The sequence below is a fragment of the Mesorhizobium sp. M0663 genome, assembly GCF_040320585.1.
Taxonomy (GTDB): Bacteria; Pseudomonadota; Alphaproteobacteria; order Rhizobiales; family Rhizobiaceae; genus Mesorhizobium.
The window spans coordinates 1-57,340 of sequence record NZ_JAMYPX010000021.1 but is presented as its reverse complement, the minus strand read 5'-3'; the positions used below and the strand labels follow the sequence as shown (position 1 = coordinate 57,340).

Genomic DNA, 57,340 nt, shown 5'->3' with positions numbered 1-57,340 from the left:
AGTTCCGAAAGGATGATCTCGTCGTCGGCCATTTTTTCTCAGGCTCCTTGCCGGCTACAACTGTTGCGGCAGCTTAAAAATATCGCGTCAATACCTAACCCGCACGGGCCGGTTGTCCATAGCTGATTTGCGACTTCCCGCAAAACGAAAGCGACCGTAAATCTCTTGGAATTCTTGTCGATTTTGCGACAGGCGTTGGCGCTGGCGGGCCGTTTCGAATAGGGTGCATGGCTACGATCCGGCCAGAGACCGCAATATGCGGCCGCAAACGGATTTCAGGCCGGTGCAAGAGCCCGGCCGGAGTAAATCAGGCCAGAACGAAAGCCAGGGAAGAACGATTATGAGTGAGAACGCGCCGGTCGATCAGGAAGCGTCAAACGCACGGCGCGGGCGCGCTGCCAGCGGTGGCGCCGCAGCCCGACGGGCTGCACGTTCGGGCGGCGGCCCCGGCACACAGCTCACCTATATCAAGCGCAAGATCAACGTCTATGAAGTGCTGGACGAGGAAGGGCTGGCGCTGATCGAAAAGAACACCGACACGGTGCTGGAGGAGATCGGCATCATCTTCCGCGACGACGCCGAGGCGCTGCAGCTTTGGAAAGAGGCGGGCGCCGACGTCAAGGGCGAGCGGGTGCATTTCCCCAAGGGCCTCTGCCGCTCGCTGTTGAAGACCGCTCCGTCCGTCTATACCCAGCACGCCCGCAACGGCGAGCGCTCGGTGCAGATCGGCGGCAACGCGACAGTGTTCGCGCCGGTCTATGGACCGCCCTTCGTGCGCGATCTCGACGGCGTCAGGCGCTATGCGACGATCGAGGATTTCCGGAATTTCGTGAAACTCGCCTATATGGCGCCGTCGATCCATCATTCGGGCGGCACGGTTTGCGAGCCGGTCGACGTGCCGGTCAACAAACGGCATCTCGACATGGTCTACAGCCATATCAAATATTCGGACAAGCCGTTCATGGGCTCGGTGACCGCGCCCGAGCGCGCTGAAGATACGGTGGCGATGGCCAAGATCGTGTTTGGTGACGATTTCGTCGAGAACAACACGGTGCTGACCAGCCTGATCAATGCCAACTCGCCGATGGTCTTCGACGAGACCATGCTGGGAGCGCTGAAGGTCTATTCGCGCCACAATCAGGCCTGCATCGTCACGCCGTTCATCCTTGCCGGTGCGATGAGCCCGGTGACGGTCGCCGGCACGCTGACCCAGGTTTTGGCCGAGGTTCTGGCCGGGGCGTCGTTCACACAGCTGATCCGGCCGGGTGCGCCGGTGCTGTTCGGCACCTTCGCCTCGTCGATCTCAATGCAGTCTGGCGCGCCGACCTTCGGCACGCCGGAGCCGTCGCTTGTCTCGTATGGCGCCGCACAGCTTGCCCGTCGGCTCGGCCTGCCGTTTCGCACCGGCGGTTCGCTCTGTGCTTCAAAAATCCCCGATGCGCAGGCCGCCTACGAGAGCGCCAACACGCTCAACTCGACGATCCTCGCCGGCACCAACTTCGTGCTGCATTCGGCCGGCTGGCTCGAGGGCGGTCTCGCCTCCTGCTACGAAAAATTCATGATGGACATCGACCAGCTCGGCATGACGCAGAAGTTCTCCGAGGGTGTCGACCTGTCGGAAAACGGCCAGGCGATGGATGCCATCCGCCAGGTCGGCCCAGGCAGCCACTATCTCGGCTGCGATCACACCCAGGCCAATTTCCAGACCGCGTTCTACCGCTCCAACATCGCCGATAACAATTCCTACGAGCAGTGGCTGGCCGAAGGCGAAAAAACCGCGCCGCAGCGCGCCAACGAGCTCGCGCGCCGCTGGCTCGAAAGCTACGAGGCGCCGTATCTCGATCCGGGCATCGACGATGGGCTGAAGGACTTCATCGCCAGGAAGAAGTCGTCGATGGCCGACGCCTTCACCTGAAAGGAGCCCGAATCAGGCGGGGCTAAAGTCGCCAACATCATCCACAAGGAAGTCTGGCGGAGTGCCTTCTCCGACCCGGACAAGAAGGGGTGATCCCGAGCGCGGCATGACTGAAACCATCGCGGCAGCGCTTTCCGCCTCCGGCCTCATGCTTCGCGGCGGCTTCAATTTTGCAGGTGGTGAAGAAACACCCTCCGGTCTCTCCGGCGTCGCCGCCAAATCCGTGCTGCTGGTGGGGCAGGCGGGTGCCGCACCTTGGCCGCACTTCCTGCGCTGGTTGGAGAAACAGTCACAGCCGATCGACGATCCGCTCGACAGATGGTCGCGCGAAGTGATCGGCGCGGTGGCCGGAAAATTCGGGGCGCGCGCCGTGTCACCGTCCGACAGGCCTTATCTGCCGTTCCAGCAATGGGCGATGCGTGCGGAGGGGCTGAAGCCGTCGCCGCTCGGCATTCTCATGCATCCGAAATACGGGCTCTGGCATGCCTATCGCGGCGCGCTGCTGTTCGAAAATGAGATTGCGCTCCAAGAACCCCACGACGTGATTCACCTTTGCGATACATGTTTGGAAAAACCTTGCCTGAAATCCTGTCCGGTCGAGGCTTATTCTGCGAATGGTTTTGCACATGAAACCTGTCTGGCCCATGTGCGCGGGCAAAACGGCGCGCCCTGCCGGACCGGCGGCTGCCTCGAACGCAACGCCTGTCCTTACGCTACCGATTATCGCTATCCGGCCGAGGTTCAGGCCTTTCACATGGCAGCATTCGCGCGTCTGTAGCGTCGCCGAATGCCGCACGAAATCTTGAAGCAGATCGCCTCATTACAGCTTGCCGCGACGGTCACCGCGGGTATCTATCGCACGTCAGATCAACGGAGCGGATGATGGCCACGCAAGCGATGCAGATCAAGACAAGCGACGGCATTGCCAAGGCCCGGCTGTACCGTTCGGCGGCCCCAGCCAAGGCAGCGATCATCCTCTACATGGACGTTTTCGGTCCGCGACCGGCGCTTGATCAGATGGCGGAGCGGCTTACGGGCGAGGGCTATGCGGTGCTTGTGCCGGACCTTTTTTACCGCAATGCGCCCTACGGTCCGTTCGATCCCAAGACTGCGTTCGGCGACGAGAGGAGCAAGGCCGCCATCACAGGTCTCCTGGGCGGCACGACCCAGGAGATGACGATCCGCGACAGCGGCGCTTCCTCGATGTGCTCGCTGCCCAGGGCCTAACCGGGCCGGTCGGCATTGTCGGCTATTGCATGGGCGGAGCGCGGGCGCTGAACGCGGCGGCCAGCTATCCCGATCGCATCGCCGCCGCGGCCACTTTTCACGGCGGCAATCTGGCTGGTGACGCAGCCGACAGTCCGCATCGGAAGGCCGCCTCGGTCAAGGCAAGGGTCTATATCGGCACTGCCGGTGTGGACCGCAGCTTTCCGCCGGAGCAATCGGCGCGGCTGGCCGAAACACTGCGCGCCGCCGAGGTCGATCATGTCATAGAGAACTATGCCGGCATGGCGCATGGCTGGTGCATGCCGGACCATAGTGCCTTCGATGCAGCCGGCGCCGAACGCCACTGGAAGCGGCTGACGACGCTGTTTGCGGAGACGCTCGGCCAAGGCACGCCAACCATTACGACGTGACCGCCCGCCAAAAAATTCTTTCCATCGCCCCAAGGAACCGCCATTAGCCTTCGTCCAACAGGCAAATGATGGCGATGATGCTGGACGAAAGCGAAGCCTCCGACGCCGAACTGATCGAACGGGCGAAGGGCGGAGACCGGGGTGCTTTCGGCAAGTTGCTCGAAAGGCACTATGGTTTCGTCTATCGCGCCGCCTATCGTTGGTGCGGGAAAAAGGCCGACGCCGAGGACATCGCCCAGGAAGTCTGCGTCCGGCTCGGGCGGGCGATCCGCGACTATCACGGCAGCGGTGCCTTCACGACGTGGCTCTACACCATGACGCTGAATGCGGCGCGCGACATGATGCGCAAGACCGCCCGCGAGACGGTCAAGACCGAGGCTTATGGCGCCTATGCGCTAATTTCGGGGGAAATCTCGGCTGAGCCGGAAGACCCGGCCGAGGCGCTCTGGGCAGCGGTGCGCAAGCTGCCGGACAAGCAGCGCGATGCGGTGCTGCTGGTTTATGGCGAAGGGCTGAGCCACGCCGCCGCCGCCGAGGCGATGGCAATCTCGGAGACGACGGTTTCCTGGCACATCCATGAAGCGAAGAAACGGTTGAAGACGCTAATGCGTTCAGCCGGGGAAGTGTGACCATGGTCGACGACAACGAACTCAACAGACTGCGCGACATCGCGGCACCGGCGCCGGACGCGGACGCAAAGGCGCGTGCCCTCCAGGCCGCGCTGCGCGCCTATGACATGGACGAAAAAACTTTGCCGGCCGCCCAAGGATCGGTGAGCGGGCTTCGTCTCACAGAGCGAGCACAAAAGCTCTGGAGCGAAATCATGCAAAAGAAACTCTTCGCCACGCCGGCCATTGCCGGGCTCGTTGCCCTGCCGATCGCCGGATACGCTACCATGTACATGCTTGGGGAATCCAAATTCAGCGGGCCCGAATTCGGCGGGGATAAGATCACCGAAACGCTGGCCGACAAGCCGGCGACCGTCAAACCGCCGGTCGTGGCCGAAGCAGACAAGCAGAAGAAGGCGGACGCCGACAGCGAAAGCCGTAACGCCGGCGAGGCGCTTGTGGCGCCGACATCGCCGCCGAAAGCGGAATCGACCGCAGTCGGCGGGTTGACGCAGCAGGATGTGCTCAGCCGCAATGCACCTGAACCGGCGCAGAGCGGCGAGTTCGCGTTGGATGGGGGTGCAAGCTCCGCGGCTCCGGCAGTCGATGGCGGCGCGCGGGTCGGACGCGTGCCTGGCACGGTTGCCGAGCCCAAGCTGATGGCACAGCAGCCCGCCGCTGCGCCGGCCGACCAGATGCTGCCGCAAGAGGAAAACCGCGACCGCGTCGAGAATTTCAAGACCAATCCGGTGCACACCGCACTCGAAGATCCGGTCTCGACCTTCTCTATCGATGTCGACACCGCTTCCTATTCCTTCGTCCGGCGCTCGCTGAAGGAAGGTTTTATCCCGCAGGCCGATACGGTGCGCGTCGAGGAGATGATCAACTACTTCCCTTATGCCTGGAAGGGACCGGACTCCGCCTCGACGCCGTTCAACTCGACCGTCAGCGTCATGCCGACGCCGTGGAACGAGCACACCAGGCTGATGCATGTCGCCATCAAGGGTTTCGACGTGAAGCCGGCCGAGCAGCCCAGGGCCAATCTGGTCTTCCTGATCGATGTGTCGGGCTCGATGAACGAGCAGGACAAGCTGCCGCTCCTGCAGTCGGCCTTCCGGCTGCTGGTCAACAAGCTGAGACCTGACGACACCGTCTCGATCGTCACCTATGCGGGCGATGCCGGTACCGTGCTGGAGCCCACCAAGGCTTCGGAAAAGGACAAGATCCTCGCTGCCATCGACAATCTGACATCCGGCGGCTCGACGGCAGGCGAGGCCGGCATCAAGGAAGCCTACAGGCTGGCGCAGAAATCCTTCGTCAAGGACGGCATCAATCGGGTGATGCTCGCCACCGATGGCGACTTCAATGTCGGCCAGACCGACGACGACGACCTGAAGCGGCTGATCGAAAAGGAGCGCAAGACCGGCGTATTCCTGTCGGTGTTCGGCTTCGGCCGCGACAATCTGAACGACCAGATGATGCAGACCATCGCCCAGAACGGCAATGGTACTGCTGCCTACATCGATACGTTGGCGGAGGCCGAGAAGGTGCTGGTCGAGGATGCCTCCTCGACACTGTTCACCATCGCCAAGGACGTGAAGATCCAGGTCGAGTTCAACCCGAACAAGGTCTCGGAGTACCGACTGATTGGCTACGAAACCCGCGCCTTGAACCGAGAGGATTTCAACAATGACCGGGTCGATGCCGGCGAGATCGGCTCAGGTCATTCAGTCACCGCGATCTACGAGATCACGCCTAAGGGCAGCGGCGGCGAACAGATCGACCAGCTGCGCTACGGCCAGGCCTCGGTGAACAATGGCGGTGTCAACAATGCCGACGAATATGCTTTCGTCAAGATCCGCTACAAGCTGCCGAACGAGGACACCTCGAAGCTGATCACCACGCCGGTAACGTCAGCCAACGAGGTGGCGTCGTTCGACCAGGCCAGCACCGACCAGCGTTTCTCCGTTGCCGTTGCTGCCTTCGGCCAGAAGCTGCGCGACGAGGATGCGACCGCGAAGTTCGGCTACGACAAGATCATGGAGATTGCCACCGCCGCCAGAGGAGCCGACCCGTTTGGATACCGGTCCGAGTTCCTCTCGCTTGTGCGCCTTGCCTCGGCGCTCGGCGGTAACCGGTAGTGGCAATGACGGCCGGTTTCTTTCAGATGGGATCGTTCTGATAGGGGGAGCCGGCCTACGGGCGGGTGAGGCAGGCCGGCGAGGGAAACCTTGCCGGCCTTTTTTCGCGGCCGCACTGCTTCGCGCGGACCATGTCGCAGACGAAAGCGTCAGGCGCGTCCGCGGCGCCGCTCGCGGCGGGCTTCGCTGGTCTCGGCGACGTTGACCGTAGCCTGCTTGTTGCGCATCGGGCCGATGCGTTCGACGATCTGCTCGACGGTCGGGCGATCCGACTTGGTGTGCGCATCGAGCGCCTTGCGCATGGCGGCGAGGTGCTGGAACGAGGTGCCGCAGCAGCCGCCGACGATTTTGGCGCCGGCATCGACGGCGAGGCGCACATAGTCGGCCATCAGCTCGGGTGTGCCGGAATAGTAGATCTCGGCACCGCGAAATTCGGGAATGCCGCAATTGCCCTTGACGATCACCGTTGCTTCCGGCTTCGCCTCGGTCATGTCGAGCAGCGAAGCGAGAATGTCGGAGGCGCCGACACCGCAATTGGCGCCGACACCGAGCGGTGTCTGCGACAGGCCATCGACGACGCCGTGGATGTCCTTCGGCAGCAGTCCCATCATGGTGCGGCCGGCGGTGTCGAAGGAGCCGGTATAGGTATAGGGCAAGCCGACGCGGATGGCGGCTTCGGCGGCGGCGCGGATTTCGTCAGGCGCCGACATGGTTTCGATCCAGGCGACTTCGGCGCCGCCGGCCTTCAGCCCCTCAATCTGCTCGGCAAAGGCTTCGACCGCCTCGTCATAGGTCATGGCGCCGAGCGGCACCAGCAGCTCGCCGGTCGGGCCAACGGAGCCGGCCACGATCACCTTGCGGCCAGCGTTGCCGGCGACGGCGCTTGCGATCTCGGCCGCGCGCTTGTTCAGCGCATAGACGCGGTCCTGCGCGTGGTGCAGCTTGAGCCGATGGCGGGTGCCGCCAAAAGAGTTGGTCAGGATGATGTCGGCGCCGGCATCGACAAAGTTCTGGTGCAGGCTGGTGATGGTGTCGGGCGCGGTCTCGTTCAAGATCTCGGGAGCCTCTCCGGCCTCAAGGCCCATGGCGAACAGATTGGTGCCGGTGGCGCCATCGGCGAGCAGGACGCCCTTTTCGGCAAGCAGAGCGTCGATCGGATTGGTCATGTGAAAATACGCCTTCCCGGAAGAATAACTGAGATAAGGATATAAAGAATTCTTTATGTGCCGTCAATGTCGGCACGTAGAGCAACCGGTCAAAATTGCATCTCCGCCAGCTTTCGTGTGAAGCTGGCCGCTTCATGCGCGTTGACGTCCGCGGCACGGATCAGATTGTCGAAATGGCTGGTCAGGGTGCGGATCGGCTGCGTGGCGTTCAGCACCAGATACATGTCGCCGACGTAAATGGCGGCGCGATAGGGCCCGAAGATGGTGTAGGGGATCGAATAGCGCATCCGCCCGTCATAGAGAAACAGGCGGAAGGTGGGATAGAGGTCGTCGAGCAGCGTCGCCATATGGAGGAGCTGCTGGTGGCGGTCGGCCTCCGGAAAGCGGTCCCACACGCCCAGCCCACGCGCGAAGATCTCCAGCGTGTGGCGCGGCATACAGACTTCCATGTCGGTTTCGGGCCGTCGGTTGTAGTCGATGCGGTACTGCGTTTCGCCGGCCTGTGCCTCGCGGCTCTTGTTGGCGATGACGGCTTCGTAGTCGACAAGCGCCTCGGTGCGCAGAAGATCGGGAATGCCGGCCGGCACGTAGCGGATTTTCGTTCCCGCCGCCTCGGCATGCCAGCGAGCCAGCAGCGTGCGGTCGAAGCCGTCCGGCGCCTCCTCGATCTCAAGGCTCTCGCGGATTTCGCCGGTAACACCCTCGTCGTGGCTGAGGCCGAGCAGCCAGTCGAGCGAGACTTTGAATTCGGCGGCGATGTTGAGCAGCGTTTCGGCGCGGGGAAGGCGGGTCGAGGCGCCGGAGAGCAGCTGCGACAGTGCCGAACGGTCGATGCCAACCGCGGCGGCGAAGGCTGATTGGTTCAAATCGGACCTTGTCAAGAGCATTTTCAGGCGCTCGCGAAAGATCGTCGACAGGTTGCGCTTGTCCAAATCGCCACCCCATTCAATAGGAGGAAAAAGTTGCGCTGAAAGCCGCGAACGCGGGCTTCAGGCGTAAATGAATCCTGTTGGTTGTTTACAATACATAACATATGCAGCTGAAAATGCGCAATCGCAACAGGTTGTGCGCTTTATCGCGTTGCGCCGACGCAACGCTCCTGACACAATGTTGTCAGGAATCAAACGGGTTCCGGCGACTGGAAGGCAGTGGTCGATAGCATGACGAGCATGGGCAACAGGCGACACGGCGCAGCGACCATCGAATGGCCGACCGTATTTCTCGCACTTCTCTGCTACGGCGGCTGGCTCGCTACCGGCTTCCTGCTCTGGCCCTCTTACCCGCTGCTGGCACTCGTCTTTCTGACCCTGATTGCGGCGCTGCAATCCTCGCTGATGCACGAGGTCCTGCACGGCCACCCAACCCGGAATGCGCGGCTCAATGAAGCCCTTGTTTTCCTGCCGATTGGCCTTGTCTGGCCGTTTCGCCGATTCAAGACCATTCATCTGCGCCACCATGCAGACGAGCGCCTGACCGATCCGCTCGATGATCCCGAAAGCTATTACAAGGCTCTCTGGCAGCACGAGGAGCTGCCGTCGGCGATGAAATTCCTGCTGAAGGTCAACAACACGATGATCGGGCGTTTGGTGCTAGGCCCGTGGCTTTCCTGCATCGGCTTTTTCATCGACGACGCCAGGCAGGTTGCCGCGGGCGACAATTCCATCCGCAAGGCATGGCTGCTGCATGCGATCGGCCTCGTCGTGGTGCTGCCTGTCGTGCAGTTCGGCTTCGGCATGCCGTTATGGCTCTACATACTGGTGCCGGTGTGGCTTGGGCAGTCGCTGATTTCGATCCGCACCTACGCCGAGCACCAATGGTCTGAACATCCGGAAGGCCGCACGATCATCGTCGAGCGCTCGCAGCTGTCCTTCCTGTTCCTCAACAACAATCTGCATTTCGTCCATCACAAGAGCCCGACGGTGGCCTGGTACAGGCTGCCGAAGGTGTTTCGCGACCGCCGTGACGAATGGCTGCGGATGAACAATGGCTACGCCTATCCGAACTATTTCGCGCTGCTCAAGGCCTATGCCTTCAAGGCGAAGGAGCCGGTCGTCCATCCCGTGCTGCGGCGCATGCCGGAACCAGGACGCGCATTCAAGCCGCGCGTCAGGGCACGCAGCCTCAATGGGCTTGGCAGCGCACCGGTACCCGCCGAGCCGCCGAAAGAATGATTCTTGCGTTGTTGCAGGCGGTGCCGCGCGGACGACGCTTTCCTGACCTTGTCAATTTCCCCGCATAACGGTCAAATCCCGGCATGAGCGAATTCATTGCGGCTTTGCCGATGTACGACTGGCCGGAAGCGCGGGACGATGTCGACGCGCAATGGGCGCGGCTGCGCGATGCTTTCAGACAAAAAGGCATCGATGCGCCGGAGACGATCATCCGCCGCACCGGCGATTTGCCCCCCGTGCCTGGCGGTATTCGCGATGATCAGGGAAAACCCATCGCGCCCGATCCGGCGACATTGCCGCCGGACGAACTGGATTTTCACCAGCTCTGGCTGCATCCGGCGCTGCTCTTTGCGCAAACCTGCTGGGGACCGATGGAACTCGGCCTGTCGCAGCGTGTCCAGCTCGTCGGCCAGCCGCGTTACGACGCCTTCGAGGGTGGACAGGGCGAACTCTATTCGAGCGCCATCGTCATGAGGGCGGGCGAGGCACCGCCGGCAAGGGCGCCGGCCGACGGCGGTGCCGTCATTCCGCTCGATCAGCTTCGCAGCAAGCGCTTCACCTTCAACAGCCTCGATTCCATGTCGGGCATCATCGCGCCAGCCCGCGACTTGCAAGCATTGGGCGAGAGTTTGGATATCTTTTCCGCGCTGAGCGAAAGCTGTGGGCACCGTGCTTCGATCGTTGCCGTTGCCGAGGGCAGGGCGGACGTCGCGGCGATCGATTGCGAGAGCTGGGCGCTGGCGCAGCGTTTCGAGCCGGCGGCGCAGAAGGTGACGGTCGTCGGCTGGACAAGGCGGCGCAAAGGCTTGCCGTTCATCACCGCCAGGACGACGCCGGAAACGATCGTCGCCGCGATGCGCGAGGCGATCGCAGCGCTCACGTAAAGCGCGTCGCGTTCGGTCGGCCTCATGCGACGCGCTTTAGATTCTTGTTTTATGCATGTCGTTATCGCAAAGCCGCTGCACACTTTGCGCGACATGCATTAGCGTCGCTCAGCCGCCAAGTAGCCGATTGTCGAGCGGGTAGGTCGAAAGCTTCTCGTTGCCGGTTTCAGTGATCAGGATCTGTTCTTCGATCTTGACGCCTTCGTAGCCGCCAAGCCGACCGATATAGCTCTCGACGCACAGCACCATGCCAGGTTCGAGCACTCCGTCCGGTGTGTCGTCGGTCCAGTCGCTAGCATGCGGCAAAGTCGGGTATTCGTCGGCAAGGCCGACGCCGTGATAGAGCACCCCGTAACGGGCCGGGAAGCAGTCTCCCGGTGGCACTGACGAGCCCTCGACGAGGTCGCGGAACGATATGCCCGGCCGCATCAGCTCCGTGTTGTGGGCGATCTGGTCGGCGGCGATGCGGAACAGGTCGCGCTGCTCCTGCGACGGCGGCGCGTCACCGCAAAGCCAGGTGCGCGAAAGGTCGGCGCAGAAGCCGTAAGGACCGATCAGGTCGGTGTCGAAAGCGACGAGCTCGCCGGCCTCGATCGCCCGCGACGAACACTCCTGGAACCATGGATTGGTGCGCGGACCCGACGACAGGAGCCGGGTTTCGATCCATTCGCCGCCGCGCGCGATGTTGCCGCGATGGAGTTCGGCCCACAATTCGTTCTCGGAGATGCCAGGCCTCAGCGCCTTCTCCATCTCGCCCATTGCCGCCTCGCAAGCGGCGATCGCCCGGCGCATGGCAAGGATCTCGTCGGGTGATTTTATCAGCCGCGCATTTTCCATCACCGCCTCGCCATTGCCGGTCGAGATGCCGAGGCGGGCGAGCTCTTCGATGCCCTCGGGATTGATATGGTCGACGGCGATACGGCGATTGTCGCCACCATGTTCCAATACCAGCTCGGCGATGCCGGCTGCCCAGCGGCGGACTTTTTGACCGGTCAGCTCGCCGCTGTACAGATAAGCCCACGACACCGCCGGCCGCACCTCGTCGACGACGCCGGAATGATCGGAAAGGTGCTCGCAGGAGAAATAGTCGAACAGCACCACCGGGCCATCGGTGGCAACGAAACAATGCCTGGTCCGATTGTGTGAGACCCAGAGCTGCATGTTGGTCGCATCCGTTGCGTAGCGGATGTTGACCGGATCGTAGAGCAGGGCTCCCGCATAGTCGCGGCGCTTCAGCTCGGCGCGGATGCGCTCGAGCCGGTATCGGCGCATGGCGGGCAGGTCAGGAGCAGCAATGCCCGCCGCCTGCCATTCGGCTTCCGCCAGCGCTCCATAGCCCAGCGCATGCTGGTTGAGTTCAGCGGCCTTCAGCCGCGATTTTTTGTGCAGCACATCATTCGAGCCGTCGGGCTCGAACGGCATGATCTTGCGGTGATGACGGGGCCGGTCAGTCGGGTTCCTGTCCACCCTCGGCTCCTCCGCTAACGCCTTCCTTGGGCGCCGTGGCTTCTCCCACCGCCATTCTCTTCAATCTTACATAGGCGCCGGCCCGGGCGGACTTGCCGGTGCCGCGCAACAGCGGAACCATCATTTGCCGTGGTTGGCCGTCCGGCTCATAGCCGGCCGCTTTGAGCTGCTCCAAAATGACCGGACGCGGATCGTCTCGGTCAAGCCAGACGAGTACGGCTGGCTCCTGCATCAGCGTTTCGAAATTAGGCACTTCCTGGTCAAGTGCGACCAGTTTTTCGTCGACCAACCGCAGGTTTCCGACCCATGCACCATCAGATATTGCGGTTTTGACCGGTCCGTCCGCAGTCAGCTGGCGATAGAGGGCGGGGTAATCCACGCGGATCATCCGCGAGAGGCCACTGGTCCCGTTTATCTGGACGTACCAGGTGGCGGGCGCGAGCAGCACGGCGATGATCGCTCCAGCCGCGATCACCAGAAGCTGCGCATTCCTGCCCCGCGGCGCCAGCCGTTCCATTGTAGCGACGATGGCCAGCGGCAAGATGAACAGGACGGGCAGCAGCCAGCGGTCCTTGACCACCGTCACGCCGGTGGCAAGTACAAGTATTGCCAGCATGGCCAAGCCGAGCGCCAAAGTACGCCACAACAGAATTTCCCTTGCCGGACCTTTCGGGTGCCGCTCGGAGAAACGGAACTTCGCCAGCCAGAAAGTGAGGGCGGAAACGAGAACGGGCAAGAGCGCGAAATTGAAGGTGCCCATGATAAACTTGCCGGCGCCGACAAAGGCCGCCGCCACGCGCCCTTGTTGCGCGTCTATTCCGAACTTCTCGCCTCTCGACAATAAATCGGCGGGATGCATGAGGCTCCAATAGGTGGTTGGCGCCAGCACCAATATCGCGACTGCTATGCTGATGGCGAACTTCGGATCGAGGATCGCGCCGCGCCATTCGCGCAGCGACAGCACGGCCGCAACAAGGGCCACCACGAGGAAGACATCATTATATTTGGCAAGAATTGCCGCCGCCGTGGCCAGGCCAAACGCCGCATAGGCGATCATGCTTCGCCGCTCGAGAAGATAGGCCATGGCCAGCAGGAGCAGCGAGCAGAAGCCGACGACGGCGACGGAATGCGACAAGGCGCGCTGCGATTCCCAGACGATCTGCGGGATCGTAAACAGGCCGAACATGGCCGCCGCCGCTGTCGCTTTGGTGTAGCCGAACCGCCGCATGGCGGCGAACACGCTGCAGGCGGCAAGGAACAGCACGGAGTATTTGACGAGCTTCAGCGTGAAGATACTGGTGCCGAAAACATGCGCGGCCAGCCAGTTGATCCAGGTGTACAGGGGTGGTTGCGAGCCGCCATATCCAGCCCAGAGATACGGAACATAGATCAGCTGCTCCGCATCATCGATGCCGACGCCGGTTCCCGCCCAAGAGCTCAACAGGGACAGTATGATGGTCTGCAAGGCAAAGTAAGCCGCGACCATGATGATCGCCGCCGGGAAGGGGCCGATCCGTCCCTCGGCCAGCCACTCGGCCCATCTCAGATTGTACTTCAATGAAATCTCATCGCACTTGCCAGCAGAGTGTTGCCGGCTGCGCTAGCATGAAGAGTATGCTCCGCACAATGCGACCGGCTGGCTGCGCCTACGTCCTCATCTTTTCGCCGCTCGGGTCGAAGGGCGGCTCGACATTGATGCGTGCCGGCCGCCGTTGCCCGAGGATTTCGATCTCGAACAGCCCGGCGCTCTCGTTCTCGGCAAGCGCTGCCGGTACATAGCCTTGCGCCATCGACTTCTCGACATAATGCGCATAGCCGCCGGAGGTGACCCAGCCGACCACGCGCCAGTCGCCGTCGACAATGCCGCGCACGGCAGACGCGCCTTCGGCGGCGTTCGAGCCGCGCACTTCCTTGCCGCCCGCGTCGAAGCGCGGCGCGCCATAGCCATGCGGCTTTTCCACGGTGCCGTAATCCTTGCCGCCGACCTTGGCCCAGATCGGCTCGTCGCCCATGACGTCTGCATCCGCGGCATCGACGATGAAGGAGACACGGCGCAGTTTCGGCCCTTCTGCCTGTTCCTTGGCCGCTGCTTCCCGGCCGATGAAGTCGTTCTTCTCTAGCTTGATGAAGCGGTCCATCGAGCCTTCGAACGGTCCGTAGATCGGACGTAACTCGCGGAACCAGGTCGGGAAGTTCTTCTCAAGGCGCATCGAGAGCAAAGCCCGCATGCCGAAATCGACAAGGCCAAACTCTTCGCCAGCCTCCTTGATCGCCTTGTAGACCAGGCGCTGGTAGGCAGGCGCCATCCAGATCTCATAGCCGAGGTCGCCGGTGTAGGTGATCCGGTTGACCATGCAGGGCGCTCCGCCGACCGCCATCTCGCGGAAATCCATGAAGCGGAAGGCCTTGGTCGAGATGTCGACATCGACCAGTTTCTGCAGCAGGTCGCGGGATTTCGGCCCGGCGATCGACAACCCGACCAGCGTCTGGTCGAAGCGGTGGATGCGCACCTCTGACGCCCTTGGACCGTCCTTCGGCAGATGCTTCTCGAACCAGCGCATGTGGTATTTTTGCGCTGCCGAAGAACCCCATATCATGAAGCGGTCTTCCCCACCCCTTGGGCCCGCCTTGGCAATGGTGAAGTCCCCGATCAGCCGGCCGAACTCGTTCAGCATGGGCGTCAGCACGATGCGGCCGGTCTTCGGCATGCGATTGGTCATCAGGCGGTTGAGGAAGTCCTCGGCCCCTGGCCCGGAGACTTCGTATTTGGCGAAGTTGGCGATCTCGGTGACGCCGACCCTCTCGCGAGTGGCGCGCACTTCCTCGCCGATCGGGCGGAAATCATTGGAGCGGTGGAAGGACACGACGTCCTTCGGCTCCGAGCCTTTCGGCGCGAACCAGAGTGGGGTTTCGAGACCCCAGCTGTCGCCCATGACGGCGTTGTTGGCGAGCATGGTGTCGTAAAGCGGGGTCGTCTGCGCTGGTCTTGCCGCCGGTAATTCCTCGTTGGGAAAGCGGATGGAGAAGCGGCGCGAATAATTTTCGCGGACCTTTGCGTTGGTATACCGCAGCGTTGCCCATTCGCCGAAGCGTGCAACGTCCATGCCCCAGACGTCGAAGCCGGGGTCGCCATGGACCATCCAGTTCGACAGCGCCAGGCCGACGCCGCCGCCCTGGCTGAAGCCGGCCATGACGGCGCAGGCGCACCAGAAATTGGTCAGGCCCTGCACCGGGCCGACCAGCGGGTTGCCGTCCAGCGCGAAGGTGAAGGGGCCGTTGATGATCTGCTTGATGCCGGCCTTTTCGATGCCGGGGAAATGCTTGAAGCCGATCTCGAGCGACGGCGCGATGCGGTCGATGTCGGGCTGCAGCAGCTCGTGGCCGAAATCCCACGGCGTGTTGACCGGCGACCACGGCTTGCAGGCCTTTTCATAGGTGCCGAGCAGGATGCCGTTGCGTTCCTGGCGGGTATAGATCTCGCCCTTGAAATCGAGCACGCCAATCATCTCGCGGCCGGTCGACTTGTTGAATTCCTCGACCTCCGGCATCGGCTCGGTTAGCAGATACATGTGCTCCATGGCCAGCACCGGCAGTTCGACGCCGACCATGCGACCGATCTCGCGCGCCCACAGGCCGCCGCAGTTGACCACATGCTCGGCTTTGACTGTGCCTTGCTCAGTGACGACGTTCCAGGTGCCGTCGACCTCCTGCGTCAGTTCCACGACGCGGTTGCGCAGTACGATCTCGGCGCCTAGCTTCCTGGCGGCCTTGGCATACGCATGGGTGGTGCCGGAAGGGTCGAGATGGCCCTCGACTGGATCCCACATGGCGCCGACGAAATTCGTCTCGTCCATCAGCGGGAACATCGCCTTGGCTTCGGACGGCGTGATCAGTTCGGTGTCCATGCCGAGATAGCGGCCCTTGGCGTGGGCGAGCCGCAAGAAGTCCATGCGCTCGGGCGTGTCGGCCATCATCACGCCGCCGGTCAGGTGCAGCGAGCAGGATTGGCCGGAAATCTCCTCGATCTCTTTGTAAAGCTGCACCGTATAGGCCTGCAGCTTGGCGACGTTGGGATCGCCGTTCAGCGTATGGAAGCCGCCCGCCGCATGCCAGGACGAGCCGGAAGTGAGCTCCGAACGCTCGATCAGCATGATGTCGGTCCAGCCGGCCTTGGCCAGATGATAGAGCACCGAGCAGCCAACGACCCCGCCGCCGATGACAACCGCTTTTGCATGAGATTTCATGAAGATAGATCCGTTTTTGAAGAGATTGAATCGAGTGAGCGGGGCGCGAAAACAAAGCGGAGATCGGATACAGCGATGTTTCCGGCCAGCCTGCCATCAAGACGGAGTGGGGGTCGACTACTCATCAGATGATCAGAAATCGGTCGGCGCGCCGCCTTCGGCCCGGCGCTTGTCGACGAAAGCGTTGAGCTCCTCCCGGATTGCCGGATCCATGTAAGGCTCTTCATAGGACGCCAGCCGTTCCTTCCAGACGCGATTGGCCTTTTCGAGTGCCGTCGGCGACCCGGCCTCCGCCCAAGTCTCGAAATTGCGCCAGTCCGAGATAATAGGCGCATAGAACGCGGTCTTGTAGCGGTCCTGCGTGTGCTGGGTGCCGAAGAAATGGCCGCCGGGGCCGACGGACTGTATGGCGTCGAAACCGAGTGCTTCCTCGGAAAGATCGAGCGGCGTCAGGAACTCGGCGACCATCTGCAACAGGTCTATATCGAGGATGGTCTTCTCGTAGGAGCAGCGCAGGCCGCCTTCGAGCCAGCCGGCGGCATGCATCATCAGATTGCCGCCGCCCTGGATGGCGCCCCAAAGCGAGAACACGCTTTCATAGGCGGCTTGCGCGTCGACCGTGTTGGCGGCGCAGGTGTTGGAGGTGCGGTAGGGGATGTTGTAGCGGCGGGCGAGTTGGCCGCCGACCAGCTGGGCCTTCATGTATTCCGGCGTGCCGAAGGCCGGCGCGCCGGACTTCATGTCGACATTCGAGGTGAAGCCGCCATAGCCGACAGGCGCGCCCTTGCGCACCATCTGCGCGAAGGCGATGCCGGACAGCGCCTCGGCATTCTGCTGCACCAGCGCGCCGGCAATCGTCACCGGCGCCATGGCGCCGGACAGGGTGAACGGCGTCACGATGACCACCTGGCCCTTGCTCGACATCTGGATGATGCCTTCCATCATCGGCACGTCGAGCTTGAGCGGCGAATTGGTGTTGATGATGGTGAATACCGACGGCTCTGAAAGCAACTGCTCATGGCTGATGCCACGTGCGATCCTGGTGATCTCGATGCCGTCGACGTTGCGCTCCTTGCCGAGCGAATAGATGTGGAACATCTTGTCGGTCAGCGTGGCGAGGTCACGGATGCATTCGAGGTGGCGGACGGACGGATGGATGTCGATCGGCTCGACCGGATAACCGCCCGTGCAGTTCAATATGTTGTGCATCTGCGCAAGCTTGAGGAAGTTGCGGTAGTCCTGCTGGTTGCCCGGCCGGCGGCCGCGGTCGACGTCGGAGCAATTGGGCGCCGACGCCATCATCGAGATGATCAGATTATCGCCGCCGAAGCGCACGTTGTGCGCCGGGTTGCGGGCGTGGATGGTGAATTCCGGCGGGCAGTGCGCAACCAGTTCCAGGATCATGTCACTGTCGAAGCGCACCCGCTCGCTGCCTTCGCGGACATCGGCGCCATGCGCCTTCATAATGCGCCGGGCTTCGTCATGCAGCACGTCGACGCCGATTTCCCGCAGCACGCGCAGAGAGGCGAGGTGGATAGATTCCAGCTCGTCGTCGGAAACCAGCCGGGTCGGCGCCAGCGGGTTCTTCAACTGCCGAAACGGCGGCTGCTCGAACGCCGCCGATCCGCCGGCACGCTTTCCCGCGCGGCCGCCGCGACGGGCGCGGTCGTTTGCCAATGCGGGTTCGGCGGGCTGAAGGGCGGCGGTCATGATAGTCCTCGTACGCTGCGGCAATGCGGCGGCATAATGGACTGCCGGCCGACCAGCCATTGCGGAGGCGGCGACCACTAGGACGAGGGAAGCGACATGCCTGAAGGGCAGCCGGAGGGATCGTCAGGCTCTTATCTCTTCCGGCTGGCGCAAGCGGTTTTCGTTGCCGGTGCTTACCGCGATGAAAGCGAAACGCTAGTCCTGCATCATGGACCGGGCGGAACAGGACAGCGGCGAGACAGTGCAATGGGCGGCGATCACCGGCGTGATCGCCACCGTCTCGGTGTTCGCCATCGCGCAAGGGCTGAGCTATCCGCTGTTGAGCTTCATCCTGCAGCGCCAAGGCGTCTCGCCGGCCATGATCGGCCTGTCGGCGGCAATGACGCCGATCGGCTTCATCGTCTCGTCGCCGCTGGTTCCGGCGCTGGCGCGGCGTTTCGGGGCAGGGCGCACCGCGCTTACTTGCGCGGCACTTTCCGCGCTGGTGCTGGCGCTGATCGGCTGGACGCAAAGTGTCTATCTGTGGTTTCCGCTGCGCTTTTTGATCGGCGCCGTCACCAACCCGCTCTACGTGCTGAGCGAAGTCTGGGTGATCGCACTGGCGCCGCCGGCACGCCGCGGCCGCGTCATGGGCATCTATTCGACGATCATTTCGGCGGGCTTTGCGGCGGGGCCGCTGTGCCTGCTTGCGGTCGGCACCGAGGGATGGCCGCCGTTTCTGGTCGGCATCGCCGCATTCCTGTTTTGCGGCGCCTGCCTCGCCTCGGTGCTGGCACGGCTGCCCAAGGTCGACGAGAGCGGGCACCGCGTTTCGGTGCTGGGGTTCGTGCCGCAGGCGTGGCTGCTGTTATCGGCGGTGATCGTGGCCGCCGGTTTCGAACAGGCGGTGCTCGCCTTGCTGCCGGTCTATGGAGCGCATTACGGCATCGCCGAAGCGCGCATGTCGGCGCTGCTGTCGGTGATGATCGCCGGCAACATCGCTATGCAGGTGCCGCTCGGCCTGCTGGCGGAACGACTGACGGCGCGGCTGGTGCGGTTCATCTGTGTTTCGATGACGGTGCTGGGATGCGTTCTGTTGCCGGTTCTCATCGAGACGCCGCTGATCTGGCCGTGCGTCTTCATCTGGGGCGCGGTTTCCTACGGCATTTACACGATGTCGATCATTGAACTCGGCGAGCGGTTCACCGGCTCGGCACTGGTCGCCGGCAACGCCGCCTTCTCGCTGATGTGGGGCGTCGGCGGCATCGCCGTGCCGCCGCTGGCGGGCAGCGCCATGGATGTTGTTGGCGCCAGCGGCCTGCCAATGACGCTCGGTGCCATTTGCCTGGCGCTGGCAGTTGTAACGGTCATTCGAAGACGGATGGTGTGAATGCCAGAAAGCCGCCGTTTCTGACGAATGACTTGAATGTAAGCGGCCCATGTCGATCTTGGCTATGTCGCCACCCGACTCAACCGGAGACCTCATGACCAAATCGAATACCAAGGGCCAGCCGGGTTCGGCGGCCGAAGACCCGTTTCTCTGGCTTGAGGACAGGAGGGGCAAGCAGGCGCTCGACTGGGTGCATCACCAAAATGCAGTTACGGTCGGGGAGCTGCAGGGTGATCCGTCCTATCAGATGTCGTTCGAGACGGCGCTCGACCTGATGACAGCCGAGGATAACATCGCCGTCGGGGCCGCTATCAACGGCTATGTCTATAATTTCTGGCAGGACCGGACGAACGTACTCGGCCTCTGGCGGCGCACCACCGTCGCCTCCTACAAGACCGACAAGCCGGAATGGCAGACGATCATCGACTTCGACAGTCTGGCGGCGAAAGAGGGGGTGAAATGGGTGTTCAGCGGCGCCAGCCGGCTCTACCCCGACTTCAGCCGCTGCCTGCTCAACCTGTCGCCGGATGGCGGCGATGCCAGCGAGATGCGCGAATTCGATATCGAAAGCAGATCGTTCGTCGATGGCGGCTTTCGCGCTCCTGCCTCGAAATCGAGCTTTAGCTGGCTGGACGAGGACACGGTTATCGTTTCCGCCGCCTTCGAGGAGGACGACAAGACCCAGTCCGGTTATCCGCGCGTGGTCAAGCTTTGGCGGCGCGGCACGACACTGGAAGCGGCGATGCCGATCTTCGAGGCGCTGAAGCAGGATCTTGCCGCCGGCGGGTCCGTCGAATTCGACGGCGACAAGCGTCATGTCTTCCTCGCCCGAACCATCGACTTCTTCGCCTCGCACAGTTTCCTGCGGCTGCCTTCCGGCGAGAACAGGCGCATCCCGTTGCCGGACGACGTCACCGATACAGCGCTGTTCAAGGGCCAGCTCGTCTTCGGCGTGCGTACCCCGTGGACTGCGCCGGACGGCACGCTGTGTAAGCCCGACGGGCTCTATTCACTCGATTTCGAGCGCTGGATCGAAACCGGGCTATTCGGATCCCTCGGCACCGTGCTCGAGCCGGCGCACCGTGTCTCGATCGCCGGTATTGCCCGCACGCAGGACCGGCTGTTCATCAATTTGATGGACAATGTGCGCGGCAAGGTCGTCGCCGGCAAGCGCAGCGACAGCGGCTGGGAGTTCAAGCCCGTGGCGTTGCCCGAAAACGGCAATGTCGGCATCAGCCATGCCGAGCATTTCGGTTCCAGCGTCTCCTTCTCCTTCACCGATTTCCTGACGCCGAGCTCGATCATCTGGTCGGACGACAACGCCGCGGGGCTGGCAACGGTGAAGTCGCAGCCGGCGCGTTTCGATGCGTCGTCCCTGGTCTCCGAACAGTTCGAGGCGCGCTCGAAGGATGGCACGATGATCCCGTACTTCGTCGTCAGGAGGCGCGACTTGCATGGACCCGTGCCGACATTGCTTTACGGCTATGGCGGCTTCGAAGTGCCGCTGCTGCCCGGCTATGCCGGCGTACGCGGCAGGCTGTGGCTGGAGAAGGGCAATGCCTATGTGCAGGCCAACATCCGCGGCGGCGGCGAGTTCGGCCCGAACTGGCACCAGGCGGCGCTCAAGGCCAATCGCCAGAATGCCTTCGACGATTTCGCTGCCGTCGCGCAAGATCTGGTCAAACGCGGCATCGCTACGCCCGCCACACTGGGCATCCAGGGCGGATCGAATGGTGGCTTGCTGACCGGCGTCTCGCTGACCCAGCACCCGGAATTGTTCGGTGCAGTGATCATCGACGTGCCGCTGCTCGATATGCTGCGCTACACCGAGCTGCCGCCCGGCGCGTCATGGATGGCCGAGTATGGCGATCCGGCGAAGCCGGAAGAGGCAGCCTGGCTCGCCGCCTATTCGCCCTATCAGCATGTAGACACGGATGCAGCCTATCCGCCGGTGTTGCTGACGACCTCGACCGCCGACGATCGCGTCCATCCCGGGCATGCCCGCAAGATGGCGGCACGGCTGCAGGCGGCCGGCCACGGCAAGACGCTGTTCTTCGAGGAGACCGAGGGCGGCCATGGCGGACGCGGCGACCGGCGGCCGCAGGCCGCACAGGCGGCGATGAAGTACGTCTTCCTGCAGCGGGCCCTGACTGGCACCAATTGACCGGCGTCGCTTGACCGGCACGGCTTGAACTGAGGGCTCGAGGCAGCCTAAGGTGCATGCATGGCTCGGCTGGCGAAATCGGGTTGCGCATTTGGGGTGGCGGTGACGCCGTCGTCGCGCACGCTACGCGCCGAGCTGTTGCGGCTCTGCGCTCGCATCGGCTATTCGCCGCCCGCTGTCCTCTGACGAATCCGCCCCGGCGCGAAAGCTGCCGGATTGGTTCAAGAGGAAAGACCAGACATGACCTACCAGAATTATTCGCTGAAGCAGCTTCAGCAGATCGATGCCGCGCATCACCTTCATCCGTTCACCGACCACAAAGAGATGCGCGAGACCGGCTCGCGCATCATCACCCACGCCAACGGGCCGTTCATCTATGATGCCGAAGGGACGGAAATCCTCGACGGCATGGCTGGGCTGTGGTGCGTCAATGTCGGCTATGGCCGCGACGAGCTGGCCGACGCCGCCTACGCCCAGATGAAGGAATTGCCCTACTACAACTCTTTCTTCAAATGCTCGACGCCGACGCCGGTTCTGCTGTCGAAAAAGCTGGCGGAGATCGCGCCAAGGCACATCAACCAGGTGTTCTACGGCTCGTCCGGTTCGGAGGCCAACGACACGGCGCTGCGCCTGGTCCGTCACTATTGGGTGCTGGAAGGCAGGCCCGAGAAGAACCGCATCATCTCACGCAAGATGGGCTACCACGGCTCGACCATCGCCGGCGCCTCGCTCGGCGGCATGGATTTGATGCACAAGCAGCTCGGCGGCGCCGTGCCCAACATCGTCCATGTGATGATGCCCTATGCCTATGAGCTCGCACTGCCCGGCGAAAGCGACCATGATTTCGGCCTGCGCGCGGCAAAAGCGGTCGAGGACGCGATCCTCGAAGCCGGCGCCGACAAGGTGGCCGCCTTCATCGGCGAGCCGGTGATGGGGGCAGGCGGGGTGAAGATCCCGCCGATGAGCTATTGGCCGGAGGTGCAGCGCATCTGCCGCAAATACGATGTCCTGCTGATGCTGGACGAGGTCATCACCGGATATGGCCGCACAGGCGAGTGGTTCGCCGCACAAGCCTTCGATGTCGAGCCCGACACCATCACCACGGCCAAGGCGCTGACCTCTGGCTATCAGCCGCTGTCGGCGCTGCTGGTCGGCGACCGCATCGCGGCGACGCTGGTCGAAAAGGGCGGCGAATTCTATCACGGCTACACCTATGCCGGGCATCCGGTGGCCTGCGCGGTGGCGCTGAAGAACCTCGAGATCATCGAGCGCGAAGGCCTGGTCGAGCGCGTGAGGAACGACACCGGGCCTTACTTCGCCAGGGCCCTGCAGGAACGTCTCGGTGGGCACGATCTGGTCGGCGAGGTGCGCTCGTTCGGGCTGATGGGGGCGATCGAGATCGTCAAGGACAAGGTGACCAAGGAGCGCTTCCTGCCGGCCGGCAGCGCGGCGGTGATGGTTCGCGACCACGCGATTGTCCAGGGCATGATGCTGCGCGCTACCGGCGACACGATGATCCTGTCGCCGCCGCTGATCTGGACGCGCGAGACGATCGACATGGCCTGCGACCGCATCGCCACGGCGCTCGACCTGGCGCAAGCAGATTTGCGCAAGCGGTAAGATGGAACGTTTGCCGGGCGCCCGGTAATCGGGCGCCCGGAGATTGAATGCCGCTTCATGCGAAGAGCTCGCCAGACGAGGATCTTTAAATATCTGTCTCGGGAAGGTCTCACGCGCGAACAATCGGAAGCCCTGGAAAAGGCCGCGTTCTTGATCATTAGCGCGCGGAAAGAAGCCGCGGCGCTACTGGCGCGGGCGGGAGTAACTTTACCTGATGATGGGTTTGGGTTCGGGAACCCTTGCAACGCGCACATAGAGGCGCACGGCAACTGCCCGTGCAACGATTACACGGGCGATGGTGGGCCATGTTTGACGCAGACTACCCTCGATACGGCCTTCCCCCCGTCCCGGAGTTGCGGCCATCCACCATCAAAACATCTCTCCACGTAAGGCGTATTGGAGACAGTTGATGCGCACCATTTCTTTGATCCTAGCCTTGGTTATGCAATCGGTCATCACTGTATGTCTTGCGCAGGACGCCAAAACACCTTTCAAAAGGCCGGTTCCAGAAGAGCACAAGGGCTTCGTGTCAGAAATTGAGAGTGTTTTCAGGAAATATCCAAAGGCGATCGCTCGCTACAAACTCGTGGATATCGGCCTCGTAAATATTGGCGAGATGCCGCGCGTGGAGTGCACAGTGGAATGTGAGTTTGATTCTACTTGGGGCGGATGGTGTAAGACCGTTGTGATACGGAACGAGAAGAATAGCACCCTGCCGGTTTCCATTGCCCGGTTGCTAGTCGACAGACACGCGCTTTATGATGGCTGCTGAAGCGCCGATCGGGCCCGTTGCCCGAGATCGTTGTGCGGGAGGGACACTATGGCCAAACAGGAGCAGTGGCAGCTGGAAGGCAGCGCCGCGGACCTCTACGAGCGCTACCTAGTCCCGGCAATCACAGCCCTGTGGGCTGCGGACCTGATGGATCGTGCTGCGCCTCAATCTGGTGAGCGGATTCTGGACGTAGCTTGCGGCACCGGCGTGGTGGCACGCTCGGCTGCCGAGCGTATGGGAAGTGGGCAGGTCGTCGGCCTCGACATCAATACGGGCATGCTCGCCGTTGCTCGGTCGCTCCCGAGAGGCGCTGGAGCGCGTATCGACTGGCACGAGGGAAGCGCGCTCGAAATGCCGTTCCCTGACTCCGCCTTCGATCTGGTTCTTTGCCAGCTCGGACTGCAGTTTTTTCCGGATCGATCTAGTGCGCTCCGTGAGATGTTCCGGGTTCTGGTGCCTGACGGCCGACTGGCTTTAAACGTTTTCAGCGCTATTGAGCACACTCCTGCGGCGAAGGCGCTGGCGGATGCCTTGGATCGACACCTCGGTCCAGGCGCTTCGGCAACGAAAAGGTCTGAGCATTCACTCGCTGATGCGGACGAGCTTTACCGATTGGTGGCCGAGGCGGGATTTCGTCAGGTGACCATCCACACGACGACACAGAACATCCGATTTCCCTCGTCGAGGGAATATGTGCGACTACAATTGGCGGCGACTCCGCAGGCCGGGCCGGTCAGCGGAATGGATGCCGGACATCGGGAAGCAGTCATCGCAGCGATCACCGGTGATCTAAATTTTTCGCTGGCAATCTATTCAACTGAAGGGGAGCTGATGTTCCCCCAAGAGGCCCACGTCGTGCTCGCACGCAAGTAGCGTAGCTGACCGATGAGCCATGGCACCGACGCGCTGGGGGGTTGGGGCGCGACCACCTGTGGGTCGACGTAGCTCAGGACAGCAGCCACGACGCCGACGATCATCTGGAGACGCGCCAGGGCGATCGCCTCATTGTCCTTGAAGAATGCGAAACGCAAAAACCGCGCTCCATCGGAACGCGGCTTTGCCAGATACGCATGGCGCTTCGCCAACAATACACTTGCGAAACTAACGGCGAAACTTACGGGCTCCGGTACGCGAGACCTGATCCGGAGCGCCGGGCGGATGTCCGCCTCGCAATCCGTTCTAAACGCATATCGTTACTGCAGGGTTAGCAAGAGCTTAAGCAAACCTAAATTTGCCGACTTTCCGCTTTGGGCAGATCGAAAACCTGTGAACTTGGAAGCTTACGCCGGGTTACCACGGAGGAAATTAATGATGCCGGAAAAATCCGCGCCGGCATTCCCTTGTGCGTTGAACAGCGCATAGAGCTGGGCTGCCTCGGCGCCGAGCGGCGTTGCTGCACCGACGCTCTGTGCGGCCTCCTGCGACAGTTTCAGGTCCTTCAGCATCAGTGCCGCCGCGAACCCAGGCTTATAGCCATTGTTGGCGGGCGATGTCGGCACCGGGCCGGGCACCGGGCAATAGGTGGTCAGCGACCAGCACTGGCCGGACGAGGTCGAGGCGACGTCGAACAGCGCCTGGTGCGACAGGCCGAGCTTTTCCGCCAGCACGAAGGCCTCGGCAACGCCGATCATCGAAATGCCCAAAATCATATTGTTGCAGATCTTCGCCGCCTGTCCGGCGCCGTCGTCGCCGCAATGAACGATGCGGCCGGCCATCGGCTTGAGGATTGGTTCGGCCTTGGCGAAGGCATCCTTCGAACCGCCGGCCATGAAGGTCAGCGTGCCGGCCGCCGCACCGCCCGTGCCGCCGGAGACCGGCGCGTCGATCGACAGCAACCCGTGCTTGGCGGCGATGGCATGGGCCTTTCGAGCCGACTCGACATCGATGGTCGAGGAATCGATGAACAGCGCGCCTTTTTTTGCCTTGGACGCTATGTCTGCGTAAACCGACAGAACATGCTTGCCGGCCGGCAACATGGTGATGACCGCATCGGCGTCTTTCACCGCCGCAACGGCGTTGGCCATGACGACGACGCCGTGTTCCCTGGCGATGACGAGGTTCTCCGGCACCAGGTCGAAGCCGTGCACGGCATATCCGGCCTTGACCAGGTTGGAGGCCATCGGATTGCCCATATTGCCGAGGCCGATGAAGGCGATGGTGGTCATAATGGCGCTCCGTGAGTGGAATAGTGAATAGTGAATAGTGAATAGTGAATAGTCAGTAGTCAGTAGTCAGTAGTCAGTATGGATCATGTATTACCTCATGGTCTATATGATAGCCTCACCATTCACCATTCACTATTCACTATTCACTAAATTCTCTATCGTCCGATCAGCGCGCGAGCGATGATGACGCGCATGATCTCGTTGGTGCCTTCGAGGATCTGGTGGACACGCAGGTCCCGCACCAGCTTCTCGATGCCGTAGTCGTGCAGGTAACCATAGCCGCCATGCAGCTGCAGGGCGTCGTTGGCGACGTTGAAGCCGGTGTCGGTGACGAAGCGCTTGGCCATCGCCGACCATTTCGAGGCATCCGGCGCGTTGCGGTCGAGCTTCGAGGCGGCGGTGTAGAGGAAGACGCGCGCTGCCTGCAGTTCGGTCTCCATGTCGGCGAGCTTGAACTGCAGCGCCTGGAACTGGTTGATCTTCGAGCCGAAAGCCTTGCGTTCGGCGGTGTAGGCGAGTGCCTTGTCGAGCGCCGATTGCGCGCCGCCGAGCGAGCAGGCAGCGATGTTCAACCGGCCGCCGTCCAACCCGGCCATGGCGATGCCGAAACCGGCGCCCTCGACCGACAGCAGGTTTTCCGCCGGCACCTTGCAGTCCTCGAAGACGACCTGGCGGGTCGACTGCATGTGCCAGCCCATCTTGCGCTCGTTGGCGCCGAAGGAAAGGCCGGGCGCATCGTTCGGCACGACGAAGGTGGAAATGCCTTTCGGCCCGTCGGCGCCGGTGCGCGCCATGACGACATAGAGGTCGCTGTCGCCGGCACCGGAGATAAACTGCTTGGCGCCGTTCAGCACATAATCGCCGCCGCTTTTGACCGCACGCGTCTTCAGCGCCGCGGCATCGGATCCCGAACCCGGCTCGGTCAGGCAGTAGCTGGCCAGCCATTCCATCGAGGTCAGCTTCGGCAGGAAGCGCCGACATTGCTCGTCGCTGCCGAAGCGGTCGATCATCGATGCCGCCATATTGTGGATCGAGATGAAGGCGGAAAACGCCGGATCGGCCCGCGAAAGCGCCTCGAAGATCAGCACGGCGTCGAGCCGGCCGAGCCCCGAGCCGCCGACGTCGTCGCGGACATAGATGCCGCCAAGGCCGAGCGGACCTGTCTCGCGGATCACATCGGCGGGGAAATACTTGTTGCGATCCCAGTCGAGTGCGTTCGGCGCCACACGGTCGGCGGCGAAGGCTTGCGCCATCTCCTGTATGGCGCGCTGGTCCTCGTTGAGTTCGAACTGGCTGGTGCCCGCATCGACAGCGGCGTCCATGGCGTGCTCCCTGATGTTTCCGGCCTGCTGGCCTGTCGTTTTTGGCTTTGCGCGCCGTCCAATCTAGACCAATGATGCCGCCGCGCAACCCGACCGTCTCCATCCAACCGTCTGGGCAGCGGCTGTGTGCGAATGCGCTTTGGAGCAAAGTGTGACGACAACTTTCGACGAACTGCTTGGATGCTTCCATGCCTATCTCCAGACGTCCGACGATGCGCTGGTGCGCGACGCCGTGGCCCGAATCGACTGGGACATGCCAAGCCGGCCGCTCGAACCGCATGCACTGCCTTGTCTCGTCCAGCTCGGCCGGATCGTCGAACTCGCTCCCGCTGCGGCCAAGTCGCTGGCGCGGCTGGTTGCGGAGCGTCGCGGCGATCTGCGCTGGGGGCAAACCTATGGCGAGGCGGATTTCGGCAAGGTTTTCATCGACAATTACGGCTGGCTGGAGGTGTTCGGTACACGCGGCCATTTCGTCAATGAAGAGGTTGCGGCCGGCCTGCTGATCCTTGGACCCGACATCGTCTACCCCGATCATCACCATGTGGCGGAGGAGATCTACATCCCGCTGACCGGCGGCACCGAATGGCGCATGGGCGATGGCGGTTTTCACCTTCGATCGGCGGGCGAGGTGATCCATCATGCCTCTGACGTCAGCCACGCCATGCGCACCGGCAAGGAGCCGCTGCTGGCGCTCTATCTCTGGCGTGGTGGGCCGCTGGCGGCCAAGTCGACGATCACCGGAACCGTTGCGCAGGGCAGGGACTGACATGGCCAAAGCGATCATGCTGCAGGGCACGGGTTCGGATGTCGGCAAGACGGTGCTGGTTGCCGGCCTCTGCCGCGCGGCGAAGAAGCGCGGCTTGAAAGTGCGGCCGTTCAAGCCGCAGAACATGTCGAACAACGCGGCCGTCGCCGATATTCCGGGCGATTCAGGCGGCGGCGAGATCGGCCGCGCCCAATGGCTGCAGGCGATCGCCTGCGGCGTGGCGCCGACCGTCCACATGAATCCGGTGCTGCTCAAGCCGCAGACCGATGTCGGCGCTCAAGTCGTCGTGCAGGGCAAGGTGTTCGGCGAAGCGCGGGCACGCGACTACCAGGCGCTGAAGGCCCGGCTGATGGATGCGGTGCTGGACTCTTGGGCAAAGGTCGGCGAGGGCGCCGATCTGGTCATCGTCGAGGGCGCCGGCTCGCCGGCCGAGATCAATCTCAGGAGCCGTGACATTGCCAATATGGGCTTTGCGACGCGCGCCGGCGTGCCGGTGATCCTGGTCGGCGATATCGATCGCGGCGGCGTCATCGCCTCGGTCGCGGGCACCCATCTGATCCTGCCGGACGAGGACCGGCGCATGATCGTCGGCTATCTCATCAACAAGTTCCGCGGCGATGTCTCGCTGTTCGACGATGGCATCGAGGCGATCGAAAAATTCACCGGTTGGCGCTGTTTTGGCGTTGTGCCGTGGCTGAAGGCGGCGGCGCGGCTGCCGTCGGAAGACTCCGTCGTACTCGAACGACTGGCGTCCGGCGAGAAGCGCGCGCTGAAGATCGCCGTGCCGGTGCTCTCGCGCATCGCCAATTTCGACGATCTCGACCCGCTCAAGGCCGAACCGCAGGTCGAGGTGGTGTTCGTGCCGCCTGGTGAGCGCTTGCCCGAAGATGCGGGTCTGGTGGTCATTCCCGGCTCGAAGTCGACGATCGGCGATCTCCTGAAATTGCGCGAGAACGGCTGGGACCGCGACCTTGCCGCGCATAGGAAACGCGGTGGCCACATCGTTGGCATTTGCGGCGGCTTCCAGATGCTTGGTCATATCGTGCGCGATCCCGACGGCGTCGAGGGCAGCGTTACAGAAACGCAAGGCCTCGGGCTGCTCGACGTCGAAACGGTGATGGAGCCGGAAAAGACGGTGCGCAACGTCAGCGCGCGCTCGGTGCCGTTCGATCTGCCGCTCGAGGGCTACGAGATCCATCTCGGCCGCACCACAGGTCCGGATACGCTGCGGCCGTACGCCGTTATCAACGGCATCGATGACGGTGCTATCTCGGCCGACGGCAAGGTATCGGGCACCTATATGCACGGGCTGTTTTCCGCCGACGCCTTCCGGGCGAAATTCCTCGAAAGCCTCGGCGTCAAGGGCGGCGGCATCGACTACCGCGCCGAGGTCGAACAGGCACTGGACGAGATCGCAGCCGAACTGGAAACCCACCTCGACTGCGACGCGATTTTTGGGCTGGCGCGTTAGATACTTTGCTTGAGCATGATCTTGTCCGAAAACCGGTCTCCACTTTTCGGGATCATGCTTTCTCGTCAGCCTTCGGCCAGTAGGTGCCGAACGACCAGACATTGCCTTCCGGATCGCGGCATATGAATTCGCGGCTGCCATAGTCGCGGTCGGTTAGTTCTTCCAGAATCTCGGCGCCGGCGGTTTTTGCGCGCGCGTATGCCGCGTCTGCATCAGCGACCGCAATGTAGATCGACTTGCCGCCGCCCGAGCCGGGCGCGCCGACCATCTTGCCATAGGCATCGTCGCGCGCCGTGCCGAGCATGATGATCGAAGAGCCGAATGCGAGTTCGGCGTGGTGCACCACGTCGCCTTCGCCATGGCGGGCGCGGATGCTGAAGCCGAAGGCCTCGCACAGCCAGTCGATCATGTTGCCGGCATTTCTGTAGCGTAGTGCCGGGTAAATCCGCGGTGGTTCGGTGATGTTCGGCATGGCAGATCTCCTTCAACGGGTTGGTCGATCAACCCAGTCTGGGCGAAGGCCGGTTGCGCGTCTTGAAGAAATGTTACCTAGCGGCAAGCGCCGTCGGCGCGACGCCTGCCAGGTCGCGAAACTCGCGTACCAGATGCGCCTGGTCGGCATAGCCACAGTCGGCGGCGATGTCGGCCCAAGCGCTGTTCGCCTGTCTCGACAGGCCAAGCGCATGGTTGAAGCGGACGATGCGCGAGAGCGTCTTGGGTCCAACGCCGATCGCATCCGAAAATTTTCCGGCGAGATGCTTGCGGCTCCAGCCAAGTTTTTCGGCAAGCGTCGAGATGCGGGTCCGGCCACTCGTCGAGACGATCGTCTCATAGGCCCAGACCATTTCGACTTGAGTGCGGTCTGCGGTTACCAACCGATCCGCGACGAAGGCCTCAACGATGGCGAAGCGTGTGCTCCAATCCGGCAAATTGCCGAGCCTTTCGCGAAGTGCAATGCCGTCAACGCCGAGCACGTCATCCAGGCCGACCATGCGGTCGGTCAGTTCGCTCATCGGCCGCCCGAAGAAGCGACGAGCGCCGAGCGGGGTGAAATTGATCTGCACACAGCAGGCGCCGCCGAAGGATTCGATCACTACCGGCCCGGCATAAAGGCCGGCGGCAAAACTGGCGAAGCGGTCATTGTCGCTGGGGTCCCTGCCGAGCCCGATGGCAAAGGGTTCGGCAAAGCTGATGACCAGCGGCACGGTCAGCGAGGCATATTCGATGGCGCGAAAATGGCCTGGCATGGTTTCGCGAAAGCCGCACATGTCGGTGACGGCGCCCTGAAGCCGATGGCTCGGCGCGCGCCGCACCATCTCGAACCGATCGAGCCCTGGGCTTTCGTGGCGGCTGCCGTCTTCGCTGTCGGGCATGCGCTTTCCTTCCGCCACGCGACTTTAACAGACCATCCGTCGGAATCAAAAGCGCCCGGCTTTTGGCCGGGCGCTCCGAGTTGCCTGAGATTCGGAGTTGTCTGGACGTGTTTAAGCCCCGCGCATCAGGCAGCCGGCGGCCAGCACGATGTAGGCGATGACGACAATCCACGCGGCATTCAAAGGGATAAACGCAAGAACGCCAAGCGCGGCGAGAACGCCGATGATGGCGATGACAAGGGATATAATGAAAATAAGCTGGGTAGGCGCACTGAGATTCATGTTCGGTCCCTCCTCAACATGATTCGTACAGCGGCATAGTATCAGGCGCGCGGTCACACACCAATGAGCGCACGCAGGCGGCTTTTCCACCATTCGCACCCCGTTTGCGCAAATCCGATTCCGCGCTACCTTCCGAACGAATCGGAAGGGGCTGATGGCGATGGGATTGCTGGACCAGATACGCTCGATCTTCGACGGCGATCCTGGCGTGCGCAAGGTCGCGGACGATCCGGTGCTGTCGGCGGAGCTGCTCATGCTGTTCCGTATGATCCTCGCCGACGGGTCGGTCAGCGAAAGCGAAATGACCGCCTTCAGGCGTATCTGCCGGGACGCCTTCGGCATTCCCGAAACCAGCATCGACAGCGTCATCGAATATCTCAACGAATTCGGCTACGAGACCAACGGCTCGCAGGCCGTCGCGCAGTTCCGCGACCTCGACGTCGAACGGCGCAAGCTGCTCGCCCGCCACATGGCCGAAATCGCCAAGGCCGATTCGCAACTCGCCGGGAGCGAAATGCAGCTGTTGCGCCGCACTCTCGACCTGCTCGACATCAGCCCGGCCGATGTGGTGAAGCCGCAAGGCTGAGGCATCGGTTGACTGCTGACGTTCTGAACGTCATTTTGTCTGTCAGGATAACCTGTCACTGAAATTGCCGTGTCTCACTTACGGGGCGCAGTCCAGCACTGTCATCGCAATTCCCGTTTTGTACATCTGGCGAAAATTCTCTAGGTATCTAATTGCTCTGTTTCCCTTGGCGCATCCATCGCAAACTTCTTAAACTCTCCAATAATGCTCGATAAGTTCCTTGCCCCTCCGTGTCCCTTGAAGGTATCGTCCTTTACGGTCACATAAAACCAATCGATCTCGTCGTCATACTGAAAGCTTACGTCTGTAAAATTTCTTCCCTGGAGCTGCGTCCCGCGCAAATCTATTGAAACTTCCCATCCAGGATTGTCGATCGTATCAATTTTTACGCCGTATTGGTGTTCCCAATCGCCGTTGCACTGCCCTTGGTGCCACTCCTCCAACCACTCGAGCATCGATAGGTCGACCACTAGCCACTCCTGTTAGTCGGTTGGAACAGAAGGAGGTTATCGCCTCCTTTGTGGGATTTGGCTTTGCAGGGTCTCCGACGCACCGTTTCGCTGCCTTCTTAGCCATTCTAATGTCCGCCATTGTCGCCGGTCGAACCCTGGATTGGCAGCTTGCGCTGCCAACGGATTGGCAAATTTGTATACCTTGCTGCTATTGGTAGTATCCTTTTTGAAAGATTAGCACTGTCTCGACGGGCGCCATGGAATCTTCTTTTGCCAACGGGGCATAAATACTAACCCCTAGGCTAAGAGCGATTGCCCCATCAATTTCTTCTTCGATTTCTTGGCCCAATGAAATAAGTGCACGTTTCGCGATTTCAAACCCTGTTCCTAGAAATCGAACCCCATTCAGAGAAGGAGCGGCAGGACTCGTGAACTCGACCGCGTTCAATTTTCCTGATTTACTATAGTAACAAAATACCCCAATATTTTCGAAATAGTCGCAAGGAAACGTATCCCTGATAGATCGTTTGAATGTTCGAAAATTTGTCCCAAGACGCCGTCTAATCTGATTCGGGGACATTCCAAACTCTATTTCCCCGGCGCCTGTGAAAGGTATGATCTTGAACTCAGTCATCAAAAACCGTGCCCTACGGCTTCGTGCTCTTGACGAGCCGCCGGCTAATGGGTGTCACCGTAATTCGTAATGCGACCGTAGTGCGTAATTCCGGATCATGTCGTAATTCGGAGAGGAGATATGGAAAAGAGTGCGCTGTAATTCCTTACACAGTAATCAGTACGAACTGGTTTGGAAGTAAGGCTAATTGAGCGATGGTCTTCCCATTTTCGCTACTGAATTCAATCTCGTATGCCTCCTCGGGATAAGAATGCTCTTCAACAACGACTCCTAAAGCTCCGGCCTGAAGGGATTCTCCCAGCATATCACAAATCAATCTCACAACGTCGTTGATCTTTGGTTTCATAGCGGGACTCTACTTCACGAATAGTGTCATCAGCGACGGGACGTTTGAACCGGGGGCTAAAACTCCACCCGGTGCGAACCTCAACGGTGCCGGCCGGACCTGTAACAGTTACGTCCACCGTATATCGAGCTCCGTATTTATCAACAACCCGTCTGGCCGGAGGCATCGCGCACGCTGGTCGTGGTGTGGGTCAGCGTGCCCAGCGTGACGTCCCGGCGGGCGAGCTTGCCAAAGCCGTCATACTTGTTGCCTTGCGTTGCCCCAGGGTTGGTGGAGGTGAGCTGGCCGATGTTGTAGAAGCCGGACGCCGCTATGCGGGCAAGGCGGGCCATGTGGTCAATCTACGTGCAATGATAGCCGGGCGAACGCGATAAAAGTGCACCGAAATTGCGAAATTCTCTCCAGTTCCTGCCGCACAATAGCGGCCACTAAGTAATGACCCGCGTCATAACTAGGATCTGTGAATGGCAACTAACGACCTTGTGCACTGGCCCGATAATCCAACAACTCTTGCATTTCTACAATCTCTTCCCCGTATTGTCCCGTGACCTTAATGGTGTGGGTGTCAAGATCAACCAGACTCTTCAGGAACAAAATGGTGGGCCGCGCGTGCTCAATTGGAACTAAACCTAAAAGCCTTATCGCATAGAGCGAATTCGCATCCCCGCCTCCTTTTTGGGCCAAAGACATTTTCAATTCTTCCTGCAATTTTTCAATATCGTCGTAAATGCCAACATAAGAGTCCGTAAGCGATCGAGTTACTTGATCAAAATCTTTCGTTCTCTCGTCCAATTGCAATGGAGTCGCAAGATTCTTATCAATCAATCTCGTCCATATAAAAAGGTAAAGTGCACCAGTATCCTCATTAAATTCGTCATATTTCGTATTCCAGTCTATGAACTCCTTCGCAATTTGCGAGGTTACGCGTGATATACATTTCTCCTCAACTGCTCGCCAAGTGAACGGCCAATTATCTGCAAAGATTCCATTTGAACAGTTCAGTATCTCAGGAGTTGATGGCACAGTACAGGCCGATCCTCCGAAAACCAAAATTGCAACAAATCCGGCAATTTTCAATGCTATTTTAAAATGCATGATGGCAACTCCTCACGGACCAATTGGGAAATCATTTACCTGTAAACTCGCACTACCCACCTTATTCGGGCCGATTACATTCATAAGCGAGTTATAGTCTTTATTGTTCTCCACCAAACAACCCAGTGACATCCCTCCTTCACTAGTCGTGGGGCTCCTCCCCGGATGAATAGTCCGCCCGATGCAAATTAGCCGCTGACGCCGCCAAAAAAGTTCCGCGCGGCATTGACGAGAGGCCGGCTAGTGGGAGTCACCGTAATTCGTAATTCACATCGTTACCGTCATTCCTTGATCAATGGGGTTTCAGCTGCTCGATCAGAATCAATTCGACGGCTTGATATCCGTGTAAACCGTCCTGCTCCAAATCGCCCGCCGAAGCTACGCTAGTTTGGCTCTCTAGCTTCGATGGATCAGACTCTGAGTATTTTCGAATAAGAATTCGGTTGGAAAGGCTTTCTTTGTGAACGAAGGTTGGCATAGGCCATTTGTCTTCTGCCCAGCTCTTCATTTGACCAATAATTGGCCAAGTTCCATTTATTAAACCGAGATCGCCACACCGTAGGCACCTGACTGCATTATCTGGACTAAGGTCATTTAATTCATCCGCCTTTGGCAATTCCAGACGCATTGGTCCAAATAGATATGCTAGAATAATCTTTCCCATTGGGGCCATATGAGCTACCAAGCCAAGCCCATAGCCACCTGATCTCAACGGAATGGCAAACAGGGTGCCTTCCTTGTAGGGTAGTTTTCTCACTTTAAGGTTACCTTTACTACAGATGCCGGCGTGATGCGGAAGGCGCGAGTGGTGATTAGTTACGGCTTTGTTGGAGCGCCAAGCTCTCGTGTGTTTGGGGGCTATCCGTTGCTGCCAGTCGTTTTGCTTAGCTTAAGCGCGACGATGCGGAGAATACGCGGCAGGACAAAGCCGAACGGGCGAGGCAGAAAACATACATTAATACCGCAATTTCCAAACCTAAGTTCGCTAAATCTCCTTCGCGCGCAAAGGGACGATCAGGTCCGGGTTGCGCGATCGGCGATCGGCCCAATGGCCCCATATTTTTTCTACTTTCATAGGCTGGCCACAAACAGTCGTCTCCCCCACGTCGCCAACCACCGGAGCCTCCTCGTGGGGCGAGCCACCGGTCTCGCCCCGTCCTTCGGACCCCACAGTGGGAGATCGGAAGGCCCGTGCCCCTTGCGGCTCAGCCCTGTTCGTGCAGCCGTTTTGCAATCGCCCGGTGCAGGTCTGGAGCAGCAGTGATCAGCGCCTTGGCGGCTTCTGATTGCGGGTGGTCGAGTACTTCGCTCGTCCTGCCGCGCTCGACGATCTTGCCGTCATGCATGACCATCACCTCGTCGGTGATGGCGCGGGCGACGGTCAGATCATGGGTGATGAACAGATAGGCGATGCCGAGTTTTTGGTTGAGCTCGGCGAACAAATCGAGGATCTGCGCGCGGATCGAGACGTCGAGCGCCGAGACCGGCTCGTCGGCGACGACCAGCTTCGGCCGGGTGATGATGGCGCGGGCGATCGAAAGGCGCTGGCGCTGGCCGCCCGAAAACTCGTGCGGGTATTTGTCCATGTCGCCTGGTGAGAGGCCGACCTCGTGCAGCGCATGCGCCACCATCTCGCGCCGCGCGGCGGGCGCCGGCTTCTTCTCCAGCACATGCAGCGGCTCGGCCACCAATCTCTCGACCTTCTGGCGTGGGTCGAACGAACCATACGGGTCCTGGAACACGACCTGCATGTCGCGCCGCGCCGGCCTCAGCTCCGCCTCGCTCTTGCCGGTGAGGGTGTCGCCGCGGAAGCGGATTGTCCCTGATGTCGGCCTGTCCAGCGCCAGGACCATGCGGGCAAGCGTCGACTTGCCGCAACCGGAACGGCCGACCAGCGCCACCGACTGACCGGGCGCCATGGAGAAGGAGACATCGTCGACGGCGCGGATGGGAGCCCCTCGCTTGAGCAGCGATATGCGCCGTGCCGGATAGTCGCGCGTCACGCTCTCTACCTCAACCAGAGGTTTTCCTTGGCCGACGCTGTGCCTAGCCCGCGCGGGCACATGCATCGAGGCCTGCGCCAGCTGGCGCGTATAGGGATGAAGCTGTCCGGACAGAATGCGCGCCGTGTCGCCGGCCTCCATCACCTCGCCATGGCGCAGGATGGTGATGCGGTCCGCCATCTCGGTCACCACGGCGAGGTCGTGCGAGATCAGCAGCAGGCCCATGCGGTTTTCCGCTACGAGGTCGCGCAGCAGGTCGAGGATCTGCGCCTGCAGCACCACGTCGAGCGCGGTCGTCGGCTCGTCGGCGATCAACAGCTTGGGTTTCAGCGCACAGGCGATGGCGATGACGACGCGCTGGCGCTGGCCTCCGGACAACTCGTGCGGATAACGCGACAGCGGGAACTGCGCCGCCGGCAGGCCGACCCGGTCCAGCATTTTTCGCGCCCGTTCCTCGGCGTCGCCGCGGCTCGCCCTGGTGTGCCAGCGAATACCCTCGGCGACCTGCTCGCCGATGGTCTTGACCGGGTTGAGCGCCGTCATCGGCTCCTGGAACACCATGCCGATGTCGTCGCCGCGCAGCGCGCACATCTGGTCCTCGCTCGCCGCCAGGATGTCGATGCCGTCGAAGGTGACGCGTCCGCTGGCGTGCGCCGCCCAGGGCAGCAACTGCATCACCGCGAGCGCCGTCATCGACTTGCCGGAGCCGGATTCGCCGACCAGCCCCATGACTTCGCCGGGCGCGACGGAAAGTTCGATGTCCCTGAGGATGGGCGTGCCGCCGATGGTCAGCGACAGCTTGTCGATTTCGAGCAGGCTCATCGCTGCCGCCGCGATTTCGGATCGAGAATGTCGGCAATGCCGTCACCAAGCAGGTTCAAGCCAAGCACGGTGATGACGATCGCCATGCCGGGAAAGATCGCCATCCACGGCGCCACCACCATGCGGGTCTGGGCGTCGAACAGCATGCGGCCCCAGCTCGGCATTGGCGGCTGGGTGCCCAGCCCGACATAGGAAAGCCCTGCTTCGGCCAGTATGCCCAGCGCGAACTGGATGGTGCCTTGCACCAGCAGCAGCGTGGCGATGTTGGGCAGCACATGTTCGATGCTGATCAGCGTCCTGCTCTTGCCGGCGGCGCGGGCGGCGAGGATGAATTCGCGCGGCCAGATCGCCAGGGCGGCGGCCCGGGCGACGCGCGCGAATACCGGGATGTTGAAGATGCCGATGGCAATGATGGCGTTGAACGCGCCCGGCCCGAAGATGGCGGTGATCATGATTGCCGAAAGCAGCGCCGGAAAGGCGAAGACCAGGTCGTTCAGCCGCATCAGCACGTCGTCGACGATGCCGCCACGCGCCGCGGCAAAGGCGCCGAGCGGCACGCCGATGCCCATGCCGATGCCGACCGCCACCAGCGCCACGGCAATCGAGTTGCGGGCGCCGACCATGATCATCGACAGGATGTCGCGACCGAAATGGTCGGTGCCGAACCAGTGCGCCAGCGACGGCGCCTGGGTCTTGTCGGATATGACCAGTTTGGTGACATCGTAAGGCGTCCAGAAGAAGGAGAGGATCGCGACCGCGGCCACCAGTGCGGTGATGGCGAAGCCGGCAAGGAACGAACGGTTTTTGAACGCCTTGGCTAGGATGCCGGCAAGATTCTCGTCGGGGATGTCGATGTGCAGCGTCATTGCCGGCCTCTCAGGCGCGGATCGACCACTGCATAGGAGAGGTCGACAACGAAATTGACGACGATGACGGCTGCAACCAGCAGCATGACGACGCTCTCGACCACGATCAGGTCACGCTGGTTGATCGCCTGGAACACCAGGCGGCCGAGGCCGGGCAAGTAGAAGACGTTCTCGATGATGATGGTGCCGGCAAGCAGGAAGGCGAATTGCAGGCCTAAAATGGTGACCACCGGGATCATGGCGTTGCGCAGCGCATGCCGCCACAAGACAAGCCGATAGGGCAGGCCCTTGGCGCGGGCGGTTCGGATGTAGTCCTCGTTCAGCACTTCGATCAGCGCCGAGCGGGTGACCCGGGCGAGGATCGCCGCCTGCGGCAGAGCGAGAGCGACTGCCGGCAGGAGCAGCGACTTCAGCGCCGGCCAGACACCGGCGCTCCAGCCAGGAAAACCGCCGCCCGGCACCAGCCGCAGCCAGACGGCGAACAGATAGATGAGCATCAGCGCGAACCAGAAGTTGGGCACGGCGACGCCAAGCTGGGCGGCGCCCATCGCAATCGTGTCGCCGGCCCGGCCGCGTCTGCTGGCGGAAAACAGCCCGACCGGAATGGCAATGACTGTGGACAGCGCCAGCGCCATCAGTGCCAGCGGCAGCGAGACGACGAGGCGCTCGCGGACCAGATCGATGACCGGCACCGAATAGGTGTAGGAACGGCCGAAATCGAGGCTCAGCAAGCCGCCGGCCCAATGCAGATAGCGCAGCATGACGGGAGCGTTGAGGCCCATCTGGTTGCGCAGCAATTCGATCTGGTCGGCGCTGGCGTTCAGGCCAAGCATCAGCCGCGCCGGGTCGCCGGGAATGATCTCCAGCACGGCAAAGACCACCATCGAGGCCAGAACCAGCGTGACGACGGCGATGGCGAGCCGCTTGAGGAGGTAGGCGGTCATGAGCTGCCTGATGCAAGCACTGGGCGAAGGTAGCGTTCCCGCCCACCCCCCTCTGTCCTGCCGGACATCTCCCCCTCGAGGGGGGAGATTGGCAGTTTCCACGCTGGCACTGTCCTTGCAACGCTAGTGGTTAGCGAAAGCGGCGATGAGGGCTCAATCTCCCCCCTTGAGGGGGAGATGTCCGGCAGGACAGAGGGGGGTGGGACGGAGTGCAACTTTCGCCTTTCTGTCAGCGATCAATCCGTCCACTTCACCTTGGTCAGGTCATTGGCCTGGATCGGGGCATTTTCCCACAGGCCCTGCAGTTTGGCGTCCCAGACGCCGACCTTCGGCAGTTCGTAGAGGAAGCCGACCACGGCGTCATCGGCCAGGACCTTCTGCGCCTCGCCGAGCAGCGTCATGCGCTTGGCCTCGTCGGAGGTAAGGTTCAGCTCGTCGATGATCTTGTCGAAGGCCGGGTTGTCGTAGTTGAAGTAATAGTCCTTGCGCGAATAGATATCGATGTCGTTAGGCTCGGTGTGGGAAACGATGGTCAGGTCGTAATCCTTCTTGGTGAAGACCTGGTCCAGCCACTGCGCCCATTCGACCGGTATGATCTCGAGATCGATGCCGATTTCGCGAAGCTCGGAGGCGATGATCTCGCCACCAAGCCGCGCATAGGAGGGCGGCGGCAGCTTCAGCGTCGCCTTGAAGCCATTCTCCAGGCCGGCTTCCTTCAGCAACTCCTTGGCTTTCTCCACATTGTGCGGGTAGAGGCCGGTGAGGTCGACATAGGCCTTGCTGGCGGGCGACATGTGCGAGCCGATCGGCACGCCGAGGCCGGCCGAGGCGCCGTCGATGATCGCCTTGCGATCGAGCGCAAAGGAAATCGCCTGCCTGACCTGCAGCTTGTCGAAGGGCGGCTTCTTGTTGTTGATCGACAGGATGGTTTCACCCTCGGTCGAGCCGATCACCACCTTGAAGCGCGGGTCGTCCTTGACCTGGGCGACGCTGTCGGGGTCGAAGAACGGAAAGGCCTGAACGTCGCCGGAAAGCAGCGCCGGAACGGCGGCGGCGGCATCCGGAATGATGCGGAACTCGGCCTTGTCGAGGAACACCGGGGCGCCCCAGTAATTGTCCGACTTGACCAGCGTGATCGACGAGCCCTTGGCCCAGTTCTGGAATTTGAACGGGCCGGTGCCGATCGGTTTTTCCTTGTTGGTGTCGGCTGTCTCAGGCGCGACGATAACCGCGTCGCCCCAGCCCATATTGTAGAGGAACGAGCCTTGCGGGTTCTTCAGCGTGACATTCACCGTCGCGGGATCGACGACCTCGACCTTGTCGATGGCGGCGAACAGGCTCTTTTGCGCGTTGACGGAATTGTCGGCGCGGGCACGATCGAGCGAGAATTTCACGTCGTCGGCGTTGAAGTCGCTGCCGTCATGGAATTTCACGCCTGTATGCAGCTTGAAAGTGTAGACCTTGCCGTCGTCGGAAATGCTCCAGCTTTCGGCGAGATCGGGCAGCACCTCGCCGTTCGGGCCGATGCGGGTCAGGCCCTCGAAGACATTGGCATAGAGCACCTCGTCGATCGCCGCCGCGGCGCCCGCGGTCGGATCGAGATGCGGGGGTTCGAGCGTAATGCCGATGACCAGGTCGGTGCGCGCGGCCATCGCCGAGGTTCCGGCGGCCAACGCCAGCGCCGCAGCGGCCAGAATGGTTTTCCACAATTTCATCGTGCAACTCCCCATATGCTAAAACACGTGCTCAAACCCGGGCGGATAGAAGCGTGAATTCGCCGCCGAGTAAATTGCGTTTCGTACCGTCCGCCGTCGCCGGGAGGAATGTTTTTTCGCCCATGGCCGGCTCATAGCGGGCCGGCGTCCCTCAGCAGAACGTCGAGGCCGATGGCCATCACCTTTGCCGAGTCCAGCATGTCGGCAATGCCGACCCATTCATCGGGCCGGTGGGCGAGATCGAGGATGCCCGGGCCATAGGCGATGCAGTCATAGATGTGGCCGATACGGGCGATGTGCTTCTGGTCGTAGGTGCCGGGCGAAATCACGTAATCCGGCTCGCGGTCGAATATCTCCATGATGCCTTTCGCGACCGCCTTCACCACCGGTGCGTCGCGCTCGGTCATCAGCGGCAGCACCTCCATCAGATCGCGGATCTCGTAATCGAACTTTTTGCGCTCGCGCTTCAGCCGTTCCAGGATATCGGTCACCTCGCTCTTGACCGTAGCGAGATCCTCTTCGAGCAGAAAGCGGCGGTCGATGGTCAGCCGGCAGGAATCGGGCACGTTGGGCGAGGGCAGGCCGGGCCGGAAATCCTCCGTCTGGCCGCCATGGATCGAGTTGATGTTCATGGTCGAGCGCTTTGCGCCTTCGGGCACGACCGGCATGCGCGTCATCTTGCGGTCGAGCGCCGGAAACAGCTCATCCTCGAAGGCCCGCAGCACGGCGCCCATATGGCGCACTGCGTTGTCGCCGAGGAACGGCATCGAGCCGTGCGCGATCTCGCCCTTGGTCTCGATCTCCGCCCACCAGACGCCGCGATGGCCAAGGCAGATGCGATCCTTGTTGAGCGGCTCGGGAATGATGACGTGGTCGACCTTCGGCCTGGAGAAATAGCCGAGCTTGGCCAGATGCGCGACGCCGCCAAAGCCGCCGGACTCCTCGTCGACCGTGCCTGAAATCTCGATGGCGCCGGGAAAATCGGGAAAGACCTCCATGAAGGCTTCAGCGGCGATGATCGAGGCGGCAAGCCCGCCTTTCATGTCGCATGCGCCGCGGCCATAGACCTTGCCATCCCTGACGATGCCGGCGAACGGATCGAGGCTCCAGCCGTCGCCGGGCTCGACGACGTCGATGTGCGAATTGAAGTGCACGCAAGCACCCGGCGCCCGGCCATCGAAACGGGCGACGACGTTGACGCGCGGATAATGGTCAGTGTCGCCGGGCGTGCCTTCGGCACGGATGAATTCGATCTCAAAACCACGCTTCTTCAGCCGCGCGCCGATATATTCGGCACATGGCCGATAGGCTTCGCCGGGCGGATTGATGGTCGGAAAGCGGATCAGATCCGCAGTCAGTGCAACCAGATCATCGGCTCGGTCATCGATAGCCTTGAGGAGCCGTTCGTTCGGTTCGTTCATTCGGCGAATTGAGCAGCGGATGAGGGGGTTTTGCAAGCCCGATGGCGAATTGCGAGTCGATTGCGTGTCGTTACGGCAACTATTGCGGGAAATCGTTCAAATTCGCTGCTTTGGATTGGTGAAATCGTCAGGGAGTAGGTGTTAGCTCGCTGGCTTGCCATCAAAACGCTGGAGAACAGCGTGACGGCAGGCAGGCAAGGGGCATCAAAGGGGTTTGATTGCATGAAAAACACTGTTCTCATGGCAGCGGCATTGATGGCGATGCTGTTCGGTTCGTCGTTCGAGAGCCGGGCGGCCAGCCTGGTCGCGAACATCGATATTTCCTCGCAGACGATGACGGTAAGATACGGGCTTTCGTATTACCGGTGGAGCGTTTCCACCGCCCGCAAAGGCTACATCACGCCGCGCGGCAGCTATCGCCCACAGCGGACGGCCCGGATGTGGTATTCGCGCAAATACGACATGTCGCCGATGCCCTATTCGGTGTTCTTCCGCGGCGGCTATGCTATCCACGGCACCGGCGCGATCCGGCAATTGGGGCGCCCGGCATCGCATGGCTGTGTGCGCCTCCACCCCAGCAACGCCGCCGCGTTCTATTCGATGGTGCGCAAAGCCGGCTTCGGTAATACGCGGATCCTCGTGACGAATTAGGGCCTGCTCCTCGGCCCGCAATAAAAAACCCGCCGGAGCGGCGGGTTCGTCGGGGCCAAATGGCACCATACTGAAATTAGTAGCATAGCTGCCGGCACAAAGCAAGAACAAAATAGGGCCTGTGCCCAAAAAGATCGTTCCGCTCAGGCGGCTTTGTCGCGCACTGTCGCCGGCCGACGCTTTTTGCGGCCGCTGATCTCCCAGCGCTTGTGGAACCACATCCACTGGCCGGGGTCTTCTCGCACCCAGCGCTCGACCACGTCGTTGAGAAGCTGGGTGGTGGCGCGGACGTCGACACTGCCGCCGGCGGTGCGCGGCAAGGTGAGCTTGTCCTCGATCTCGAGCCGGAAACGGTTGTTCGGCAGGCGCACGCAGCGCGCCGGGTAGACATCGCAATCGTAGTGCCGCGCCAGGGTGCCGAGAACCCGGTTGCTCTCGCAGGGGCGGCCGAAGAATGTCGTCTCGAGCCCGCCCGTGAATTTCTGGTCGACCAGCACGCCGATATTGCCGCCTTTCTCGAGGATGGCCGCAAGTGCGAACGAGGCACCGGTCGAAGACGGCAGCAGCGATCCCATGCTCGAGCGGCGGGTCGAGAGGATGTAGTCGGCGAGGTAAGGGTTGTTGGGCGGGCGAAAGAGCGCCGTGATGTTCATGCCGAAGGTCGCCGCCGCCACTGGCAGCAGCTCGAAATTGCCGAGATGCCCGGTGAAGACGATATGCGGCTTGTCCTCGCCGGCAATGCGCACGAAATGCTCCACGCCCTTGACCTCGACACGGCCCGGCTTCGTCGCAGTGGGATCGTAGTCGAACAAAGCATCGAGAAAGATGTATTCGGTGGCCAGGCGGGCCATGTTGCCCCACATGTCGGAAGCGATCGCCTCGATCTCGGCATCGCTCTTTTCCGGATAGGCCTTGCGCAGATTGTCGACAGCAACCTGATGGCGCGCTACCCAAGGGCCGATGCGGCGGGCAGCGCGGTCGGCGAAATTGAGCGCCCTGTCGGGCGGCAGCAGGCGCAGCGCGGAGATGATGATCATCGCGACGCGCGCGACCAGCCAGTAGTTGAACTGGCGAAGCCGCCTGCCATAGCGGAATCCCACGTCCCTGCGGATCTTCCTGAAGGCGTTGCCGATCATTTCAGCCGACGCGCAGGATGATCTTGCCGAAGACGTCGCGGCCTTCCATGCGCTTCAGCGCCGCATCGATTCCGTCGAAGCCAACCTCGGTGTCGATCACCGGCGCGACCAGGCCCGCCGCCATCTTCTGCATGGCGTCAGCCATGTTTTCCATGCGGCAGCCGAACGAGCCTAGCAGCTTCAGCTGCTGCTGGAACAACTGCATCAAATTGATCTGCGTCGACACGCCGGAGGTCGAGCCGCAGGTGACCAGCCGACCGCCGCGTTTGAGGCATAGCATCGAGGCGGCAAATGTGTCGGCGCCGACATGCTCGAACACCACGTCGACGCCCTTCTTCTTGGTCAGCTTGCGCACGACGCCTTCGAAGCGGTCGTCGCGGTAATTGATGACGTGGTCGGCGCCGAGCGCCTTGGCCTTGTCGATCTTGTCGTTCGAGCCGACGGTGGTGATGACCGTGCAGCCCATCTTCTTGGCCAGCTGAATCGCGGCGGAGCCGATGCCGGAGCCGCCGGCATGGACCAGTATCGTCTCGCCGGGCTGCAGCCGGGCATTGTCGAACAGCATGTGCTCGACCGTGCCGAAGGTGACAGGCGCCACCGCCGCGCCGATTTCGCTCACGCCGGGCGGAGCTGGGACCAGAAGGCGCGCCGGCAGGTTGATCTTTTCCTGCGCAAAGCCGTCGAGATGGAAGCCGTGCACGCCCGAAACATGCTCGCAGAGATTGTCGCGGCCTTCGCGGCAGGCGCGGCAAAGACCGCAGGTGCGGGCGCCATAGATCGACACCAATTGCCCGGTCACAAGGCTGGAAACGCCTGGGCCGACCGCCTCGACCTCGCCCGAGGCCTCGGCGCCGACGACCAGCGGCAGCTTGCGCTTGGCGAAGGCCATGCCGCGCCAGCCCCAGACGTCGATATGGTTCAGCGCCACGGCCTTGATGCGCAGCGTCACCTCGCCGAGCAAAGGCGGCGGCGGCGGCGGCAGGTCCACCGTTTCAAGCCGGCGATCCTCGATAAGTTGCAATGCGCGCATGCCAGATCCCAGGTTGCGCATGACCGAGAACCGTTTCGGAAGGGATCATGCGCACGACAACAGTGCTAGAGCGGAACGGTCGCTTAGACCGGTTCCCGCGCCATGACAAGGCAGGTGTTCTGGCCGCCGAAGCCGAAGGAGTTCGACAGGACGGTGCCGACCTCGGCGTTGCGCTTGGTGTTCGGCACCACGTCGAGCACGATCGCCGGGTCGGGATTGTCGTAGTTGACGGTCGGCGGAATGACGCTTTCGCGCATCGTCATCAGCGAAAATGCTGCCTCGACGGCACCGGCAGCCGATAGGGTATGGCCGATCATCGACTTGTTCGACGAGACCGGCATTGACGAGATCCGCTCGCCGAACACCGTCGACAGCGACAAATGCTCCATCTTGTCGTTTTCGGGCGTCGAGGTGCCATGGGCGTTGACATAATCGATCCCGTTCTCACTCAAGCCGGCATCGGCAAGGGCGGCGCGCACCGCCGCGATCGCCGGTGAACCGTCCGGCTTGGAGCGCGTGCGATGGAAGTCGTCGGCCTTTTCGCCGCAGCCGCGCAATATGCCGAGAATGGTGGCGCCGCGGGCAAGTGCTGTCTCCAGCGATTCCAGCACAAGGGCGCCCGAGCCTTCGGCGAGCACGAAGCCGTCGCGATCCTTGGAGAAGGGTTTTGAGGCCTTTTCGGGGATGTCGTTATGGGTCGAGAGCGCCGATAGAAGCGAGAAGCGGATCAGCGCCTCGGCGGTCGCCGAGCCGTCGGCGCCGATCGACAGCGCCCTGTCGCATTCGCCGCGGCGGATCGCCTCGACGCCGAGCTGGATCGCCGTGGCGCCCGAAGCGCAGGCTGTCGACAGCGTGATCGGCAGGCCGCGCGTTCCGAAACGGTCGGCAAGCCGGTCGGCAATCGAGCCGAACTGGGTGGTCTCGAAAATGTCGAGTTCCCTGAGGCCGCGCGCTACCCGCAGCAGCCTTTCGGCGCCGGAATCGTGCCTGTCTGAATTATTGGGCTTGTCGGAATTGTAGAGCGAAAAGCGCTCGCTCCAGTCGAGCTCGACCGGCGGCGAAGCGAGGAACAGCGGTCCGCCGAAATCGCCGGCATCGAGGCCTGCCTCCGACATCGCTTCCTGGGCGGCGGTTTCGGCAAGCTCATAGGTGAGGAGACTGGCGCCCTTGGAGCTCGACGGCAGGAAATCGACCATGCCGGAGATGCGGGTGTTGAGATGATCGACCGGGAAGCGGGTGATCGGATGGATGCCGGATTTGCCTGACGTAAGTGCCGCCCAATTGTCGGCTTTGCCGACACCGAGCGACGTCACCACGCCGATGCCGGTGACGGCGACGATGGGCCTGCCCATGTGGTCGTTCAGATTGGCCATTTGTTGTCCAAAAACCTGTTTCTCTTGGAGCGTCGGATCGCCCGAAAACCGCGCCACACGTTTCGGTCCGATGCTCTAGGCGGCTTTGATCAGCGCCATGCCCTCGAATTGGTGATAGCCGATCGCCGTTGCAAGGATGGTCTTCGGGACACCGGCAAACGGTTTTTCGACTGTGGCGTCGAAGACAGGGTAGGCGGCCTTGCGGTCGACAGCCAGGGCCGCCAGCGCGACGGCAAAGGGGAACTGCGCTTCCTTCATGTGACCGGTCAGCGTCGAAAAGCCGCGTGCGGCGATCGCCGGATTGGCGTCGAGCGCCGATTTCTCGGCGGCGGTCGCGGCATGGGCGCCCGAAGCGCCGGAGATCGCCAGCAGTTCGCCATTCGGCAATGCGGCCTGCTTCAGCAGCGCGGCGATCTCGCCATCGAGTTCGCCCCGCCGGCGCCTGGCGCGGCCGGACAGGATCGGGCCGAGTTCCGCATAGATCTTCCGGCCACGGCTTTCCGCATGCTCGCGCTGCTCCAGGACGAGAAACGCGCCGCCGGATCCGGTCACCACGCCGCCGCCCTCGGCACCTTGCCTTTGCCAGACCGGCGTCCACGGACCGCGATGCAGGTAGCCGGCCAGTTCATAGCCGAGCAGCATGTCGGAGTGTTCGGTCTGGAAAGCGCCGCCGACCAGTATATGCGTCGACTGGCCGGAGCGGATGCGCGCGGCCGCCGTCTCGACAGCGGCAACGCCGGCACCTTCCTCGCCCATGAAGGTGCGCGACGATCCCGTCACCTTGTGGACGATCGAGATGTTGCCGGCGAGCAGGTTGGAGAGCTGTGCCAGAAACAGCGTCGGGCGCAATTCCGTGGTCAGCTTCTCGTTGAGCAGCACGTCGCGGTCATTGCGGCTTTCCGATGCCGCGAGAATGGCCGCGTCGACCGCCTCGTCGCGCTCGCCGCCGCCGGCGGCCACCACCATGTCCATGGTCGCGCAGAGTTCGTCATTGCCCTTGATGCCGGCATCGTCGAGCGCAAGGCCGGCCGCATAGGTGCCGAGCCTCTGCCAGGTCTCCATCTGCCGCTGGTCGCCACGCTTGGCGATCTGCAGGTTCCAGTCGATCTCCGGCAGCGGGTGGACCGTATAGGGCGAGAAGCGCGAGGCCTCCAGAACCGGTTCAAGGCGCGGCTGGACGAGCTTTTGCCAATGCGCATCCGGACCCTCGCCCAACGACGAGACAAGGCCGATGCCTGATATGACGACGTCGCGGGGGTTCATGGGCGGCTGTTGTGGGTGAGGGCGCGTCAAGCGCTGTGCTTAGATGGCGTTCTTGGCGGCGACGAGCGCGTCGATCTTGGCGCACAGGTTCTTCATGACGAAATAGTCGTCGGTCGAGGCCTTGCCGTCGTTGACCTCCTGCGTCCACTTTTCCAACGGCACCTTGATGCCGAATTCCTTGTCGATGGCAAAGACGATGTCGAGGAAGTCGAGGCTGTCTATGCCGAGATCGTCGATGGTGTGGCTTTCGGGCGTGATCGTCTCGATGTCGATCTCGCTGGTGTCGGCGATGATCTTGGCGACTTTGTCGAACGTGGTGGACAAGGGCTTTTCCTTCGATTGCGGGCGGAATCTGTCCGCATGTGTTTTGGGCTGTCTAATCGGTTTTTCCGGGCAGGAAAAGGCCTGATACGCCGGGCGCAGATGGGATTGCTGCCCAGGCAGAGCAAGATGAGATCGGAATCCAACCACGGCTTCTCGTGGCAGTGGCATTTCGGCAACACCTATCTCGCTCGACGCGAGGAGCGACCGGCCCGGTCAGAAGGTAACGCGGCCGAGCACGCGCAGTCCGTCGCCTTGCGGCTCGACGACCACGGCTTCGCCTTCGCGCGGCGAGATGCCGGTCAATTCCTTGATGTCTTCGAGATGCGTGACCATGACCAGATTGTCGGAGCCGGAATAGCCGCGGATCTCTGCCAGGATCGCAGCGATCTGAGCGGCCTTCTCCTTTTCGTCGGTCTTCAGCAGGTCAAGCGGTGCGAACGGCTCCGGCTCGCTTTCGAAAGCGATGCGGGCGGTCTCGAGGCAGCGGCAATAACGGCTGGACAGCACGCGCTCGACCGGTGCCGCGCGGGCGCCAAACAGCGCGCCGATCTTGCGCGCCTGTTGCTTGCCGCGCTCCGAGAGATTGACCTGGGTGGTGCATTTGCCGAGGTCGAAATTGGCCGCATCGGTGGTGCCTGTGACCATGGCATGGCGAAGCAGCACGACATGCCCGCCGTCGCGCAGCAGCGCCCAGCCGGCTTCCGTCGCATGGGCTGTGGCGGAAACGGCAAGCAACAGCAGGGCCAGCACAAATCGAAGCATCAGACATCCTTTTCGGGTGACCGGCAGGCAGGTCCCCGGTGACCGGCATATAGGGACGGCAAAGCCGGCTGAAAGACAAGCCGAGTGCAACCTGCGGCCGAGACGCCTATTTCTTCGCTATCTGCTTCTTCACCAGATCGATCTTGCGGTCGGTCAGCGGGATGGGGAGTGTATAGCCAGCATCGGTAAAGCCCTGCTTGGCGTTCTCGAAGAATTCGATCGCCTTTTGGTATTCGGCATTGCCACCGCCATAGCTGCCGCGGTTCCAGTGGACGTCGCCGAGATTGTTCTGCTCGAAGGCCCATTGCATCGGCTGGCTTTCGCGGGTGAAGACCTTGAGCGTTGCCTCGAAGGCGGCTTCGGCTTCGTCCAGATATTTGCCGGTGCGTTCGAGATTGCCTAGATTGATCAGGCTCATGCCGATGCCGTTCTGCGCGTTCGCCCAGTCGACGGGCGAGGTCTCGAAGGTCAGCACCTCCAGCGCTGCCCGGCGCGCGGCGATCGAAGCGGCCAGTTTGCGGGGATCGGCCTCGCTCATGCTCAGCCATTGCAGCGCCGAGCCTAGACCGGCCTGCGCCAGTGCCCATTGCCGCGGCGTCGTCTCGCGCTTGTATTCGCGAAGTGCATCGCGATAGGCCTCGATCGCCTCCTCGTAATGCACCGGCTTGTCGGTCACGCCGCCGAGCAGTTGCAGCGTGTTGCCGAGATTGTAGTGGGTCATCGCCCAGTCGAGCGGAAACTCCTTCTTGGTGTAGACGCGCCGTGCCGCCCGGTATGCGGCCGCCGATTGCTCAAGCCTGGCAGGATCGCGCGTGCGCTGGCCGAGCGTCTGGTAGATCGAGCCGAGATTGTTCTCCGCCGAAGCCCAATCCGTCGGAAAACGTTGGCGTGTGAATATGGTCAGCGCGTCGCCATAGGCGGCAGCCGCCTCTTCGAGCAGGCCGGTGCCGAGATCGAAACGGGCAGCACTGCTCAGCGCGTTACCCAGATTGAGACGGCTGCTCGCCCAGGAGAGCGGGAAGGTGTCGCGTGTGCGGATTTCGAGCGCGGCGCGGAATGCCGCGGCTGCCTCGTCGATTTTTGCCTTGTCGTTGCGTTGCGTGCCGAGAGACACCAGCGTGTTGCCGAGATTGTTCTGGACCATCGCCCACTGAACGGGCGCCTTTTCGCGCGTGTATTCTTCAAGCGCCAGCCGGTAGGCGGCCTCGGCCTCGGTCAGGCGCTCGCCGCCCGGTTCGCGTTCCGAAAGCGCGTAAAGCGCAAGGCCAAGGTTGCTTTGCGAGGCGGCCCAGTCCAGCGGGACTTTGTCGCGCGGCCGCTTCTCCAGCGTGGCGCGCATCGCCACCACCGCCTCGTTCAGGCGTTTCGGGTCGCTCTCGCGTTCGCCGATCTTCAACAGCACATTGGCCAGGTTATTCTGGGCGGCCGCCCAGTTGAGATCATCCTTCTCGCGCTCGAACACGGCAAGCGAATCGCGAAAGATCTTCGCTGCCTCTTCCAGCCGGTCGATTTGGCGCTCGCGCTCGCCGATCGTCTGCAGCACCACAGCCATGTTGTTGCGGGTGATCGCCCAGTCGCGGTTCTGCTCGCCATTGGGGATGAAGTTCAGGATGACGCGGTAGGCGTCGATGGCGTGCTGCAGCGCTTGCCTGTCGCCGGTGGCGCTGCCATGCGCGTTGAGCGCTTCCGCCTCCTGGTTCTTGTAGTTCCAGCGCAGCCTGTCGTCCCATCTCTCGACCAGCGAGAAGGCCTTGCCGTAATCGTTGGCGGCCGACAGATAGTCGAAGACCAGCGCCGAAGCGTCGGCGCGCCTGGCATAGATCGCCGCGTCGGCAAGACGCTTCTGCCTGACCAGATCCTCTGCCCGGTCGACCACGCCGCTGGCCTGCTCGACCCGGCCCACCGCCTGGTCGAGGAAGTTGCGCGCAGTGACGATGGCGCCCTGGCCGATCGCCTTGTCGGCCGAGGCGACGAGGCGGCTGATCTCGGGGTCGTCGGTGCGCAGCGCGTCGCGCTCGGAGATCATCTTCTTCAGGCGCTCGGCCTGGGCGTCGAGCAGCTTTTGCAGGTCGGTGGGGTCCTCCGGCATCTTTTCGGTGCCGAGCGCCTTCAACACGCCATAAAGCGCGTCGAGCGGCACGCCGTCCTGCAGCGAGGCCAGTTCCACCTGTGCCCGCTTGGGGTCAGGCAACTCGGCGATCGTCAGCAGCAATTGCCGCCGCTCGCCGGTGATCAGGCCGTCGTCGCCGGTCGGTTCCTGCGGTGCTACGCCGAAGTAGAGCAGCCGGCGCAGGCTTTCATTGACCCATGGCCGCTGCTTGGCCTTGGTGTCGAGATAGACCTCCTCGGTCACCATGCGCATGACCGAGCCGAACTCGGTGCCCTTCATCGCCGCGAGGTGGCGCAGAAGTGCCGCTGCGTAGGGGCTGTTTTCGCCGACGATGCCATCGAGTGCCGGCCGCCCCGGCTCGGCGGCAAGGCCGATCACCGTTCCCAGATTTTCCGTCGCGGTCGCGTTTGCCAGTGCCCTGGCACCGCGCACCGGCTCCAATCCGCCGGCGCTGATCGGCGAGGCCGAGGCCGTCGGCGCCCGGCGCAGCACCGCATCCGCCGGAAACGGGTTGGTGCGGCAGGCATCGAGCAGCATGATCGTTACCGGCACGGTCGTCTTCAATTCGTCCATGACGGCGGAGATCGGCACCAGGGCCTGATCGGCGTCCTTCAATGAAGAAACGTCGGCGTCGACCGGCACCAGATAGTTTTCGCCGCCGGCCTCGATGCCGTGGCCGGAATAGTAGATCAAGGCGACGTCGGCGTCCTCTGCATCCTCGGCGAAACGCTCGAGGTCGCGCTTCAGCTTTGCCGTGTCGCGGTCGGTGACGCTGCGCGCGTCGAAGCCGAGATCGGTCAGCATCTTGGCGATGTCGCGGGCGTCGTTGGCGGGGTTGGGAAGAGCCGCTATGTGCTGGTATTTCGACTGGCCGACAATCAGCGCCACGCCCTTGAGGCTCGCCGGCTCCGCGGCATGAGCCGAGGTCACCACGAGGCAAAGCATGGCGCCGACGAAAGCCGTCAGCCACGCCTGCTTGAAGAAGTGCTGATTTCCGACAAGGCCCATTCGCCGCGTGTCCCCCGACAACCCTGTATAGCGCTGGCATCCAACCATGAGCAAATTCGGGCAAGATCCGAGCGGCCGGATTGTTGGCCGGTACATTCGCGAGGGAAGGGCGATTGCGCCGCCGCCGGGGCTCGCCTATCACGGGAAAAATGTCTCCGCTTACCGAAACCGTCCTCTTCGTCTTCAGTCTCGTCGGGCTCGGCTATCTTGCCGGGTTGACCGGCTATTTGAAGCCGGCGAGCGGCGAGGGCGTATCCGAATTCGCCATCAACGTGGCAATGCCGCTTTTGCTGTTCCAGACCATGGTAAAGGCCGATTTCCACGGCGTGGCGCCGTGGTCGCTATGGGGCGCTTATTTCGCGGCGGTGGCGCTTACCTGGGCTGCCGGCCATCTGGTCATTACGCGCATCTTCGGGCGGGACGCCCGCGCCGGCGTCGTCGGCGGCGTGTCGTCGTCCTACTCCAACGTCGTCCTGCTCGGCGCGCCCTTCATCATCGGCGTGTTCGGGCCGGCGGGGTTCGAAGTGCTGTCACTGCTCGTTTCCATTCACCTGCCGGTGATGATGATGGCCTCGATCATCCTTTTCGAGATGTTCGGCCGCGGCGGCAGCGAGCCTGTGCATCCGCTCCGCGTCGTCAGGAGCTTTCTCAGGAGGGTATTCATCAATCCGCTGATCATCGGCATACTGGCCGGGCTGGCGTGGCGCTTCACCGGTGCGCCGCTGCCGGTGCTTGCGACGCGGCTGAGCGACGCGCTGGCCGGCACGGCCGCCCCGGTGGCGCTGTTCGCCATGGGGCTCAGCCTGCGCCGTTTCGGCATTTCCGGCAATGTAAGGCCGGCGCTGGCGCTGTCGGCGCTGAAACTGTTCCTAATGCCGGCGCTGGTTCTCGGCCTGGTCTGGCTGATCGGCCTGCCGCCATTGACGGCCAAGGTGGCGGTCATGGTTGCGGCGTTGCCGTCCGGCATCAATTCCTATCTCATCGCGGTGCAGTTCAACACCGGCCAGGCGCTGGCGTCGAACCAGATGACCATCGCCACCGCCTGTGCGGTCGTGACCACTGCGTTTTGGCTGACAGTGGTCGTCCATGTTTTTGGATAAGAACTCGGGTTTTTGGATAAGAACTCGGGTTTTTGGATAAGAGCCCGGGTTTTTGGATAAGAACCCGGCTGCATCGCCTCTCGCTTTGGCTGGCCCAAACCCTATATGCCATCTTGTGATTGCTTGCGGGGCTTGCCCTGGGCTAAGAGCAGTGGCTCTAGCGATGCTATCGCGCACGTCCATTCACGAAATCAGCGACCGGCCCGCCAGGTGCCGAACGGAGGCGAGATCATGCTTCAGAAAACCAGCCATTTCATGCGGCAGGCCAATCTCATCAATGGCGAATGGGTGCAGGCCGATTCAGGCCAGACGATCGACGTCAACAATCCTGCCACCGGCCTCAAGATCGGCACCGTGCCGAAGTCGGGCAAGGCCGAGACCCGCCGCGCCATCGAAGCCGCCGACGCTGCCTTCCAGACATGGCGCAAGACCACCGCGCTCGAACGCTCGAAGCTGTTGCGCAAGCTGCACGACGCGATGATGGACAATCAGGACGTGCTGGCCGAACTGCTAACCATCGAACAGGGCAAGTCGCTGTTCGAATCCAAGGGCGAGATCGGCTCGGCCGCGTCCTACATATTGTGGTTCGCCGAAGAAGGCCGCCGCACCTATGGCGACGTCGTGCCGTCGCCCTGGGCGGACCGCCGTATCCTGGTGACCAAGGAACCGGTCGGCGTCATAGCCGCCATCACGCCGTGGAATTTCCCATCCTCGATGCTGGCCCGCAAGCTTGGTCCGGCGCTTGCCGCCGGCTGTACCGCCGTGGTCAAGCCGGCGTCGCAGACGCCTTATTCCGGCCTTGCCTGGGGCGCGCTTGCCGAGGAAGTCGGTTTCCCCAAAGGCGTGATCAATATCCTGACCGGCGCTGCCGGTGAGATCGGCGACGAGATCTGTGCCAACCCGCTGGTCAAGAAGATCACCTTCACCGGCTCGACCGAGGTCGGCAAGATCCTGATCCAGAAGTCGTCGGTGACGGTCAAGAAAGTGTCGATGGAGCTCGGCGGCAACGCGCCGTTCATCGTCTTCGATGACGCCGATCTCGAGCGGGCCGTCGCCGGCGCCATCACCGCCAAGTACCGCAATTCCGGCCAGACCTGCGTCTGCACCAACCGCTTCCTGGTGCAGGCCGGCATCTACGACCAGTTTGTCGAAAAGCTGGCTGCTGCGAGCAACGGGCTGAAGGTCGGTTCCGGCCTCGAGGAAGGTGTCCAGCAGGGACCGCTGATCGACGAAAAGGCGGTGGAGAAGGTCGAGGAGCTGATTGCCGACGCTACCGCCAAGGGCGGCAAGGTCGTCGCCGGCGGCAAGCGCCACGCGCTCGGCGGCTCGTTCTTCCAGCCGACGGTGATCGCCAATGCGACGCCGAGGATGCGCTTCATGAAGGAAGAGATCTTTGGCCCGGTAGCGCCGGTGTTCAAGTTCGAGACCGAGGAAGAGGCCGTGGCACTGGCCAACGACACCGAGTTCGGCCTGGCCTGCTACTTCTACACCGGCGATCTCGGTTGCGCCTTCCGGGTCATGGAAGGGCTCAAATACGGCATGGTCGGCGTCAATGAAGGGCTCATCACCACCCCTGAGGCGCCGTTCGGCGGCGTCAAGGAATCGGGCCTCGGCAAGGAAGGCGGCCATCAGGGCATCGAGGACTATCTCGACACCAAATATGTCTGCATCGGCGGACTTGGTCTCTAGAAGCCTCATGCGGTAATACCGAAAAAGACCCTGAGCCGCTTCGGAAAAGGCCAGGCTGGCGTCGAGCAACGAACTTGCGAGCATGGCGATGAAGGACGGCGAGGTTTTCGGTACGACGCAGGCGGGCGAGGAAGTCCGCCGTTTCACCATTCGTGGCGGCGGCCTTACCGCCAACATCATCGGCCTGGGTGCGATCATCCAGGATCTGCACCTGGCCGGGCACGAGGCGCCATTGGTGCTCGGCTATGATCATTTCGAGCACTATGAGACGGATACCGCCTTCTTCGGCACCGTCGTCGGGCGCTATGCCAACCGTATCCGCGACGGCCGCTTCACGCTTGCCGGCAAACGCTACCAGACCGAGCGCAATTTCCTCGAAAAGCACACGCTGCATGGCGGTTCGCAAGGTTTTTCGCGCCGTGCCTGGGCGGTTTCGCTGCATGGCAGGGATTTTGTCACGCTGACATTGCACGACCCCGACGGCATGATGGGCTTTCCCGGCGCGCTCGACGTGACCTGCACCTACCGGCTCAAGATCCCCGGCACGCTCAGCGTCGAACTGACAGCCACCTGCGAGGAGCCGACGCTCTGCAATCTCACGCAGCATTCCTATTTCAACCTGGATGACGGCGGCACCGGCGACATTCTCGACCACCGGCTGATGCTGAATGCCGGCGCCTATCTGCCGGTCGACGCGGATCTCATTCCGACAGGCACGGTCAAGCCGGTCGACGGCACCCCCTTCGATTTTCGCCAGGCGCGGCCGCTGCGCATGGAGACCGAGGGCGAACAACTCCCCTATGACCAGAATTTCTGCCTCGCTTCGACGCGCGGGCCGCTGAAGCAGGCGTCGTGGGCGCAAGGCGCGAATTCCGGCGTCGAGATGGAGCTCTGGACGACCGAGCCGGGCGTCCAGCTCTATACCGGCCAGTATCTGGCGCCGTCCTCGCCTGGACTGGGCGGACGCCAGTACAAGGCGTTTTCAGGCTTCTGCTTGGAACCGCAAATCTGGCCGGATGCGCCCAACCGGCCCTATTTCCCGCAAGCCACGCTGTGGCCGGGCCAGATCTATCATCACGTGACGGAATACCGGTTCAGGCTGCCTTAGGGCATGACCCCCGGAAACCGGCATGGTTTTGCTGCGCTGACCTCCGGTTCGGAAAGGATCATGCAAAATTCAAAGTGTTATAGCGTCCTTTGCGCGTCCATGACGCGCGGCGCTCTGGAGTCAAAACGCAATCACTCTGAACGACCGACTTCGAACCCTCTCGGACCTTTGACGCCGAGAGCCCTGACGACGCAAGTTGACCCGTTGAAGACGTTCATCCGCACCCGGTCGAAAGTCAGGAACGGCTGACGAGCGGTCATTCACCGCGCGGCCAACGGCGCGTTCTGGCTCCGATGCTTCCATGGGTGTAGGGTTGTGCCATAAAGAGGCGCATATGGCGGTTCCCCCTCTCAATCGGAAGCTGCTGGCGATCCTGGCGGCCGATATGGTTGGCTACTCGAAGGCGATGGAGGCCGATGAGGCCGGAACCATTGAGCGATTGAAAACCGTTCGTTCCGAGGTGTTCGACCCCGCCATCTCCCAGCACCATGGCCGCGTCGTCAAGTTGATGGGCGATGGCGCGCTTGTCGCCTTCGAAAGCGTGGTCGACGCAGTCGCCTGCGCAGCGGAAATCCAAAGCGCGGCGGCCGCGCGCAATGAAGGTCTGCCAGAGCCTGAGCGCATCGTGTTCCGCATCGGGGTCAATCTGGGCGACGTTGCGCTGGTTGACGGCGATGTCTATGGCGACGGCGTCAATGTCGCCGCGCGGTTGCAGCAACTCGCTGAGCCGGGCGGCGTGATCGTATCGGGCACGGCCTTTGACCATCTGCAGGGCAAGCTTGATTTGCCCCTCGATTTCGCCGGCGAGCAGCAGGTCAAGAACATCAGCCGCCCCGTGCGGATGTACCGACTGAGGCTCGATGGCAAGCGGGTGCGTTGGACCTTACGCAAGGCGATGCCGCGCTGGACCAGGACGACTGCAGCGGCCATCGTCGTGCTGGCTCTGGCGGGTGGAGGGACCTGGTGGTTCTTTCAGCCCGCGCCGCTGGGGGCCAAGCCATCGGTCGCGGTGCTGCCCTTCAATAACTATGGCGGCGACGAGGCCACCGGGCGTTTGGCCGATGGCTTGACTGAGGATATCATAACCGACCTCGCGCGGTTTCCCGAACTTGAGGTCGTGGCCCGGAATTCGACGGAAGTTTACAAAGGCAAGCCGGTGGATGCCCGCCAGGTAGCAAGTGCGCTCCATGTCGGCTTCGTACTAGAAGGCTCTATCCAGCGGCAAAATGGGCGGGTGCGGGTCACCGCGCAGTTGATCGATGCACAAACCGGCAACCATCTTTGGTCGGATCGTTGGGACCGGCCTGCTGAGGACGTTTTCGCCGTCCAGACCGAGATCGCAGAGCAAGTCACCAACCGTCTGGGCGGCGGCGTAGGGTTGATTCAGGCGGCCGGGCGGGCCGCGGCCAAACGTAAACGACCTGAAAACCTGAATGCTTATGATTATTATCTGCTCGGGACCGAGAAGATTGAAAAGATCACCATAGCGGATGAGGAGGAGGCCATCGCGCTTCTCAACCGCGCCGTTGAGCTGGACCCCGGGCTGGCCCGGGCCTGGGTAGAACTTTATCATGCTCATGGTATATTGGCTGGCTTCGGTATCAATCCCGAGAGCGAGATCAAGGCGGCTGCCGATGTGGCCGAACGCGCGGTGC

50 protein-coding genes and 1 pseudogene (1 of these 51 cut by a window edge) are annotated in these 57,340 nt (G+C 62.1%); 21 read left to right on the top strand and 30 right to left on the bottom strand.

All coding sequences use genetic code 11. From position 1 onward, the window contains the following. Positions 1 to 32, bottom strand: the start of a protein-coding gene (locus NKI54_RS26735; RefSeq protein ID WP_023676506.1) for a cobalamin B12-binding domain-containing protein. It extends 667 nt beyond the left edge of the window; the window shows 32 of its 699 coding nt (coding positions 1-32); its start codon is at positions 30 to 32; its stop codon lies off the left edge, out of view. A 308-nt stretch (positions 33 to 340) separates the two neighbouring features. Between NKI54_RS26735 and NKI54_RS26730 the strand changes: the two genes are divergently transcribed. From NKI54_RS26730 to NKI54_RS26710, 5 genes and pseudogenes are all read left to right on the top strand, one after another. Continuing rightward, a complete protein-coding gene (locus NKI54_RS26730; RefSeq protein WP_352587662.1) occupies positions 341 to 1,915 on the top strand; it encodes a trimethylamine methyltransferase family protein in 1,575 nt (524 codons plus the stop codon). Between the two features lie 106 nt (positions 1,916 to 2,021). Then, positions 2,022 to 2,693 carry a ferredoxin gene (locus tag NKI54_RS26725; protein ID WP_023676504.1) on the top strand — a complete coding sequence of 224 codons (672 nt, stop codon included), beginning with the start codon at positions 2,022 to 2,024 and terminating at the stop codon, positions 2,691 to 2,693. Between the two features lie 104 nt (positions 2,694 to 2,797). Beyond that, positions 2,798 to 3,552, top strand: a pseudogene (locus NKI54_RS26720) (dienelactone hydrolase family protein). Positions 3,553 to 3,620: 68 nt separating this feature from the next. Continuing rightward, complete coding sequence (locus tag NKI54_RS26715) at positions 3,621 to 4,181, top strand: RNA polymerase sigma factor (RefSeq protein ID WP_352635632.1); 561 nt, start codon at positions 3,621 to 3,623, stop codon at positions 4,179 to 4,181. Between the two features lie 2 nt (positions 4,182 to 4,183). Then, positions 4,184 to 6,301, top strand: coding sequence for a vWA domain-containing protein (locus NKI54_RS26710; RefSeq protein ID WP_352635630.1), 2,118 nt, complete (start codon positions 4,184 to 4,186; stop codon positions 6,299 to 6,301). 149 nt (positions 6,302 to 6,450) lie between these two features. Here NKI54_RS26710 and bmt read toward each other — a convergent pair whose 3' ends face one another. Then, positions 6,451 to 7,467 (bottom strand): betaine--homocysteine S-methyltransferase, encoded by a 1,017-nt coding sequence (gene bmt / locus NKI54_RS26705; RefSeq protein ID WP_352635628.1) that lies wholly within the window; start codon positions 7,465 to 7,467, stop codon positions 6,451 to 6,453. 89 nt (positions 7,468 to 7,556) lie between these two features. Continuing rightward, positions 7,557 to 8,399: a helix-turn-helix domain-containing protein gene (locus tag NKI54_RS26700; protein ID WP_352635626.1), complete on the bottom strand. Its 843-nt coding sequence runs from the start codon at positions 8,397 to 8,399 to the stop codon at positions 7,557 to 7,559. Between the two features lie 228 nt (positions 8,400 to 8,627). On the opposite strand from NKI54_RS26700, the gene NKI54_RS26695 reads away from it, so the two are divergent. Together NKI54_RS26695 and NKI54_RS26690 are read left to right on the top strand one after the other, a co-directional pair. Next, positions 8,628 to 9,638: a fatty acid desaturase gene (locus NKI54_RS26695; protein ID WP_352635624.1), complete on the top strand. Its 1,011-nt coding sequence runs from the start codon at positions 8,628 to 8,630 to the stop codon at positions 9,636 to 9,638. A gap of 83 nt (positions 9,639 to 9,721) precedes the next feature. Continuing rightward, positions 9,722 to 10,522 carry a phosphate/phosphite/phosphonate ABC transporter substrate-binding protein gene (locus NKI54_RS26690; protein ID WP_023676497.1) on the top strand — a complete coding sequence of 267 codons (801 nt, stop codon included), beginning with the start codon at positions 9,722 to 9,724 and terminating at the stop codon, positions 10,520 to 10,522. 108 nt (positions 10,523 to 10,630) lie between these two features. On the opposite strand, the gene NKI54_RS26685 is transcribed toward NKI54_RS26690, so the two are convergent. The 4 genes from NKI54_RS26685 to NKI54_RS26670 form a co-directional block, all read right to left on the bottom strand. Next, on the bottom strand, positions 10,631 to 11,944 hold the full coding sequence (locus NKI54_RS26685; RefSeq protein ID WP_352635686.1) for a M24 family metallopeptidase: 1,314 nt from the start codon (positions 11,942 to 11,944) through the stop codon (positions 10,631 to 10,633). Between the two features lie 25 nt (positions 11,945 to 11,969). Then, positions 11,970 to 13,547: an ArnT family glycosyltransferase gene (locus NKI54_RS26680; protein ID WP_352692721.1), complete on the bottom strand. Its 1,578-nt coding sequence runs from the start codon at positions 13,545 to 13,547 to the stop codon at positions 11,970 to 11,972. A gap of 88 nt (positions 13,548 to 13,635) precedes the next feature. After that, the gene (locus NKI54_RS26675) at positions 13,636 to 16,233 is read right to left on the bottom strand and encodes a GcvT family protein (RefSeq protein WP_352635620.1); all 2,598 of its coding nucleotides are present in this window, start codon (positions 16,231 to 16,233) and stop codon (positions 13,636 to 13,638) included. 132 nt (positions 16,234 to 16,365) lie between these two features. Then, positions 16,366 to 17,943, bottom strand: a complete 1,578-nt coding sequence (locus NKI54_RS26670; RefSeq protein WP_352587675.1) for a trimethylamine methyltransferase family protein — start codon at positions 17,941 to 17,943, stop codon at positions 16,366 to 16,368. Positions 17,944 to 18,151: 208 nt separating this feature from the next. On the opposite strand from NKI54_RS26670, the gene NKI54_RS26665 reads away from it, so the two are divergent. The 6 genes from NKI54_RS26665 to NKI54_RS26640 all read left to right on the top strand — a co-directional run bounded on the left by NKI54_RS26665 (position 18,152) and on the right by NKI54_RS26640 (position 24,741). Continuing rightward, a complete protein-coding gene (locus NKI54_RS26665; RefSeq protein WP_352635617.1) occupies positions 18,152 to 19,312 on the top strand; it encodes an MFS transporter in 1,161 nt (386 codons plus the stop codon). Positions 19,313 to 19,406: 94 nt separating this feature from the next. Then, entirely contained in the window at positions 19,407 to 21,476 is a 2,070-nt protein-coding gene (locus tag NKI54_RS26660) for a prolyl oligopeptidase family serine peptidase (protein ID WP_352692720.1), read from the top strand. Between the two features lie 240 nt (positions 21,477 to 21,716). Further along, positions 21,717 to 23,096: an aspartate aminotransferase family protein gene (locus tag NKI54_RS26655; RefSeq protein ID WP_023676490.1), complete on the top strand. Its 1,380-nt coding sequence runs from the start codon at positions 21,717 to 21,719 to the stop codon at positions 23,094 to 23,096. 57 nt (positions 23,097 to 23,153) lie between these two features. Next, positions 23,154 to 23,486 (top strand): DUF6422 family protein, encoded by a 333-nt coding sequence (locus tag NKI54_RS26650; protein WP_352692719.1) that lies wholly within the window; start codon positions 23,154 to 23,156, stop codon positions 23,484 to 23,486. Between the two features lie 19 nt (positions 23,487 to 23,505). Further along, complete coding sequence (locus NKI54_RS26645) at positions 23,506 to 23,868, top strand: hypothetical protein (RefSeq protein WP_023676489.1); 363 nt, start codon at positions 23,506 to 23,508, stop codon at positions 23,866 to 23,868. Positions 23,869 to 23,916: 48 nt separating this feature from the next. Then, positions 23,917 to 24,741 carry a class I SAM-dependent methyltransferase gene (locus NKI54_RS26640; protein WP_352692718.1) on the top strand — a complete coding sequence of 275 codons (825 nt, stop codon included), beginning with the start codon at positions 23,917 to 23,919 and terminating at the stop codon, positions 24,739 to 24,741. Positions 24,742 to 25,148: 407 nt separating this feature from the next. Here the strand turns inward: NKI54_RS26640 and mmsB are convergent, their stop codons facing one another. Together mmsB and NKI54_RS26630 are read right to left on the bottom strand one after the other, a co-directional pair. Then, the gene (mmsB, locus tag NKI54_RS26635) at positions 25,149 to 26,033 is read right to left on the bottom strand and encodes a 3-hydroxyisobutyrate dehydrogenase (protein ID WP_023676486.1); all 885 of its coding nucleotides are present in this window, start codon (positions 26,031 to 26,033) and stop codon (positions 25,149 to 25,151) included. Between the two features lie 155 nt (positions 26,034 to 26,188). Then, positions 26,189 to 27,355, bottom strand: a complete 1,167-nt coding sequence (locus NKI54_RS26630; protein WP_352692717.1) for an isobutyryl-CoA dehydrogenase — start codon at positions 27,353 to 27,355, stop codon at positions 26,189 to 26,191. A 151-nt stretch (positions 27,356 to 27,506) separates the two neighbouring features. Between NKI54_RS26630 and NKI54_RS26625 the strand changes: the two genes are divergently transcribed. Beyond that, positions 27,507 to 28,121 (top strand): dimethylsulfonioproprionate lyase family protein, encoded by a 615-nt coding sequence (locus NKI54_RS26625; RefSeq protein WP_352692716.1) that lies wholly within the window; start codon positions 27,507 to 27,509, stop codon positions 28,119 to 28,121. 1 nt (position 28,122) lies between these two features. Further along, positions 28,123 to 29,592: a cobyric acid synthase gene (locus NKI54_RS26620; RefSeq protein WP_352692715.1), complete on the top strand. Its 1,470-nt coding sequence runs from the start codon at positions 28,123 to 28,125 to the stop codon at positions 29,590 to 29,592. A gap of 52 nt (positions 29,593 to 29,644) precedes the next feature. On the opposite strand, the gene NKI54_RS26615 is transcribed toward NKI54_RS26620, so the two are convergent. The 3 genes from NKI54_RS26615 to NKI54_RS26605 form a co-directional block, all read right to left on the bottom strand. Next, entirely contained in the window at positions 29,645 to 30,064 is a 420-nt protein-coding gene (locus NKI54_RS26615; RefSeq protein WP_352692714.1) for a VOC family protein, read from the bottom strand. Positions 30,065 to 30,137: 73 nt separating this feature from the next. Beyond that, positions 30,138 to 30,965, bottom strand: a complete 828-nt coding sequence (locus tag NKI54_RS26610) for a helix-turn-helix domain-containing protein (protein WP_352692713.1) — start codon at positions 30,963 to 30,965, stop codon at positions 30,138 to 30,140. 111 nt (positions 30,966 to 31,076) lie between these two features. After that, entirely contained in the window at positions 31,077 to 31,247 is a 171-nt protein-coding gene (locus NKI54_RS26605; RefSeq protein ID WP_023676480.1) for a hypothetical protein, read from the bottom strand. A gap of 154 nt (positions 31,248 to 31,401) precedes the next feature. On the opposite strand from NKI54_RS26605, the gene NKI54_RS26600 reads away from it, so the two are divergent. After that, entirely contained in the window at positions 31,402 to 31,833 is a 432-nt protein-coding gene (locus NKI54_RS26600) for a TerB family tellurite resistance protein (RefSeq protein ID WP_023676479.1), read from the top strand. A gap of 140 nt (positions 31,834 to 31,973) precedes the next feature. Here NKI54_RS26600 and NKI54_RS26595 read toward each other — a convergent pair whose 3' ends face one another. The 11 genes from NKI54_RS26595 to NKI54_RS26545 form a co-directional block, all read right to left on the bottom strand. Beyond that, positions 31,974 to 32,303, bottom strand: coding sequence for an immunity 53 family protein (locus NKI54_RS26595; protein ID WP_352692712.1), 330 nt, complete (start codon positions 32,301 to 32,303; stop codon positions 31,974 to 31,976). Positions 32,304 to 32,493: 190 nt separating this feature from the next. Then, complete coding sequence (locus NKI54_RS26590; protein ID WP_352692711.1) at positions 32,494 to 32,919, bottom strand: hypothetical protein; 426 nt, start codon at positions 32,917 to 32,919, stop codon at positions 32,494 to 32,496. A gap of 145 nt (positions 32,920 to 33,064) precedes the next feature. Next, positions 33,065 to 33,265: a DUF4926 domain-containing protein gene (locus tag NKI54_RS26585; protein WP_352692710.1), complete on the bottom strand. Its 201-nt coding sequence runs from the start codon at positions 33,263 to 33,265 to the stop codon at positions 33,065 to 33,067. Between the two features lie 140 nt (positions 33,266 to 33,405). Then, positions 33,406 to 33,597: a hypothetical protein gene (locus NKI54_RS26580; RefSeq protein WP_023676475.1), complete on the bottom strand. Its 192-nt coding sequence runs from the start codon at positions 33,595 to 33,597 to the stop codon at positions 33,406 to 33,408. A 139-nt stretch (positions 33,598 to 33,736) separates the two neighbouring features. Continuing rightward, positions 33,737 to 34,360: a DNA polymerase Y subunit UmuC family protein gene (locus NKI54_RS26575; RefSeq protein ID WP_352692709.1), complete on the bottom strand. Its 624-nt coding sequence runs from the start codon at positions 34,358 to 34,360 to the stop codon at positions 33,737 to 33,739. A 292-nt stretch (positions 34,361 to 34,652) separates the two neighbouring features. Then, positions 34,653 to 35,117 (bottom strand): Imm26 family immunity protein, encoded by a 465-nt coding sequence (locus NKI54_RS26570; protein WP_023676473.1) that lies wholly within the window; start codon positions 35,115 to 35,117, stop codon positions 34,653 to 34,655. 448 nt (positions 35,118 to 35,565) lie between these two features. Next, the gene (locus NKI54_RS26565; RefSeq protein ID WP_023676472.1) at positions 35,566 to 37,185 is read right to left on the bottom strand and encodes an ABC transporter ATP-binding protein; all 1,620 of its coding nucleotides are present in this window, start codon (positions 37,183 to 37,185) and stop codon (positions 35,566 to 35,568) included. Beyond that, positions 37,182 to 38,051, bottom strand: a complete 870-nt coding sequence (locus NKI54_RS26560) for an ABC transporter permease (RefSeq protein WP_023676471.1) — start codon at positions 38,049 to 38,051, stop codon at positions 37,182 to 37,184. The genes NKI54_RS26565 and NKI54_RS26560 overlap by 4 nt, the downstream gene beginning before the upstream one ends. After that, positions 38,048 to 38,995, bottom strand: a complete 948-nt coding sequence (locus NKI54_RS26555) for an ABC transporter permease (RefSeq protein ID WP_352635603.1) — start codon at positions 38,993 to 38,995, stop codon at positions 38,048 to 38,050. The genes NKI54_RS26560 and NKI54_RS26555 overlap by 4 nt, the downstream gene beginning before the upstream one ends. A 236-nt stretch (positions 38,996 to 39,231) precedes the next feature. Beyond that, positions 39,232 to 40,710 (bottom strand): ABC transporter substrate-binding protein, encoded by a 1,479-nt coding sequence (locus NKI54_RS26550; protein WP_352635601.1) that lies wholly within the window; start codon positions 40,708 to 40,710, stop codon positions 39,232 to 39,234. Positions 40,711 to 40,841: 131 nt separating this feature from the next. Further along, the gene (locus tag NKI54_RS26545) at positions 40,842 to 42,131 is read right to left on the bottom strand and encodes an acetylornithine deacetylase/succinyl-diaminopimelate desuccinylase family protein (RefSeq protein ID WP_352692708.1); all 1,290 of its coding nucleotides are present in this window, start codon (positions 42,129 to 42,131) and stop codon (positions 40,842 to 40,844) included. Between the two features lie 222 nt (positions 42,132 to 42,353). Here NKI54_RS26545 and NKI54_RS26540 point away from each other — a divergent pair, with 222 nt between their 5' ends. Continuing rightward, positions 42,354 to 42,782 (top strand): L,D-transpeptidase, encoded by a 429-nt coding sequence (locus tag NKI54_RS26540; RefSeq protein WP_023676467.1) that lies wholly within the window; start codon positions 42,354 to 42,356, stop codon positions 42,780 to 42,782. Positions 42,783 to 42,925: 143 nt separating this feature from the next. On the opposite strand, the gene NKI54_RS26535 is transcribed toward NKI54_RS26540, so the two are convergent. The 7 genes from NKI54_RS26535 to NKI54_RS26505 all read right to left on the bottom strand — a co-directional run bounded on the left by NKI54_RS26535 (position 42,926) and on the right by NKI54_RS26505 (position 51,788). Then, entirely contained in the window at positions 42,926 to 43,918 is a 993-nt protein-coding gene (locus NKI54_RS26535; protein ID WP_031211715.1) for a lipid A biosynthesis lauroyl acyltransferase, read from the bottom strand. 1 nt (position 43,919) lies between these two features. Further along, positions 43,920 to 44,948, bottom strand: coding sequence for a zinc-binding dehydrogenase (locus NKI54_RS26530; protein WP_023676465.1), 1,029 nt, complete (start codon positions 44,946 to 44,948; stop codon positions 43,920 to 43,922). Positions 44,949 to 45,031: 83 nt separating this feature from the next. Beyond that, the gene (locus NKI54_RS26525) at positions 45,032 to 46,321 is read right to left on the bottom strand and encodes a beta-ketoacyl-ACP synthase (protein WP_352692707.1); all 1,290 of its coding nucleotides are present in this window, start codon (positions 46,319 to 46,321) and stop codon (positions 45,032 to 45,034) included. 75 nt (positions 46,322 to 46,396) lie between these two features. Next, the gene (locus tag NKI54_RS26520) at positions 46,397 to 47,584 is read right to left on the bottom strand and encodes a beta-ketoacyl-ACP synthase (protein ID WP_352568922.1); all 1,188 of its coding nucleotides are present in this window, start codon (positions 47,582 to 47,584) and stop codon (positions 46,397 to 46,399) included. 39 nt (positions 47,585 to 47,623) lie between these two features. Continuing rightward, on the bottom strand, positions 47,624 to 47,908 hold the full coding sequence (locus NKI54_RS26515; protein ID WP_023676462.1) for an acyl carrier protein: 285 nt from the start codon (positions 47,906 to 47,908) through the stop codon (positions 47,624 to 47,626). A 213-nt stretch (positions 47,909 to 48,121) separates the two neighbouring features. Then, complete coding sequence (locus NKI54_RS26510) at positions 48,122 to 48,670, bottom strand: histidine phosphatase family protein (RefSeq protein ID WP_023676461.1); 549 nt, start codon at positions 48,668 to 48,670, stop codon at positions 48,122 to 48,124. 106 nt (positions 48,671 to 48,776) lie between these two features. Next, positions 48,777 to 51,788 carry a caspase family protein gene (locus NKI54_RS26505; protein WP_352635590.1) on the bottom strand — a complete coding sequence of 1,004 codons (3,012 nt, stop codon included), beginning with the start codon at positions 51,786 to 51,788 and terminating at the stop codon, positions 48,777 to 48,779. Positions 51,789 to 51,937: 149 nt separating this feature from the next. On the opposite strand from NKI54_RS26505, the gene NKI54_RS26500 reads away from it, so the two are divergent. The 4 genes from NKI54_RS26500 to NKI54_RS26485 all read left to right on the top strand — a co-directional run. Then, positions 51,938 to 52,888 (top strand): AEC family transporter, encoded by a 951-nt coding sequence (locus NKI54_RS26500; RefSeq protein ID WP_352470327.1) that lies wholly within the window; start codon positions 51,938 to 51,940, stop codon positions 52,886 to 52,888. 231 nt (positions 52,889 to 53,119) lie between these two features. After that, a complete protein-coding gene (locus tag NKI54_RS26495; protein ID WP_352635587.1) occupies positions 53,120 to 54,577 on the top strand; it encodes an NAD-dependent succinate-semialdehyde dehydrogenase in 1,458 nt (485 codons plus the stop codon). Positions 54,578 to 54,659: 82 nt separating this feature from the next. Then, positions 54,660 to 55,685, top strand: coding sequence for an aldose epimerase family protein (locus NKI54_RS26490; RefSeq protein ID WP_352635585.1), 1,026 nt, complete (start codon positions 54,660 to 54,662; stop codon positions 55,683 to 55,685). A 334-nt stretch (positions 55,686 to 56,019) separates the two neighbouring features. After that, positions 56,020 to 57,340 (top strand): adenylate/guanylate cyclase domain-containing protein (locus NKI54_RS26485; RefSeq protein WP_352692706.1); only part of this gene is annotated, 1,321 nt, incomplete at its 3' end.

What these genes read in the sequence shown, in the direction of transcription:
- NKI54_RS26730 (WP_352587662.1), top strand. Translation starts at nt 341, where the DNA reads ATGAGTGAGAACGCGCCGGTCGATCAGGAAGCGTCAAACGCACGGCGC.
- NKI54_RS26725 (WP_023676504.1), top strand. Translation starts at nt 2,022, where the DNA reads ATGACTGAAACCATCGCGGCAGCGCTTTCCGCCTCCGGCCTCATGCTT.
- NKI54_RS26715 (WP_352635632.1), top strand. Translation starts at nt 3,621, where the DNA reads ATGGCGATGATGCTGGACGAAAGCGAAGCCTCCGACGCCGAACTGATC.
- NKI54_RS26710 (WP_352635630.1), top strand. Translation starts at nt 4,184, where the DNA reads ATGGTCGACGACAACGAACTCAACAGACTGCGCGACATCGCGGCACCG.
- bmt (WP_352635628.1), bottom strand. Translation starts at nt 7,467, where the DNA reads ATGACCAATCCGATCGACGCTCTGCTTGCCGAAAAGGGCGTCCTGCTC.
- NKI54_RS26695 (WP_352635624.1), top strand. Translation starts at nt 8,628, where the DNA reads ATGACGAGCATGGGCAACAGGCGACACGGCGCAGCGACCATCGAATGG.
- NKI54_RS26690 (WP_023676497.1), top strand. Translation starts at nt 9,722, where the DNA reads ATGAGCGAATTCATTGCGGCTTTGCCGATGTACGACTGGCCGGAAGCG.
- NKI54_RS26685 (WP_352635686.1), bottom strand. Translation starts at nt 11,944, where the DNA reads ATGCCGTTCGAGCCCGACGGCTCGAATGATGTGCTGCACAAAAAATCG.
- NKI54_RS26675 (WP_352635620.1), bottom strand. Translation starts at nt 16,233, where the DNA reads ATGAAATCTCATGCAAAAGCGGTTGTCATCGGCGGCGGGGTCGTTGGC.
- NKI54_RS26670 (WP_352587675.1), bottom strand. Translation starts at nt 17,943, where the DNA reads ATGACCGCCGCCCTTCAGCCCGCCGAACCCGCATTGGCAAACGACCGC.
- NKI54_RS26665 (WP_352635617.1), top strand. Translation starts at nt 18,152, where the DNA reads ATGGACCGGGCGGAACAGGACAGCGGCGAGACAGTGCAATGGGCGGCG.
- NKI54_RS26660 (WP_352692720.1), top strand. Translation starts at nt 19,407, where the DNA reads ATGACCAAATCGAATACCAAGGGCCAGCCGGGTTCGGCGGCCGAAGAC.
- NKI54_RS26655 (WP_023676490.1), top strand. Translation starts at nt 21,717, where the DNA reads ATGACCTACCAGAATTATTCGCTGAAGCAGCTTCAGCAGATCGATGCC.
- NKI54_RS26650 (WP_352692719.1), top strand. Translation starts at nt 23,154, where the DNA reads ATGCGAAGAGCTCGCCAGACGAGGATCTTTAAATATCTGTCTCGGGAA.
- NKI54_RS26645 (WP_023676489.1), top strand. Translation starts at nt 23,506, where the DNA reads ATGCGCACCATTTCTTTGATCCTAGCCTTGGTTATGCAATCGGTCATC.
- NKI54_RS26640 (WP_352692718.1), top strand. Translation starts at nt 23,917, where the DNA reads ATGGCCAAACAGGAGCAGTGGCAGCTGGAAGGCAGCGCCGCGGACCTC.
- mmsB (WP_023676486.1), bottom strand. Translation starts at nt 26,033, where the DNA reads ATGACCACCATCGCCTTCATCGGCCTCGGCAATATGGGCAATCCGATG.
- NKI54_RS26630 (WP_352692717.1), bottom strand. Translation starts at nt 27,355, where the DNA reads ATGGACGCCGCTGTCGATGCGGGCACCAGCCAGTTCGAACTCAACGAG.
- NKI54_RS26620 (WP_352692715.1), top strand. Translation starts at nt 28,123, where the DNA reads ATGGCCAAAGCGATCATGCTGCAGGGCACGGGTTCGGATGTCGGCAAG.
- NKI54_RS26615 (WP_352692714.1), bottom strand. Translation starts at nt 30,064, where the DNA reads ATGCCGAACATCACCGAACCACCGCGGATTTACCCGGCACTACGCTAC.
- NKI54_RS26610 (WP_352692713.1), bottom strand. Translation starts at nt 30,965, where the DNA reads ATGCCCGACAGCGAAGACGGCAGCCGCCACGAAAGCCCAGGGCTCGAT.
- NKI54_RS26605 (WP_023676480.1), bottom strand. Translation starts at nt 31,247, where the DNA reads ATGAATCTCAGTGCGCCTACCCAGCTTATTTTCATTATATCCCTTGTC.
- NKI54_RS26600 (WP_023676479.1), top strand. Translation starts at nt 31,402, where the DNA reads ATGGCGATGGGATTGCTGGACCAGATACGCTCGATCTTCGACGGCGAT.
- NKI54_RS26590 (WP_352692711.1), bottom strand. Translation starts at nt 32,919, where the DNA reads ATGACTGAGTTCAAGATCATACCTTTCACAGGCGCCGGGGAAATAGAG.
- NKI54_RS26585 (WP_352692710.1), bottom strand. Translation starts at nt 33,265, where the DNA reads ATGAAACCAAAGATCAACGACGTTGTGAGATTGATTTGTGATATGCTG.
- NKI54_RS26580 (WP_023676475.1), bottom strand. Translation starts at nt 33,597, where the DNA reads ATGGCCCGCCTTGCCCGCATAGCGGCGTCCGGCTTCTACAACATCGGC.
- NKI54_RS26575 (WP_352692709.1), bottom strand. Translation starts at nt 34,360, where the DNA reads ATGCATTTTAAAATAGCATTGAAAATTGCCGGATTTGTTGCAATTTTG.
- NKI54_RS26565 (WP_023676472.1), bottom strand. Translation starts at nt 37,185, where the DNA reads ATGAGCCTGCTCGAAATCGACAAGCTGTCGCTGACCATCGGCGGCACG.
- NKI54_RS26560 (WP_023676471.1), bottom strand. Translation starts at nt 38,051, where the DNA reads ATGACGCTGCACATCGACATCCCCGACGAGAATCTTGCCGGCATCCTA.
- NKI54_RS26555 (WP_352635603.1), bottom strand. Translation starts at nt 38,995, where the DNA reads ATGACCGCCTACCTCCTCAAGCGGCTCGCCATCGCCGTCGTCACGCTG.
- NKI54_RS26550 (WP_352635601.1), bottom strand. Translation starts at nt 40,710, where the DNA reads ATGAAATTGTGGAAAACCATTCTGGCCGCTGCGGCGCTGGCGTTGGCC.
- NKI54_RS26545 (WP_352692708.1), bottom strand. Translation starts at nt 42,131, where the DNA reads ATGAACGAACCGAACGAACGGCTCCTCAAGGCTATCGATGACCGAGCC.
- NKI54_RS26540 (WP_023676467.1), top strand. Translation starts at nt 42,354, where the DNA reads ATGAAAAACACTGTTCTCATGGCAGCGGCATTGATGGCGATGCTGTTC.
- NKI54_RS26535 (WP_031211715.1), bottom strand. Translation starts at nt 43,918, where the DNA reads ATGATCGGCAACGCCTTCAGGAAGATCCGCAGGGACGTGGGATTCCGC.
- NKI54_RS26530 (WP_023676465.1), bottom strand. Translation starts at nt 44,948, where the DNA reads ATGCGCGCATTGCAACTTATCGAGGATCGCCGGCTTGAAACGGTGGAC.
- NKI54_RS26525 (WP_352692707.1), bottom strand. Translation starts at nt 46,321, where the DNA reads ATGGCCAATCTGAACGACCACATGGGCAGGCCCATCGTCGCCGTCACC.
- NKI54_RS26520 (WP_352568922.1), bottom strand. Translation starts at nt 47,584, where the DNA reads ATGAACCCCCGCGACGTCGTCATATCAGGCATCGGCCTTGTCTCGTCG.
- NKI54_RS26510 (WP_023676461.1), bottom strand. Translation starts at nt 48,670, where the DNA reads ATGCTTCGATTTGTGCTGGCCCTGCTGTTGCTTGCCGTTTCCGCCACA.
- NKI54_RS26505 (WP_352635590.1), bottom strand. Translation starts at nt 51,788, where the DNA reads ATGGGCCTTGTCGGAAATCAGCACTTCTTCAAGCAGGCGTGGCTGACG.
- NKI54_RS26500 (WP_352470327.1), top strand. Translation starts at nt 51,938, where the DNA reads ATGTCTCCGCTTACCGAAACCGTCCTCTTCGTCTTCAGTCTCGTCGGG.
- NKI54_RS26495 (WP_352635587.1), top strand. Translation starts at nt 53,120, where the DNA reads ATGCTTCAGAAAACCAGCCATTTCATGCGGCAGGCCAATCTCATCAAT.
- NKI54_RS26490 (WP_352635585.1), top strand. Translation starts at nt 54,660, where the DNA reads ATGGCGATGAAGGACGGCGAGGTTTTCGGTACGACGCAGGCGGGCGAG.